Source organism: Pseudomonas sp., assembly GCF_030690725.1.
Classification (GTDB): domain Bacteria; phylum Pseudomonadota; class Gammaproteobacteria; order Pseudomonadales; family Pseudomonadaceae; genus Aquipseudomonas.
The window spans coordinates 1-41591 of the sequence record NZ_JAUYGD010000060.1; the positions used below are offsets into that span (position 1 = coordinate 1).

The 41591-nt window shown below is 61.6% G+C and carries 37 protein-coding genes; 22 read left to right on the forward strand and 15 right to left on the reverse strand.

Annotated features, from left to right (window positions below):
• Positions 1 to 204 precede the first annotated feature (204 nt).
• On the reverse strand, positions 205 to 2238 hold the full coding sequence (locus tag Q8O69_RS14500) for a S9 family peptidase (protein WP_305592999.1): 2034 nt from the start codon (positions 2236 to 2238) through the stop codon (positions 205 to 207).
• Between the two features lie 152 nt (positions 2239 to 2390).
• Between Q8O69_RS14500 and Q8O69_RS14505 the strand changes: the two genes are divergently transcribed.
• The 3 genes from Q8O69_RS14505 (at position 2391) to Q8O69_RS14515 (ending at position 4633) form a co-directional block, all read left to right on the forward strand.
• Positions 2391 to 2873 (forward strand): MFS transporter, encoded by a 483-nt coding sequence (locus Q8O69_RS14505; protein ID WP_305593000.1) that lies wholly within the window; start codon positions 2391 to 2393, stop codon positions 2871 to 2873.
• 421 nt (positions 2874 to 3294) lie between these two features.
• On the forward strand, positions 3295 to 4071 hold the full coding sequence (locus tag Q8O69_RS14510; RefSeq protein WP_305593001.1) for a class II glutamine amidotransferase: 777 nt from the start codon (positions 3295 to 3297) through the stop codon (positions 4069 to 4071).
• Between the two features lie 37 nt (positions 4072 to 4108).
• Positions 4109 to 4633, forward strand: a complete 525-nt coding sequence (locus Q8O69_RS14515; protein ID WP_305593002.1) for a DUF2937 family protein — start codon at positions 4109 to 4111, stop codon at positions 4631 to 4633.
• 523 nt (positions 4634 to 5156) lie between these two features.
• On the opposite strand, the gene Q8O69_RS14520 is transcribed toward Q8O69_RS14515, so the two are convergent.
• The 4 genes from Q8O69_RS14520 to Q8O69_RS14535 form a co-directional block, all read right to left on the reverse strand.
• The gene (locus Q8O69_RS14520) at positions 5157 to 6335 is read right to left on the reverse strand and encodes a VWA domain-containing protein (protein ID WP_305593003.1); all 1179 of its coding nucleotides are present in this window, start codon (positions 6333 to 6335) and stop codon (positions 5157 to 5159) included.
• A 35-nt stretch (positions 6336 to 6370) separates the two neighbouring features.
• The gene (locus Q8O69_RS14525) at positions 6371 to 6766 is read right to left on the reverse strand and encodes a GFA family protein (protein ID WP_305593004.1); all 396 of its coding nucleotides are present in this window, start codon (positions 6764 to 6766) and stop codon (positions 6371 to 6373) included.
• A 29-nt stretch (positions 6767 to 6795) separates the two neighbouring features.
• Complete coding sequence (locus tag Q8O69_RS14530; protein ID WP_305593005.1) at positions 6796 to 7641, reverse strand: MoxR family ATPase; 846 nt, start codon at positions 7639 to 7641, stop codon at positions 6796 to 6798.
• A 139-nt stretch (positions 7642 to 7780) separates the two neighbouring features.
• Positions 7781 to 8845, reverse strand: coding sequence for a DUF748 domain-containing protein (locus Q8O69_RS14535; RefSeq protein ID WP_305593006.1), 1065 nt, complete (start codon positions 8843 to 8845; stop codon positions 7781 to 7783).
• A 123-nt stretch (positions 8846 to 8968) separates the two neighbouring features.
• Between Q8O69_RS14535 and cysK the strand changes: the two genes are divergently transcribed.
• Positions 8969 to 9943 (forward strand): cysteine synthase A, encoded by a 975-nt coding sequence (cysK, locus tag Q8O69_RS14540; RefSeq protein WP_305593007.1) that lies wholly within the window; start codon positions 8969 to 8971, stop codon positions 9941 to 9943.
• A 146-nt stretch (positions 9944 to 10089) separates the two neighbouring features.
• Here the strand turns inward: cysK and metH are convergent, their stop codons facing one another.
• Positions 10090 to 13806, reverse strand: a complete 3717-nt coding sequence (gene metH, locus Q8O69_RS14545) for a methionine synthase (RefSeq protein ID WP_305593008.1) — start codon at positions 13804 to 13806, stop codon at positions 10090 to 10092.
• Positions 13807 to 13974: 168 nt separating this feature from the next.
• Here metH and Q8O69_RS14550 point away from each other — a divergent pair, with 168 nt between their 5' ends.
• Positions 13975 to 16254, forward strand: coding sequence for a fatty acid cis/trans isomerase (locus Q8O69_RS14550; RefSeq protein WP_305593009.1), 2280 nt, complete (start codon positions 13975 to 13977; stop codon positions 16252 to 16254).
• Positions 16255 to 16373: 119 nt separating this feature from the next.
• Here the strand turns inward: Q8O69_RS14550 and Q8O69_RS14555 are convergent, their stop codons facing one another.
• The gene (locus Q8O69_RS14555) at positions 16374 to 17939 is read right to left on the reverse strand and encodes a PAS domain-containing methyl-accepting chemotaxis protein (protein WP_305593010.1); all 1566 of its coding nucleotides are present in this window, start codon (positions 17937 to 17939) and stop codon (positions 16374 to 16376) included.
• Between the two features lie 261 nt (positions 17940 to 18200).
• On the opposite strand from Q8O69_RS14555, the gene rlmM reads away from it, so the two are divergent.
• Positions 18201 to 19256: a 23S rRNA (cytidine(2498)-2'-O)-methyltransferase RlmM gene (gene rlmM, locus Q8O69_RS14560; RefSeq protein WP_305593011.1), complete on the forward strand. Its 1056-nt coding sequence runs from the start codon at positions 18201 to 18203 to the stop codon at positions 19254 to 19256.
• Between the two features lie 2 nt (positions 19257 to 19258).
• On the opposite strand, the gene Q8O69_RS14565 is transcribed toward rlmM, so the two are convergent.
• Positions 19259 to 20800, reverse strand: a complete 1542-nt coding sequence (locus Q8O69_RS14565; RefSeq protein WP_305593012.1) for a S9 family peptidase — start codon at positions 20798 to 20800, stop codon at positions 19259 to 19261.
• Positions 20801 to 20986: 186 nt separating this feature from the next.
• Here Q8O69_RS14565 and tusA point away from each other — a divergent pair, with 186 nt between their 5' ends.
• Both tusA and Q8O69_RS14575 read left to right on the forward strand, forming a co-directional pair.
• Positions 20987 to 21238 carry a sulfurtransferase TusA gene (gene tusA, locus Q8O69_RS14570; RefSeq protein WP_170048792.1) on the forward strand — a complete coding sequence of 84 codons (252 nt, stop codon included), beginning with the start codon at positions 20987 to 20989 and terminating at the stop codon, positions 21236 to 21238.
• Positions 21238 to 21693, forward strand: a complete 456-nt coding sequence (locus tag Q8O69_RS14575) for a gamma-glutamylcyclotransferase family protein (protein ID WP_305593013.1) — start codon at positions 21238 to 21240, stop codon at positions 21691 to 21693. The genes tusA and Q8O69_RS14575 overlap by 1 nt, the downstream gene beginning before the upstream one ends.
• Here Q8O69_RS14575 and Q8O69_RS14580 read toward each other — a convergent pair.
• Together Q8O69_RS14580 and Q8O69_RS14585 are read right to left on the reverse strand one after the other, a co-directional pair.
• Entirely contained in the window at positions 21651 to 22733 is a 1083-nt protein-coding gene (locus tag Q8O69_RS14580; protein WP_305593014.1) for a DUF3080 family protein, read from the reverse strand. The genes Q8O69_RS14575 and Q8O69_RS14580 overlap by 43 nt on opposite strands.
• On the reverse strand, positions 22733 to 24112 hold the full coding sequence (locus Q8O69_RS14585; RefSeq protein ID WP_305593015.1) for an MATE family efflux transporter: 1380 nt from the start codon (positions 24110 to 24112) through the stop codon (positions 22733 to 22735). Before Q8O69_RS14585 ends, Q8O69_RS14580 begins: the two co-directional genes overlap by 1 nt.
• Before the next feature lie 179 nt (positions 24113 to 24291).
• Between Q8O69_RS14585 and pdxB the strand changes: the two genes are divergently transcribed.
• Positions 24292 to 25437, forward strand: coding sequence for a 4-phosphoerythronate dehydrogenase PdxB (gene pdxB, locus Q8O69_RS14590; protein WP_305593016.1), 1146 nt, complete (start codon positions 24292 to 24294; stop codon positions 25435 to 25437).
• Positions 25438 to 25515: 78 nt separating this feature from the next.
• Here the strand turns inward: pdxB and Q8O69_RS14595 are convergent, their stop codons facing one another.
• Positions 25516 to 25692 (reverse strand): PA1571 family protein, encoded by a 177-nt coding sequence (locus Q8O69_RS14595; protein ID WP_371136146.1) that lies wholly within the window; start codon positions 25690 to 25692, stop codon positions 25516 to 25518.
• A 152-nt stretch (positions 25693 to 25844) separates the two neighbouring features.
• Here Q8O69_RS14595 and Q8O69_RS14600 point away from each other — a divergent pair, with 152 nt between their 5' ends.
• The 5 genes from Q8O69_RS14600 to Q8O69_RS14620 are packed head-to-tail and all read left to right on the forward strand — an operon-like array spanning position 25845 to position 30211.
• Complete coding sequence (locus Q8O69_RS14600) at positions 25845 to 26960, forward strand: ATP-NAD kinase family protein (protein WP_305593018.1); 1116 nt, start codon at positions 25845 to 25847, stop codon at positions 26958 to 26960.
• Between the two features lie 24 nt (positions 26961 to 26984).
• On the forward strand, positions 26985 to 27560 hold the full coding sequence (locus Q8O69_RS14605; RefSeq protein WP_305593019.1) for a DUF1287 domain-containing protein: 576 nt from the start codon (positions 26985 to 26987) through the stop codon (positions 27558 to 27560).
• A 22-nt stretch (positions 27561 to 27582) separates the two neighbouring features.
• Positions 27583 to 28023: a thiol-disulfide oxidoreductase DCC family protein gene (locus Q8O69_RS14610; RefSeq protein WP_305593020.1), complete on the forward strand. Its 441-nt coding sequence runs from the start codon at positions 27583 to 27585 to the stop codon at positions 28021 to 28023.
• On the forward strand, positions 28016 to 28405 hold the full coding sequence (locus Q8O69_RS14615) for a DoxX-like family protein (RefSeq protein WP_305593021.1): 390 nt from the start codon (positions 28016 to 28018) through the stop codon (positions 28403 to 28405). The genes Q8O69_RS14610 and Q8O69_RS14615 overlap by 8 nt, the downstream gene beginning before the upstream one ends.
• Before the next feature lie 27 nt (positions 28406 to 28432).
• Positions 28433 to 30211 carry an ABC transporter transmembrane domain-containing protein gene (locus tag Q8O69_RS14620; RefSeq protein ID WP_305593022.1) on the forward strand — a complete coding sequence of 593 codons (1779 nt, stop codon included), beginning with the start codon at positions 28433 to 28435 and terminating at the stop codon, positions 30209 to 30211.
• A gap of 107 nt (positions 30212 to 30318) precedes the next feature.
• Here Q8O69_RS14620 and rhtA read toward each other — a convergent pair whose 3' ends face one another.
• From rhtA to Q8O69_RS14635, 3 genes are all read right to left on the reverse strand, one after another.
• Positions 30319 to 31191 (reverse strand): threonine/homoserine exporter RhtA, encoded by an 873-nt coding sequence (gene rhtA, locus Q8O69_RS14625; protein ID WP_305593023.1) that lies wholly within the window; start codon positions 31189 to 31191, stop codon positions 30319 to 30321.
• A 78-nt stretch (positions 31192 to 31269) separates the two neighbouring features.
• Positions 31270 to 31551, reverse strand: coding sequence for a pyrimidine/purine nucleoside phosphorylase (locus Q8O69_RS14630; RefSeq protein ID WP_269381113.1), 282 nt, complete (start codon positions 31549 to 31551; stop codon positions 31270 to 31272).
• A gap of 61 nt (positions 31552 to 31612) precedes the next feature.
• Complete coding sequence (locus tag Q8O69_RS14635; RefSeq protein WP_305593024.1) at positions 31613 to 32164, reverse strand: exonuclease domain-containing protein; 552 nt, start codon at positions 32162 to 32164, stop codon at positions 31613 to 31615.
• Between the two features lie 208 nt (positions 32165 to 32372).
• On the opposite strand from Q8O69_RS14635, the gene Q8O69_RS14640 reads away from it, so the two are divergent.
• From Q8O69_RS14640 to Q8O69_RS14660, 5 genes are all read left to right on the forward strand, one after another.
• Positions 32373 to 33248, forward strand: coding sequence for an NAD(P)-dependent oxidoreductase (locus tag Q8O69_RS14640; RefSeq protein ID WP_305593025.1), 876 nt, complete (start codon positions 32373 to 32375; stop codon positions 33246 to 33248).
• An 89-nt stretch (positions 33249 to 33337) separates the two neighbouring features.
• On the forward strand, positions 33338 to 35551 hold the full coding sequence (locus Q8O69_RS14645) for a bifunctional diguanylate cyclase/phosphodiesterase (RefSeq protein WP_305593026.1): 2214 nt from the start codon (positions 33338 to 33340) through the stop codon (positions 35549 to 35551).
• Entirely contained in the window at positions 35551 to 37446 is a 1896-nt protein-coding gene (locus Q8O69_RS14650) for a sensor histidine kinase (protein WP_305593027.1), read from the forward strand. Before Q8O69_RS14645 ends, Q8O69_RS14650 begins: the two co-directional genes overlap by 1 nt.
• A gap of 88 nt (positions 37447 to 37534) precedes the next feature.
• Complete coding sequence (locus tag Q8O69_RS14655; protein WP_305593028.1) at positions 37535 to 37795, forward strand: YkgJ family cysteine cluster protein; 261 nt, start codon at positions 37535 to 37537, stop codon at positions 37793 to 37795.
• 36 nt (positions 37796 to 37831) lie between these two features.
• Positions 37832 to 38434, forward strand: a complete 603-nt coding sequence (locus tag Q8O69_RS14660; protein ID WP_305593029.1) for an START domain-containing protein — start codon at positions 37832 to 37834, stop codon at positions 38432 to 38434.
• Between the two features lie 69 nt (positions 38435 to 38503).
• Here Q8O69_RS14660 and gltA read toward each other — a convergent pair whose 3' ends face one another.
• Positions 38504 to 39778 carry a citrate synthase gene (gene gltA, locus Q8O69_RS14665; protein WP_305593030.1) on the reverse strand — a complete coding sequence of 425 codons (1275 nt, stop codon included), beginning with the start codon at positions 39776 to 39778 and terminating at the stop codon, positions 38504 to 38506.
• 348 nt (positions 39779 to 40126) lie between these two features.
• Here gltA and sdhC point away from each other — a divergent pair, with 348 nt between their 5' ends.
• From sdhC to Q8O69_RS14680, 3 genes are all read left to right on the forward strand, one after another.
• Entirely contained in the window at positions 40127 to 40513 is a 387-nt protein-coding gene (sdhC, locus tag Q8O69_RS14670; protein WP_305593031.1) for a succinate dehydrogenase, cytochrome b556 subunit, read from the forward strand.
• Positions 40507 to 40875, forward strand: coding sequence for a succinate dehydrogenase, hydrophobic membrane anchor protein (sdhD, locus tag Q8O69_RS14675; protein WP_305593032.1), 369 nt, complete (start codon positions 40507 to 40509; stop codon positions 40873 to 40875). Before sdhC ends, sdhD begins: the two co-directional genes overlap by 7 nt.
• Positions 40876 to 40878: 3 nt before the next feature.
• Positions 40879 to 41591 (forward strand): FAD-binding protein (locus Q8O69_RS14680; protein WP_305593033.1); only part of this gene is annotated, 713 nt, incomplete at its 3' end.

Here is a 41591-nt window from a genome sequence, read left to right on the forward strand (position 1 = left end):
CGTAGCCTGGATAAGCCTTGGCGCAATCCGGTTAGCGGTCTCCCGGATTGCGCTGGCGCTTATTCGGGCTACGGTCGTGGTCGGTAGATTCGTAGCCTGGATAAGCCTTGGCGCAATCCGGGTAGCGGTCTCCCGGATTGCGCTGGTGCTTATTCGGGCTACGGTCGGTGCTGGCCGGCGATGTGCATCAAACCGCTGTGCCGGTTACCCCAGCTTGAACACCTTGAGCAGGAAGGCGTACTCCAACGCCACGTCCCTGAGCGCCTGGTAGCGTCCGCTCATGCCGCCGTGGCCGGCGTCGAGGTCGGTCTTGAGCAGCAGCAGCTTGCTGTCGGTCTTGTGCGCGCGCAGCTTGGCCACCCACTTGGCCGCCTCCCAATATTGCACGCGGCTGTCGTTGTAGCCGGCCACGGCGAGGATCGCCGGGTAGGCCTGGGCCTTGACGTTCTCGTAGGGGGCGTAGCCTTTGATCCGCTCGAACACCTCGGGCTGGTGCGGGTCGCCCCATTCGTCGTATTCGGTGACGGTCAGCGGCAGGTCGGGGTTCTGCATGGTGTTGAGCACGTCGACGAAGGGCACTTCGGCGATGGCGGCGGCGAACAGCTCCGGGCGCTGGTTGAGCACCGCGCCGATCAGCAGGCCGCCGGCGCTGCCGCCGCTGATGGCGAGCTGGTCCGGGCGGGTGTAGCCGCTGGCGATCAGGTGCTCGGCGCAGGCGATAAAGTCATCGAAGCTGTTGTGCTTGTGCTCCAGCTTGCCGGCGCGGTACCAGGCTTCGCCCAGCTCGCCGCCGCCGCGCACATGGGCGATGGCGAAGACGAAGCCGCGCTCGAGCAAGCTCAGGCGCGCGTGGGAGAACCAGGGGTCGAGGCTTTCGCCGTAGGCGCCGTAGCCATAGAGGTAGAGCGGGGCGGCCTGACCAAGCACTTCACGCCTAGCCACCAGGCTGATGGGCACCTGGGTGCCGTCAGCTGCGGTGGCCCAGAGACGTTGGCTGACATAATCGTCGGCGTCGAACGGGCCCAGCACCGGGGTTTCCTTGAGCACCTGCTGGGCGCCGTCGGCGAGGGTCAGTTGGCGGATCTGCGCCGGACGGTTGAGCGCCTCGTAGCGCAGGCGGATCACCGGGCTGGCGAACTCCAGGCTGTCCTGCACGTACAGGCTGTAGGCCGCATCGGGCAGCTGCACCCGGTAGGCTTGCCGGCCCTGGGCATGCACCTCGATGATCGGCAGGCCGCCCTCGCGCAGGCTGAGGACCAGCGCGCTGTCGTTCAGGCTCACGCCTTCGAGCATCACCTGCGGGTCATGGCCGCGCAGTTCGCTCCAGCGCTCGCGGGTCGGGGCGTCGTCTCCTTTCACGCAGTACAGGGCGAAGTTGATCCCGCTCTGGTTGCTGCGGATCAGCCAGGCCCAGTCGCCATCGACCTTGCCGTGGTCGACGTAATACTCGTGGCCTTCCTCGCGCGGCGCCAGGCAGCTGAACGCGGCCTCCGGCGTATCGGCGTCCAGCACCCAGGCTTCGCTGGTGGTCTTGCTGTTGAGCAGCAGCACCAGTTGGCGCTCGGAACTGGCGCGGTAGCAGTTGAGGAAGAAGCGCCCGTCGGCCTCGTGGAACACCAGTTCGGCCGCATCGCTGCCGAGGCGATGGCGGTACAGCTTGTGCGGGCGATGGCAGTCGTCCAGCTCGCCGAAGAACAGGGTCTGGCTGTCGTTGGCCCAGGTCATGCTGCCGTCGCAGTCGGCGAACGGCAGCTCGCTGATCGCGCCGGTGCTCAGCTCCTTGACGAACAGCTGGTAAACCTCGTCGCCGCTGGTGTCCAGGCTGTAGGCCAGGCGCTGGTGATCCTGGCTGACGCTGAAGCTGCCGAGTGAGAGAAAACCGCCGTCCGCCAGGGCGTTGGGGTCGAGTAGCAGCTGCTCGGCGCCTTCATCGACATCGAGCGAAGCGTCGGCCGGGCGCGGGCAGCGGTAGTAACGTGGGTATTCGTCGCCGGCGGTGGTGCGCTGGTAGTACAGCCAGGGGCCCCAGGGTGAAGGCAGCGACAGGTCGGTCTCGCGGATACGCCCCTTGATCTCCAGGAACAGCGCCTCGCGCAGCTCGCGTTGCTCGGCCAGTTCGGACTCCAGGTAGGCGTTCTCCGCCTTGAGGTACTCGAGCACCTCCTCGGTGTCGCGCTTCTCCAGCCAGCTGTATGGGTCGGCAGCGTTCTCGGTGCGGGCGATGGGGGCGAGGGACATCTGGTAACTCCAATTCTGTACGGTCGGCAGTCGGACCACGGAAAAGTCGTTATCATAAGCCGCACTGCGTCAGCAGGCCGTTGAAAATTGCAGCCATCACTCGCTGCGCTTAGCAACGGCCCAGCCCCGTCATGTTCAGAGATCCGCGCTTTATGACCGAGAACGACTATTTACTTGCCTGGAGCGTCTATGCCGTCGCCGCCCTGGGTTGCCTGCTGGTGTGGTTCCGCATTACCCGCGGGATGTGGCGTTACCTGCGCGAGCCCCTGCGCGTGCTGGCCGCCGTGCTGTTATTCAGCCCGACCGCCGTCGACCCGGGCAATGAAGCGGTGCTCGCTCCGGCGATCGCCATCACCGCGCTGGATCTGCTGTTGGATGTAGGCTCCAGCGTCTGGCGCGCAGTGGCCGATCTGGCCATGTACGGTCTGTTCGCCTTCGCCCTGTATGTGCTGTTCGTGGCCTTACGTTGGCCCCTGGAACGCTGGTGGAAGGCCCGGCATGGCGCGCAAGCGGAAGCGGACGACGACAACGCGCCGACCCTGCGCGAGATCATGCAGCGCGAAAGTGACGACGCTGAATATGGCCATTATGGGCAGACAGGCGATCGCCGCATGCGCGTCGAACCGCGGCTTTGAAACCTGGAGCAATCCGCAATCCGTAGGGTGTCGCCGGAGGCAGTGCACCATTGATTCGGTGGCGTGGCACAAAAGCTGGCGGGCTGTCGCTGCGCTCCGAGGCCGCCCTACGGTATGGAGTAATCCCCGATCCGTAGGGTGTCACTCGCCGCAGGCAGTGCACCATGGTTGCCCGCCGCGGCACAATCCTGGCGGGTTGTTGCTGCGCTCCGAAGCCGCCCTACCCGCAGGCAGTGCACCATTGGCCGCTCGTCGCTACACAGAAGCTGGCGGGTTGTCGCCTCGACGTGGGAGCGATCAACGCCGCGCAGAACATGCGGTGCTGCCGCACATCGCCTGGGCGGCTAAGCCATCTGGTTCTGGAGTCGTTCTCGCGTCGCTGCTCGATATTTTCACAACCCCTGAGTCGAGAGTTTTAACCATGTGTGAATTGCTCGGCATGAGCGCCAATGTGCCCACCGACATCGTCTTCAGCTTCACCGGATTGATGCGTCGCGGCGGCGGCACCGGGCCGCATCGCGATGGTTGGGGGATCGGCTTCTATGAAGGACGCGGCCTGCGCCTGTTCCAGGAGCCGCGCGCCAGCAGCGAGTCGGAAGTGGCGCAACTGGTGCAGCGTTATCCGATCAAGAGCGAAGTGGTGATCGGCCATATCCGCCAGGCCAACGTCGGCAAGGTCTGCCTGGCCAATACTCATCCGTTCGTGCGCGAGCTGTGGGGGCGTAACTGGTGTTTCGCCCACAACGGCCAGTTGGCGGGGTTTGTCCCGGCGCCGAGCTTCTATCGGCCGGTGGGTGACACCGACAGCGAGGCGGCTTTTTGCGACCTGCTCAACGGTCTGCGCCAGGCCTTTCCGGAACCGGTGGCGGTCGAGCTGTTCCTGCCCAGCCTGGTCGCCGCCTGTGCGACCTATCGCCAACACGGCGTATTCAACTGCCTGCTCAGCGATGGCGACTGGTTATTCAGCTTCTGTTCGACCAAGCTGGCGCACATCACCCGCCGCGCGCCCTTCGGCCCGGCGCAATTGAAGGACGCCGATGTGCGGGTGGATTTCCAGGCCGAGACCACCGCCAACGATGTGGTGACAGTGCTGGCCACCGAGCCCTTGACCGATAACGAGCGCTGGAACCTGTATCGCCCGGGCGAATGGCGGTTGTGGCGGGGCGGCGAGTGCGTGGCCCATGGCTTGACCGAGTGAACGGCGGGTAACTTGCAATCTCTCAGGAGGAGGGGCGATGTTCAGAAGCTATCTACGCTTGGCGCTGTTTGCCTTGGGCCTGTTGGTCGGCGTGCAGGTGCCGGGGTTTATCGAGGATTACAGCAAGCGTGTCGAAGCGCACCGACTGGAATCCGAGCAGGGCTTGACGGGTTTTCGCGACACCGCCAGGCGCTTTTTCAACAGCGATCTGCAGGCGTTGGTGGCCCACTATCAGGCCAGTAACGACCCGGTGATGCGCAGCGACGCGCAGAGCGTGGGCTATCTGGTCGATCGCGCGAGTTTCCTCGAGCTGGAATGGCAGGCCATGCAACGGCCGTGGTACGGCCAGGTCTGGCACCTGGCGACGGCCGCGGACCGCGAATTGATGGACGAAACCTACAGCGCCTACCGCTACCAGGTGCTGCTGGCGCCGCAAGCCATCGCCTGGGGTCTGGTGTGTGCCTTGCTGCTGGCCTGGCTGGTGGAAAGCCTGTTGCTGCTGATCGGCATGCTGCTCGGCGGCGGCCGCAGCCAGAAGGCGCAGCCGAGGGATTGGCGTTAGGTGCTGAGCCAGCGCCGCAACTCGCAATCCGTAGGCCGTGCACCGTGGGTTTGGCGGTGCGCCAAAAAGCTGGCGGGTTGTCGCTGCGCTCCGAAGCCGCCCTACGATTCGTAGCCATCCCTCGACCTGAGGCAATCCGCAATCCGTAGGGTGTCACTCGCCGTAGGCAGTGCACCATTGGTTAATCGGTGCGACGCAAAGCTGGCGGGCTGTCGCTGCGCTCCGAGGCCGCCCTACGATCTGGAGCAATCCCCGATCCGTAGGGTGTCACTCGCCGTAGGCAGTGCACCATTGGTTAATCGGTGCGACGCAAAGCTGGCGGGCTGTCGCTGCGCTCCGAGGCCGCCCTACGGTCTGGAGCAATCCGCAATCCGTAGGGTGTCACTCGCCGCAGGCAGTGCACCGTGGTTAATCGGAGCGACGCAAAGCTGGCGGGCTGTCGCTGCGCTCCGAACGGATCGCCGCCCGGGCCGCCCTACGGGCCGAATAGACCGGCCTGTGCCTGCATCTTGAACCGCCCGCGCTACTTGGACAGGAACTTCATGCCATCTTCCAATCCCTGCAGCGTCAGCGGGTACATCTTGTCTTCCAGCAGTTCGCGCATGAGGTTGGTCGAGGCGGTGTAGCTCCAGGCGTCCTTGGGGTAGGGGTTGATCCAGATGAGCTTCTTGTACTTCTCCATGAATCGCTTGATCCACACGTAGCCCGGTTCCTCGTTCCAGTGCTCGACGCTGCCGCCGGCCTGGGTGATCTCGTAGGGCGCCATGGCTGCGTCGCCGACGAACACCACCTTGTAGTCGGCGCCGTACTTGTTCAGCAGGTCCTGGGTGGAGAAACGCTCGGAGCTGCGGCGCAGGTTGTTCTTCCACACCGATTCGTACACGCAGTTGTGAAAGTAGAAATACTCCATGTGCTTGAACTCGGTCTTGCAGGCGCTGAACAGCTCCTCGCAGACCTTGACGTGGGCATCCATCGAGCCGCCGATGTCGAACAGGATCAGCAGCTTGACCGTGTTGCGCCGCTCCGGGCGCATCTGGATATTCAGCAGGCCGCCGTCCTTGGCGGTGTGGTCGATGGTGCCGTCCAGATCCAGCTCGTCCTGGGCGCCCTGGCGGGCGAACTTGCGCAGGCGGCGCAGGGCGATCTTGATATTGCGCGTGCCCAGTTCGACCTGGTCGTCGAGGTTCTTGTACTCGCGCTGATCCCAGACCTTGACCGCCTTGCCCTGGCGCTGGCCGGCGTCGCCGACGCGGATGCCTTCCGGGTTGAAACCACCTGAACCGAATGGGCTGGTGCCGCCGGTGCCAATCCACTTGTTGCCGCCTGCGTGGCGTTCCTTCTGCTCTTCCAGGCGCTTCTTGAATTCCTCGATCAGCTTGTCCAGGCCGCCGAGGGACTCGATCTTGGCGCGCTCCTCGTCGCTCAGCGAACGCTCGAATTCCTTGCGCAGCCACTCATCGGGGATCAAGGCCTCGATGTGCTGGTTGAGGTTTTCCAGGCCCTTGAAGTAGGCGCCGAACGCGCGGTCGAATTTGTCGAAATGGCGTTCGTCCTTGACCAGGATCGCGCGAGCGAGATAGTAAAACTCGTCCATGTCGGCGAACACCACGTTGTGCTTCAACGCGTTGATCAGGTCGAGCAGCTCGCGTACCGATACCGGCACCTTGGCTGCGCGCATTTCATTGAACAGGTTGAGCAGCATGGCTGCGCCCTCGTGAATTCGTTTGAGTGCGGCGCTTAAGAGCGCCGCTCCAATGGCAGGCCATCGTTGATGGCGTACCAGTAGGCCTTCGATTCCGGAAAAATATGCTTCTGCGCGATTTCACCCACTGGCGTATCCAGCGTGCCCAGCGCGACTGAAAGCCAGTTCGGGTGGGGCTGTTCGCTGTACCACTGCAGGGTCGAGCCACAGTGCTTGCAAAAAGTCCGCGTCACGCCCGGCGAGGACTGGTAGATGCCCAATGATTCCTCGCCTTGGGTGAAGTGGAAGTCCTTGCGCGGCACGTTGCCGTAAGTGGCGAATGCCGCGCCATGGGCTTTACGGCACATCGAACAATGGCAATGAGTCGCCGACTCGATAGGTGCATCGATGCGGTATTTCACTGCAGCGCAAAGGCAACTGCCGCTGTGCATGGATTCGCCTCCCGGTCGGCAGCCGAGTCTTAGCGACTGGCGCGGCGGCTCATAAAGGCCAGGCGCTCAAGCAGCTGTACATCCTGCTCGTTCTTCACCAGGGCACCGGCCAGGGGCGGGATGGCCTTGGTGGGGTCGCGCTCGCGCAGCACGGCTTCGCCGATATTGTCGGCCATCAACAGCTTGAGCCAGTCGACCAGTTCGCTGGTGGACGGCTTCTTCTTCAGGCCCGGGACCTTGCGCACGTCGAAGAACACATCCAGCGCTTCGGCCACCAGGTCTTTCTTGATGTTGGGGTAGTGCACATCGACGATCTTCTGCAGGGTCGCGCGATCGGGGAAGGCGATGTAGTGGAAGAAGCAGCGACGCAGGAAGGCGTCCGGCAGTTCCTTCTCGTTGTTCGAGGTGATGATGATGATCGGGCGTTTTTTCGCCTTGATCGTCTCGTTGGTCTCGTAAACGTAGAACTCCATCTTGTCGAGTTCTTGCAGCAGGTCGTTGGGGAACTCGATGTCGGCTTTGTCGATCTCGTCGATCAGCAGGATCACCCGCTCTTCGGCCTCGAAGGCCTCCCACAGCTTGCCTTTCTTGATGTAGTTGCGCACGTCGTGGACTTTGTCCGAATCCAGCTGCGAATCGCGCAGGCGGCTGACCGCGTCGTACTCGTACAGACCCTGGTGGGCCTTGGTGGTGGATTTGATGTGCCAGGTGATCAGGCGCGCGCCAAAGGATTCGGCCAGTTGTTCGGCCAGCATGGTTTTACCGGTACCCGGCTCACCCTTGACCAGCAACGGGCGCTCCAGGGTGATGGCGGCATTGACCGCGAGCTTGAGGTCGTCGGTGGCGACGTAGGACTGGGTGCCTTCGAACTTCATCGGTAAATCCTCGAACGGTAACGCGCAGGGCCATACCCGCGGGTTCAGTATTTGAAAAACAGACTATAACGCGCAGCCCCGGTGACTGTGAACGTAGACGGGCCATTCAGTCACTGAATGGCGGGTCACTTGTCTGCTGTCACGGTTGCTGGCTGTCAAAACGGCTGTCGAAGGCGCGCACGAAGGCGTTGCGCAGAATCGCCTTGAAGGCCTGCCAGCGGCTGACGTCATAGGCGTTGAGGTCGCCGTCGATGTTCACCCGGGTGGCGAACTGGTCTTTACGCTGGTTTTTCAGCAGCCAGCTGCTGCCGCCGACCAGGGCTTCCCAGGCGCCGCTGAGCAGGTTTTTGTCCTTGGCCACGACATCCTGCTGCCAGTCGAAGATTTGCATATCGCGCAGCAGCGGTTTGGCATAACCCTTGAGCTTGCCCTGGCGGGCATCCAGCTCCATGACGAAGTCGCCCTGGCCGGCGGCAAAGTCGAAATCGGCATAGGCGCGGGTAAAGCTGTTGAGCTGCTTGAGCTGGATATCGGTGATGCGCAGGCGCAGATCGAAGTCATCCAGTTGGCTGAGCGGGTCGAAGTTGGCGCTGGCTTGTACAGGGGCCTGCTCGAATACCTTGGCGGTGGCTTGCAGGCTGGCCGGACGCGGATTGTCCGCGACGCTGACGTTGCTCAGGTTGAGGATGCTGCCATTGATCTTGCTGGCCTGCAGGTCGACCGGCGGCTTGGCGGTGAAGTTGCGGAAGGCCAGGGTGCCATCAATCACGCGGATTTCGTTTATATGGATCGGCAGCAGGCCCCTGAGTTGGGCGCGCCAGTCGACGCCTTCACCGGTCTGCGAGTTGGCGGCGTTGCTACCGTCGACAAAGGTCAGCTGCGGCCGCCCGAAGGCGACTTCGGCGACTACCGCGCGGGTTTCCCACAGCGCCCGCCAACTGATAGCCAAGTCGATGGCTGGCGCTTCGAGCAATGGCACCGGCACCTTGCCATTGAGTTTGACGATATTCAGGCCGTTGATCCGATAGGCCCCGCGCCACAGCGCCAGGTCGATATCGCTGATCTGCCCGCGGTAATCGCCCATATTGGCCAGCCGGTCATTCAGGTAATCGCGCAGCAGCCAGGGCAGGGCGATATGCAGGGCCAGCAGGGCAATGGCCAGGGTGAGGAGTGTCCAGAGGGGGATGTGGTAGCGCTTCTTCATATAGAAACAGACTTATCCAATAACAATAGGTTTCCTGCCTGGCTGTGCGCATGGCTGGACTGCTGCCCAAACGAGCCTTAGGCTTGGGAGCTTACTCGGCAACGCATGAAAAAGGACCTCGCCATGAGCCGCATCTTCGCAGACAACGCACAAGCCATCGGCAACACCCCGCTGGTTCGCATCAACCGCTTGGGCCCGGCTGGGGTGACCATCCTGGCCAAGATCGAAGGACGCAACCCAGCCTATTCGGTGAAGTGCCGCATTGGCGCCAGCATGGTCTGGGATGCCGAAGAGCGCGGCGTGCTCAAGCCGGGCATGACCATTGTCGAGCCAACCTCGGGCAATACCGGCATCGGTCTGGCCTTTGTTGCCGCCGCGCGCGGCTACAAGCTGTTGCTGACCATGCCGGCTTCAATGAGCCTGGAGCGGCGCAAGGTGCTCAAGGCCCTGGGCGCAGAACTGGTGCTGACCGAGCCGGCCAAGGGCATGAAGGGCGCCATCGAGAAGGCTGCGGAAATCGCCGCCTCTGACAGCGCTACTTACTTTATGCCGCAGCAGTTCAACAACCCGGCCAACCCAGCGATCCATGAAAAGACCACAGGCCCGGAAATCTGGAACGACACCGAAGGCGCGATTGATGTGCTGGTCGCCGGCGTCGGCACCGGCGGTACCATCACCGGTATTTCGCGCTATATCAAAAAGACCCAGGGCAAGCCGATCCTCTCGGTAGCGGTCGAGCCGATCAGCTCGCCCGTCATCACTCAGACCATTGCCGGTGATGAAGTCAAACCCAGTCCGCATAAGATCCAGGGTATCGGCGCCGGCTTTGTCCCAGGCAACCTGGACCTGGCCATGGTTGACCGGGTTGAACTGGTCACTGACGACGACGCCAAGGCCGTGGCCCTGCGCCTGATGCGCGAAGAAGGCATCCTCTGCGGCATCTCCTGCGGCGCGGCCATGGCGGCTGCCCTGCGCATTGCCGGCGAACCCGGCATGCAGGGCAAAACCATCGTGGTGATCCTGCCGGACTCCGGCGAGCGCTACCTGTCGAGCATGCTGTTCAGCGATATGTTTACCGAGCAGGAATTGCAGCAGTAACCGGCAACAAAATCGGCAGTGTGGGAGGGGCTTTAGCCGCGAAACGGCCGTCTAAAGCTCGCCGCCAAAGCGCCTCCCACGAAAAGAAATGCCGCTCACCTGATAGATGAGCGGCATTTTTATTGGGCGAGCTGTCGGGGTATTACTTAGTTGTCGTAGCCCAGATTCGGCGCCAACCAGCGTTCGCTGACGTTGAGATCCTGCTTTTTCCGTGCGGTGTAGCTTTCTACCTGGTCCTTGTCGATCTTGCCGACGGCGAAGTACTGCGCCTGGGGGTGGGCGAAGTACCAGCCGGATACCGCTGCTGCCGGGAACATGGCGTAGTGTTCGGTGAGGAACACGCCGCTGGCGCCGGCCTTGTTGAATTCGGCCGCCGGGTCGAGCAGGGTGAACAGGGTCTTCTTCTCGGTGTGATCGGGGCAGGCCGGGTAGCCGGGAGCAGGGCGGATGCCTTTGTAGGCTTCCTTGATCAGCTCATCGTTGGAAAGCTGCTCTTCTGGATCGTAACCCCAGTAGTTGGTCCGCACCTCTTTGTGCAGCCACTCGGCGCAGGCTTCGGCCAGACGGTCGGCCAGGGCTTTAACCATGATCGAGTTGTAGTCGTCGCCGGCGTCCTGATAGGCCTTGGCCACTTCCTCGGCGCCGATGCCGGCGGTGGTGATAAAGCCGCCGACGTAGTCGGTAATGCCGCTGTCTTTCGGCGCGACGAAGTCGGCCAGGGAGAAGTTCGGCTTGCCGTCCGGCTTGATGGTCTGCTGACGCAGGTGATGCAGGGTGGCCAGCTTGTCGCCGTTGCCTGAGTAGACATCCAGATCGTCGTCGTTCACCTGGTTGGCTGGCCAGAAGCCGAATACGGCGCGGGCACTGATCAGCTTTTCGTCGATTAGCTTGTTCAGCATTTCCTGGGCGTCGGCATACAGCGCAGTGGCGGCTTCACCGACCACCTCATCGGTCAGGATACGCGGGAACTTGCCGGCCAGGTCCCAGGAGATAAAGAACGGCGTCCAGTCGATATATTCGGCCAGCACCTTGAGGTCGATGTTCTCAAGCACCTTCACACCGGTAAAGCTCGGCACGGTGGGCTGATAGGTCGCCCAGTCGAACTTGGGTTTGTTTTCCACCGACTTGGCGTAGCTCAAACGCTCGGTGCGGGCGCTGCGGTTGGCGGTGCGCTCGCGTACTTCGATGTAGTCCAGGCGGGTGCGTTCGACAAAGTCGGCCTTGAGTTCCTTGGACAGCAACTGAGTGGCCACGCCGACCGCGCGCGAGGCGTCGGTGACGTAGATCACCGCATCGTTCTGGTACTTGGGCTCGATCTTCACCGCGGTGTGGGCTTTCGAGGTGGTGGCGCCGCCGATCATCAGCGGCAGGCTAAAGCCCTGGCGCTGCATTTCGCGGGCGACATGCACCATCTCATCGAGCGACGGGGTGATCAGACCGGACAGGCCGATGATGTCGCACTTCTCGGCTATCGCGGTTTGCAGGATTTTTTCGGCTGGCACCATCACGCCTAGGTCGACAATGTCGTAGCCGTTACAGCCCAAGACCACGCCGACGATATTTTTGCCGATATCGTGCACATCGCCTTTGACCGTGGCCATGAGGATCTTGCCCTTGGCTTCCGGCTTGTCGCCTTTTTCCAGCTCGATAAAGGGGATCAGATGGCCGACCGCCTGCTTCATCACTCGAGCGGATTTCACCACCTGGGGCAGGAACATCTTGCCCGCGCCGAACAGGTCGCCGACCACGTTCATGCCGGCCATCAGCGGGCCTTCGATCACTTCGATGGGCCGCGCGCACTGCTGGCGGCACTCCTCGGTGTCTTCGATGATATGGCTGGTGATGCCCTTGACCAGCGCGTGCTTGAGGCGGTCAACCACGCTCCAGGTGCGCCACTCTTCGGTCTCCGCTTCCTTGACGCTGCCGTCGCCCTTGTAGTTGTCGGCAATCGCCAGCAGGGCGTCGGTGCCCTCGGGCGTGCGGTTGAGGATCACGTCTTCAACTCGGTCGCGCAGTTCTTGGGGAATCTCGTCGTAGATTTCCAGCTGGCCGGCGTTGACGATGCCCATGGTCAGGCCGTTCTGGATCGCGTAGTACAAGAACACCGAGTGAATGGCCTCACGCACCGGGTTGTTACCACGGAAGGAGAACGACACGTTGGACACCCCACCCGAGCTTAGGGCGTGGGGCAGGTGGTCGCGGATATAGGCGCAGGCCTCGATAAAGTCGACCGCGTAGTTATTGTGCTCCTCGATACCGGTGGCCACGGCGAAGATGTTCGGGTCGAAGATGATGTCTTCCGGTGGGAAGCCCACTTCGTTAACCAGAATGTCGTAGCTACGCTGGCAGATTTTGCGTTTGCGCGCGGCGGTGTCGGCCTGGCCAGCTTCGTCGAAGGCCATCACCACCACGGCGGCGCCGTAGCGCTTGCACAGCTTGGCGTGGTGCTTGAACTGCTCGACGCCTTCCTTCATCGAGATCGAGTTGACGATGCCCTTGCCCTGGATGCACTTGAGGCCGGCTTCGATCACTTCCCACTTGGAGGAGTCGATCATGATCGGTACGCGGGAGATATCCGGCTCGCCGGCGATCAGGTTGAGGAATTTGACCATGGCCGCCTGGGAATCGAGCATGCCCTCGTCCATGTTGATGTCGATTACCTGGGCGCCGGCTTCCACCTGCTGCAGGGCGACTTCCAGGGCCTCGGTGTAGTTCTCCTCGCGGATCAGTCGGGCGAACTTGGCCGAGCCGGTGATATTGGTGCGCTCGCCGACGTTGATAAACAGCGAGTTGCGGTCGATGGTAAAGGGCTCCAGGCCCGACAGGCGGCAGGCCTTGGGGATTTCCGGAATGATGCGCGGCGGGTATTTGCTCACCGCTTCGGCAATCGCCTGGATATGCGCCGGCGTGGTGCCGCAGCAGCCGCCGATGATGTTCAAGAAGCCCGAGGCGGCGAACTCTTCAACCACCACGGCCATTTCCGCCGGGGTTTCGTCGTATTCACCGAAGGCGTTCGGCAGGCCAGCGTTGGGGTGCGCCGAGACGTGGGTATCGGCTTTGTTGGCCAGTTCTTCTAGGTACGGGCGCAGGTCACTGGCACCGAGGGCGCAGTTCAGCCCCACGGAAATCGGTTTGGCATGGCGCACCGAGTTCCAGAAGGCTTCGGTGGTCTGCCCGGACAGGGTGCGGCCGGAGGCGTCGGTGATGGTGCCGGAAATCATGATCGGCAGCTCGACGCCGTCGTCTTCGAACACCTGCTGCACGGCGAAGATCGCCGCCTTGGCATTGAGGGTGTCGAAGATGGTTTCGATCAGGATCAGGTCCGCGCCGCCTTCGATCAGGCCGCGGGTGGCTTCCACATAGTTTTCCACCAGCTCGTCGAAGGTGACGTTGCGGTAGCCGGGGTCGTTCACATCCGGGGAAATCGAGCAGGTGCGACTGGTAGGGCCGAGCACGCCTGCCACGAAACGCGGGCGATCCGGGGTTTCCAGGGTCTTGGCATCGGCCACGCTACGGGCCAGACGCGCGCCTTCGACGTTCAGCTCATAGGCCAGGGCCTGCATGCCGTAGTCGGCCTGGGACACCTGGGTGGCGTTGAAGGTATTGGTTTCGAGGATGTCCGCGCCGGCATCCAGGTAGGCCTTCTCGATGGCGCCGATCACGTCAGGGCGGCTCAAGATCAGCAGGTCGTTGTTGCCCTTCACATCGCTTGGCCAGTCGGCGAAGCGCGTGCCGCGATAGTCCTCTTCCTCCAGCTTGTAGCTCTGGATCATGGTGCCCATGCCGCCGTCGAGGATCAGGATGCGTTCCTTCAGGGCTTGCTGAAGTGCATTAAGGCGGGCGCTGCGATCGGACAGAGACATGGAGAGAACTACCTGGGACGCGTGAAAAAAGGATGCGCGATGATAACAAAGCTGCACGCTTTTGCAGTGGCCTGCACTTTTACATGAATCTTGCTCATGTTCGTGGATTGGCCTTGGTCAGCCGGCGCCAGCTAGAATCGGCACTTAAGCCATTTTAGAGATGTTTCCATGGTCTGCCGCTTACTGCTTGGCGTGTGTTTGTTGTTCATCGGCTCATTACAGGCGGCCGAGCCCATTTCCTACAGCCGCGATATCCAACCGATTTTTACCAAGAACTGCGTGGCCTGCCATGCCTGCTACGACGCTGCCTGCCAGCTCAACTTGGGCAGTGGCGAAGGCGTACAGCGCGGCGCCAGCAAGGCCACGGTGTACAACGGCACACGCACCCAGGCGCAGGCCACCACGCGCCTGTTTGTCGATGCCCATGGTGAGGCCGCGTGGCGGCGCAAGGACTTTGTTTCCGTGCTGGAGCAGCAGGGCAGCCAGGCCGCGCTGATGGCGCGCATGCTCGAGCTGGGTCATCAGCAACCATTGGCCGCCAATAGCAAACTGCCGGCGCAGCTGGATATCAGCATCAATCGGCTCAACCAATGCCCGCTGCCGCAGGAGTTCGACGAATTTGCCCGCAAGAATCCGCAAGCCGGCATGCCGTTCGCAGTGACCGGTTTGAGCGAGGCCGACTACCAGACGCTGCAGGCTTGGCTGGCCCAGGGCGCACCGGTTGATCAGCAATCGCTGCAGGCCAGCACCGCCGAGGCGCAGCAGATCGACACCTGGGAAGCCTTTATGAACGCCCCCGGCGCCCGCGAGTCGCTGGTTTCGCGCTGGTTGTATGAGCATCTGTTCCTTGCCCATCTGTATTTTGCCGGCGGCGAGCCGGGGCATTTCTTTCAGATGGTCCGTTCGCGTACGCCCAGCGGTAAGCCGGTGGATATCATCGCCACGCGCCTGCCCAATGAAGACCCGGGTAACGAGTTCTATTACCGCCTGACACCGGTGCAGGGCGTGATTGTGCACAAGACCCATATCACCTATGGGCTGAGTGCGGCCAAGCTGGCGCGCGTTAAAGAGCTGTTCTTCTCCAGCGATTGGCAGGCCGATGCGGTGCCGGGTTATAGCCTGCTGCGCCGGGCCAATCCGTTCGAGACCTTTGCCGCGATTCCGGCGCAGGCGCGTTACCAATTTATGCTGGATAACGCTGAATACTTCGTGCGCACCTTTATTCGCGGGCCGGTGTGCCGTGGGCAGATTGCCACGGATGTGATTCGCGATAACTTCTGGGCGGTGTTCCAGGACCCGCAGCACGACCTGTATATCACCGACCCCGAGTACCGCGAGCAGGCCAAGGAGCTGCTGGCCATGCCCGGGCAGTTGGACAGCATCGGCGATCTGCTCGGCCTGTGGCGCAGCTACCGCGACAAGCGCAATGAGTACGAGGCGCTGCGCATGCAGCGCTATGCCGATGCGCCTGCGCCAAGCTGGTCGCATATCTGGGCCGGTAATGACAACGCGCTGCTGTCGATCTTCCGCCAGCACGACAGCGCCTCGGTGCGCAAAGGCCTGATCGGTGAGGTGCCGCAAACCCTCTGGTGGCTGGACTTCCCGCTGCTGGAACGCACCTATTACCAGCTGGTGGTGAATTTCGATGTGTTCGGCAACGTCTCGCACCAGGCGCAAACGCGGCTGTACTTCGATTTGATCCGTAACGGCGCCGAGGTCAACTTCCTCCGTTTGCTGCCGGCCGAGTCGCGCCAGGGCTACCTCAGCGACTGGTACCAGAGCAGCGGCAAACTGAAAATCTGGCTGGACTATCAGGCCATTGATACGGAAAGCCCGAGCGCGTTGCGCCTGTCCGGCAATGACCCCAAACGCAGCTTTGTCGAGACTCTGCTGGAACGCTACGGCAGCCTGAATGCGCGTCCCGACCCGATCAACCGCTGCACGGGCGCGCATTGCCATCGCCCAGGGCTGGACGCCGAGTTGCAGCGCGCCGAGCAGTCGCTGAGCCGCCTCACGGCAAAACCGGCCGGCACGCTCAAGGTGATCGAGCAACTGCCGGAAGCAACCTTGCTACGGCTGGAAATGGCCGATGGTCAGCGTGAGGTGTACAGCCTGCTGCGCAACCGCGCGCACAGCAACGTGGCCTTTATGCTCGGCGAAGAGCTGCGCTACCAACCGGCGCTGGATACCCTGACGGTGTATCCGGGCGTGCTTAGCAGCTACCCGAATTTTATCTTCAATGTGCAGGTGGAACAGGCCGCTGAGTTTGTCACGGCACTGGAGCAGGCGCGCGATGCAGCGGCCTTCGAGAACGTCGTCGAGCGCTGGGGCATTCGCCGCACGCATCCAGAGTTCTGGCGCTACTTCCACGATATGTCAGCGTATATCCAGCAAACCGAACCGCTGGAAGCTGGCGTGTTGGATATGAATCGCTACGAGAATTTGTAACAGCGGGGAGGGCTGCGCACTGCAGGGCGTAGGTTGGGTTAAGGCGCGCAGCGCCGAAGCCCAACATAGCTTGGCGTTCCTGCGTTGGGCTTCGCTGCGCTCAGCACCAACCTACGGTTTTAGCGGTTGAAACGCTCTACAAGAGCGTACTGCCCTTGGGCTGTAGCCGTCAGGGCTTCGCTGAGCAGGGCGGTGTCATGCGCTTCGCCGGCTGTCTTGTCGGCCAGTTGGGCGATGGTGGTGATGCTGCGGTTGACCTCATCGGCCACGGCGCTCTGTTCCTCGGCGGCGGCAGCAATCTGGTTGGCCATATCGGTGATATTGGCCACCGCGTCACTGATGCCGGCCAGCGCTTCATCGGCCTGCTGCACGCGCTCAACCCCTTCGTCGGCCTGTTTGCGGCCGATTTCCATGGTCAGCACCGCTTCTTCGGCAGTGCGCTGTAGCTTGGCGATCAGTTGGTGAATCTGCCCGGTGGATTCGGCGGTGCGCTGCGCCAGTGAGCGCACTTCATCGGCGACCACGGCAAAGCCACGGCCCATTTCACCGGCGCGCGCGGCCTCGATGGCAGCGTTGAGGGCGAGCAGGTTGGTCTGGTCGGCGATGCCTTTGATCACATCGACCACGCCGCCAATTTCGTTGCTGTCCTGGGCCAGGCGAGTCACCGTTTCACCGGTATCACCAACCGATTGCGACAGGCGCTGAATGGCCTGGCGGGTTTCAGCTGCGATGCCACGGCCGGCGCTGGTCAGGCGGTTGGCGTCCTGGGTGGCGATGGCAGTGCGGGCGACGTTGCTCGCCACTTCCAGGGTGGTGGCGGCCATTTCATTGATTGCGGTGGCCACCTGATCGGTTTCGCTGCGCTGGCGTTCAAGCCCGGCGGAGCTGCTGTGTGCCAGGGTATCGGCCTGTTTGGCCTGCTGGCTGAGCTGCTCGGCGGTGTCCTGCAGACGCGTCAGGCAGGTTTTCAGACGGGCTTCCTGGCTGAGGATGGACATCTCCAGGCGGCCCTGGGCGCCGCGGCTGTCGGTGTACATCTGCGCAATCAGCGGGTCGGAAGTGCTCTGGTCAGCCAGGCGTAGCAGGCGCTTGAGGCCGCGTTGTTGCCAGTTCAGTCCGGCCAGGCCCAACGGCACCGACAAACCGGCGGCGATGGCAAAGCCCCAGCTGGAATCAAGCCATGCGCCGATCAGGAAACCCACCTGGCTGACCAGGATAAACGGCAGCCAGTCCTGCATGATCGGCAGCCAGCGATCACTGCTTGGGATCGCCGATTTACCGCTGTTGATGCGTTGGTACAGCGCCTCAGCGCGGCGTATCTGCTCTGCAGTCGGTTTGACCCGTACCGATTCATAACCGACTACCTGATTGTTTTCCGTCACCGGCGTGACGTAGGCGTTGACCCAATAGTGGTCGCCGCTCTTGCAGCGGTTTTTGACGATACCCATCCACGGCCGGCCTTTCTTCAGCGTGTCCCACATATGCTGGAACACCGCTGCGGGCACGTCCGGGTGGCGCACCAGATTATGCGGCGCACGAATCAGCTCATCGCGGCTAAAACCACTGATCTCGACAAAGGCGTCATTGCAGTAGGTGATCTGGCCTTTGAGGTCAGTGGTGGAGATCAGTCGCTGCTGCGCGGGGAAGGTGCGCTCGCGCTGAGTAATAGGTTGGTTATTGCGCATGGCGTTCTTTATTCCTTTAAACGTTACCGGTACTTCGGCCGTTGCTGGCGGAAGTTTAGCCCGTGAATCCAGGCGTAACCGATAAGGGGCAGGTTATGGCCGTGTACCACGCTGTTTTGCTGGGGCGGCCGCTGAGTGGTTGGCAGGCTTTAGAGCCTTGCGCAGTGGCGCCAGTCTAACCTGCAGACCAGGAAAAGGCCGATGCAAAACAAGCACAAGCGGGTGACTCGGCTATGATGCGCGCCTTGAGGAGAGTCGCTGATGAATACGTTGCTGTTGCACTGCCGTCCGGGTTTTGAAAATGAGGTGTGTGCGGAAATCGCCGAACATGCCGCGCGTCTGGATGTTGCCGGTTATGCCAAGGCCAAGCCGAGTACCGCCTGCGCGGAATTTATCTGCACCGAGGACGAGGGTGCCGAGCGCCTGATGCGCGGGGTGCGCTTCAATCAGCTGATCTTCCCGCGGCAGTGGGCGCGCGGGGTGTTTATCAACCTGCCGGAGCTGGACCGCATCAGTGTGCTGCTCGGCCATCTGGCGGATTTTCCGGTATTCGGCAGCCTGTGGCTGGAAGTGCTGGACACCAACGATGGCAAGGAACTGTCGAATTTCTGCAAGAAGTTCGAGGCGCCGCTGCGTAACGCCCTGACCAAGGCCGGCAAGCTGGTCGAGGATGCACACAAACCCCGCCTGCTGTTGACCTTTAAAAGCGGCCGCGAAGTGTTTGTCGGCATGGCCGAAACGAATAACTCGGCGATCTGGCCCATGGGCATTCCCCGTTTGAAGTTCCCCCGCGAGGCGCCGAGTCGCTCGACCCTCAAGCTGGAGGAGGCCTGGCACACCTTTATCCCCCGCGAGCAGTGGGATGAGCGTTTGTCCGATGAGATGACCGGGGTCGACCTCGGCGCCGCTCCAGGCGGTTGGACCTATCAACTGGTCAAACGCGGCATGCTGGTGACCGCCATTGACAACGGGCCAATGGCTGAGAGCCTGATGGACACCGGCCTGGTGACTCACTTGATGGTTGATGGCTTCACCTGGAAGCCCAAGCAGCCGGTGGACTGGATGGTCTGCGATATCGTCGAAAAACCCGCCCGCAGCGCCGCCTTGTTGGAAACCTGGATCGGCGAAGGCCATTGCCGTGAGGCGGTGGTCAACCTCAAGTTGCCGATGAAGCAGCGCTACGCCGAGGTGCGGCGCCTGTTGCAGCGCCTGGAAGACGGCTTTGCCGAGCGCAAGATCAAGGTATCGATCGCCTGCAAGCAGCTTTATCACGACCGCGAAGAAGTGACCTGCCATCTGCGCCGCTTAAGCAAGTGATCTCAATGTCGGGCCAGTTGCGGTTGTAACGGCAGCAACTGCGGCACTTCGATCGTCCCTTGCAGGGTGCTGCTGCCCAGTTGCCAGGAACCGTTGAACAGGTACTGGCCGCTAAAGCCGCTGATACGCAAGCCCAGCACGTCACCAGGCTGCAGTTGCGCGCTGACGGCAGCCAGTTCGGTGCTGGCTTGGCCCTTGAGTGGGGTGACCTGCTCGCTCAGCACTTCACTGCGACCATTGGCGCGCTTGACCACCAGGGCGGCAAATAGCGTCGGCAGTCCCTCGGCGTTTTCCAGATGCACACGGGGCACGCCGACCAGGGCGCTGCTCGCCTGTGCCTGTTGCAGTGGGATAAACCGCGACGGCTGCAGCAGCCCGCTGCTAAGCGGGCGAATCGCCGTTGCCGGCAGCTCGATACGCTGATTGGCCGGCAGTTGTTGCAAGGCCACGCCATGATCCAGATCGAGACTGACGCAGAAATCAGGAATGCTCGCGGCCACGCCCTTACGGCCGCGCAGCTTGTCTTCATACCAACTGATGATGCTCTGGTAGAGGTTGATCGCTCGACCGTCGCAATGCAGCACCGTCTCATTATTGAACGGCGGCAGGCCGCTCCAGCGTTGCATGGGCGGCGGCAGGATATGTCCGCCCTGCATGCCGAGCAGGCGCACATCGCGCTCGCCTTGTTGCAGGCAATCACGAATCGCCAGGCCCTGGTTGAGCGGGAACAGGGTGTCGCGCAGGCCCTGAATCAGCAGGGCATCGGCTTGCGGGCGCTGACCACGTGCGCAGTAGCTGGTCAGGCTGTGAGCCTTGAGTTCGACGCGCACCGAGTCGCGCATGCGGCCGTCGGCGCTTTTCAGGTAGGGCGCCTGAACGAATTTGCCCAAGTCATAACCGGTGGAAAGGCCGAGGCTGAGCAGCACGCCAGTCCAGCCGACTTTCATATGGCTGTCCGGGGCCAGGGCTTCGCTCAGGTCATACCAGGTGGCAATCGGCACAATGGCGTCGATACGTGGGTCGGTCGCGGAGGCCAACAGCTGCACGGCGCCGCCGTAGCTTTCGCCGAGCATGCCGACTTTCGGGTCGTTCGGCCCGTCCATGCTTAATCGCGGCAGGTTGGCGGCGGCCCAGTCGATCACTGCCAGGGCGTCCTGCACCTCGTACTCCGGGTTCATCATCTCGATATCGCCTTCGCTGCCGCCCCAGCCGCGTTGGTCGTAGCTGATCACCCAGTAACCGGCCTGCCAGGCTTTCACTGCGGCGCGCCCGGACATCATCTGCGTGCCATAGAAGCCATTCGGTCGGGTCACCCGCCAGCCGCCCCAGCCGTGGGTGTGCACGATCACTGGCGCCTGTTCGCCCACCTTGAGTGCAGGCTGGAATACGGTGGCCGATAGCCGGGTGCCGTCGCGGCCATAAATCACTGCATCGAAGTACCTGGCAGGCAGATCCTGCCCGGCGCTGGCGCTAAAATCCGGCAGTTGGTCACGGGCGGCGCAGCCGCTGAGCAGCAGGGCGGCGAGTAGCAGGGCAAGGCGCATATATGGCTCTTATTGGAATGGTGGGCGCTGCGCAGCCTGCCTGATTGAGCCGCCGCCGGCTGCCCATCCAAGGTTGTGTTGACCTGTTATCGGCTCGAATACGGATGCAGTCGTTTTCAGCAGTCTGCTAGATGACCTTTGGGTCAGCTTTGCGCGAGAATAGCGGCCTGCTACTGGAGCCTGCCGATGTCTTTGCAAACCACTGCCATTCCCGATGCCACCCTCGACGCCACCGGGCTCAACTGCCCCGAGCCGGTGATGATGCTGCACAACAAGGTGCGCGACCTGCAGGCCGGCGGCCTGCTCAAGGTGATTGCCACCGATCCCTCGACCCGCCGCGATATTCCAAAGTTCTGCGTATTTCTTGGCCATGAGCTGGTGGAGCAGGCGGAAGACGGCGCGACTTATCTGTACTTAATCCGCAAGAAGCTCGACTAATGAACTGGTACTTCGCCTACGGCTCGAATATGAATCCGGCACGCATGCAAGCTCGCGGCATGACGGTGCTGGAGGCGCTACCAGGGCATCTGCCGGGTTACAGCCTGTGCTTTAACAAGCGTGCAGCGGACCGGGCGCCGGGTCGGGCCTACGCCAATATTCGCCATCAGCGCGACAGTGTGGTGGAGGGCGTGCTGTATCGCTTGGCCGACGCTGGTGAGATCGCCAAACTGGATCACTTCGAAGGCACACCGATCTATTACAGCCGCGAGTGCCTGCCGGTTGTCGCGGCCCATGGCGTGCAGCCGGCCTGGGTGTATATCGCCAACCCAGCGTTTCGCGAAGAAGGCTTGCTGCCTAGCGCCGACTACCTGGCCCACCTGCTGGCTGGGCGTGAGTTGTTGTCCAAAGCCTACTGGTCGACGCTGGCGGCCTGGTCGGTCCATCCTGACTGACCGGGCGCCAGGCCGCAGCTGTTTAGCAGCTCCTGCCAACTGCGCACATGGCGCGCGGTGGCCTGCTGGAAATCTGCCCATAACGAAGCCTCTGGGCCGCTCAGGCTGTGCAGATACTGCCGAGTGGCTGGCGGTATCTGTGCCACGCTGCTGAGGCTGCGCAGGCTGCTGCTCCAGAGCTGGCCGCGCTGATCCACCTGTGCCAGATAGGGCTGCAGGCTGCCGGCGTAATATTTGATAAAGATGTTCTGTGTGATGCGTGCGCCTTGCGTGGCCGTGCCCGTGGGGCAGAGCGGCCGACCCTGTTGGCGGCTTTGCAGCATGGCGCTGCCCTGGTTGAGGCTGTGAGTCAGGCTGGCCAGGCTGCTGATCAACTGGCCGCCCTGGTCGCTGGCGTGCAGGGCGAAGAACAGCGGGTCAAGCTGCTCGGCACTTGGCGGCAAGGCTGCGGGTAGCGCGCTGCCGATGCTGGCCAACTGCGCCAGGGCATCCAGTGCAGCACTGTCTTCGTCGGCATCCGGCGGCAGGGTCTGTTCAGCAAAACGCAGGTAGCGTTCGACTTCCGGGCTGGCATTCAGGGCATTCCAGAATACGCCGGGCAGTTGCGCGCGCTTTTCCTGCGCCAGTTGTTCAAGGGTGTTGCGCAGGGGTTGCTGCTCCTGGCTGCGCAGGTGTGCGCTGCAGGCATCCAGGGCGCGCAGCAGGTCGCCTTCGTAAGCCAGGCGGCTGCTGGGCGTGAGTTGTTTACCGAGGCTGTTGTTGCGTTGGCTGATTTGCTGTTGCAGGGCGGGGCAGCGACGCACATCGACCAGCAGATCGAGCAGGCTGATGCGCAACTCGACAATTTCTATCAGGCGTTCGCGCCGGGCTGGCAGGCGGTAGCGGGTCAGCTCGCTGGCGTCGAAAGCTGTTGCCGGTTCGACATCCAGGGCGTTGCTCAGGCGCTGCAGATAATCGGCCTGCAGCGCCAGGCCATCATCGGCGGGCGTGCAGGCGCACAGGCAAAGTGCAGTGAGCAGAAGCAGCAGGCGGGCGTTCATCAGGCCATCTTAGCGGCTCGAATGCGTTTGCGCGCGCTGCTGGCCAGGCGCACGGCGAGCATGCCGCCGGCGCAGGTCAGGCCAACCACCAGGCCCTGCCAGAGCCCGCTGGGGCCGCTGGGTTCGCCGAACCAGTCGGTCAGACCGAGCGCGTATCCCACCGGCAGGCCGATGCCCCAATAGGCGAACAGGGTCAGGATCATGGTTACGCGGGTGTCTTGATAGCCACGCAGTGCGCCGGCTGCGGTGACCTGAATGGCGTCGGAGAACTGGAACAGCGCCGAATAGACCAGCAGCGTGGTGGCCACCGCGATTACCGCGCGGTCCGGGGTATAGATCTGCGCAATCTCTTCGCGCAACAGCAGCATCAAACTGGCCGACAGGCAGGCGTAGCCGAGCGCCGCCGCCATGCTCACCCCAGCAGCAAAGCGCGCTTCACGCGGCTCGCCACGGCCGAGGGCCTGGCCAACGCGCACGGTGGCGGCCATGCCGAGCGAATACGGGATCATAAACACCATGGAGCTGAAGTTCAGGGCGATCTGATGGCCCGCCACCACGGTTGCGCCCAGGCCGCCGATCAGCAGGGCGATCACGGCGAAAATGCTCGATTCGGCAAACACCGCGATGCCAATCGGCAGACCGACCGAGAGCAGGCGCTTGAGCACTGGCCACTGCGGCCATTCGAAATGGCTGAAGATTTTGCTCGGCTGATAGAACGGCGCCCACTTCACCCACCAGAGCATGCTCAGAAACATAAAGCCCATTACCAGGCCAGTGGCCCAGCCGCAGCCGACGCCGCCCATGGCCGGCAACCCGAGCTTGCCGTAGATAAAGATGTAATTGAGCGGAATATTCAGCGCCAGGCCGCACAGGCCGATGACCATGCTTGGCCGCGTATGCCCCAGGCCGTCACTGAAGCAGCGCAGCACGTGGTACAGCGCTACGGCGGGGAAACCGCAGGCCACGGCGCGCAGGTAGCCCATGGCAGGTTCGATCAGCGCCGGGTCGACGTTCATCAGGCTGAGGACGATTTCCGCGTTCCACAAAATCACCGCTGCCGCGATGCCCACCGTCAGCGCCAGCCACAGTGCCTGGCGCACCAGCGGGCCGATTTCGGTATGCGCACCTGCGCCAAAGCGCTGGGCGACCTTGGGCGTGGTGGCCAGCAGAATGCCGGTCATCAGTAGAAATACCGGCACCCAGATCGAGTTGCCCAGCGCCACCGCAGCCAGATCCTGCGGGCTGACCCGGCCGGCCATCACGGTATCGACGAAGCCCATGGCGGTGTTGGCCAACTGGGCAATGATGATCGGCGTTGCGAGCTTCAGCAGGCTGTAGAACTCGGTGCTGACGCGTTGCAAACGGGTTTGGACAAGCATTGAGGTGTATCCAGCTGTATATCAGGAAACCGTGCAGTCTACGCCTTGACGGCTTGGTCAGGAAACCTTGTTGCGCAATGTTTCAGTGCAGCAGGCACATTACGCGACTCAGCGTAGCCAAGCGATGCCGGCAGGTTAGAATGCCGGCCTGATTTGCGGAGCACGGGAACAGACCCTCTATGCGCATCGTTGCTGATGAAAATATCCCTCTGCTTGATGAGTTCTTTGCCGGTTTTGGCGAGATTCGCCGCTTGCCCGGCCGCAGCATCGATGCGGCTGCGGTCGCCGATGCCGACCTGCTGCTGGTGCGCTCGGTGACTCAGGTGGATCGCGCGTTGCTCGACGGCTCGCCGGTGAAGTTTGTCGGCACCTGCACCATCGGCACTGACCATCTGGACCTCGACTACTTCCAGCAGGCGGGCATCACCTGGGCCAGCGCACCGGGCTGCAATGCCCGTGGCGTGGTCGATTATGTGCTGGGCAGCCTGCTGGTATTGGCCGAGCAGCAGGGCGTCGACCTGGCTAGCCGTACTTATGGCGTGATCGGCGCGGGGCAGGTTGGCAGTCGTCTGCTTAAGGTTCTGCGTGGCCTGGGTTGGCGTGTGCTGGTCTGCGACCCGCCGCGCCAGGCGGCGGAGGATGGTGATTTCGTCAGCTTGCAGCAGGTGCTGGATGAATGTGACGTGATCAGCCTGCATACGCCGCTGGAGCGTCTGGGTGAACACCCAACTTATCACCTGTTCGATCACGCACGTCTGGCCGCTCTAAAGCCAGGCAGCTGGCTGATCAACGCCAGCCGTGGCGCGGTGGTGGATAACCAGGCCTTGCGTGAATTACTGACTCAGCGCAGTGATTTGCAGGTGGTATTGGATGTCTGGGAAGGCGAGCCGCAGGCGGATGTCGAGCTGGCCGCGTTATGCCGCATCGCCACGCCACATATCGCCGGTTATAGCCTCGATGGCAAGCTGCGCGGTACCGCGCAGATCTATCAGGCGCTGTGTCAGCACCTGGGTGTTGCACCCAGCGTCGAGTTGGCGCAACTGATGCCGGCGGCCTGGCTAAGTGATCTGACTGTCGATGCCAGTGCCGATCCGGCCTGGGCCTTGGCCACTATCTGCCGCGCCGTGTATGACCCGCGCCGCGATGATGCGGATTTTCGCCGCAGCCTGCAGGGCGATGCGGCAATGCGGAGTGCGGCGTTTGACGGGCTGCGTAAACACTACCCAATGCGCCGGGAAATCGACGGGTTGGCGGTTTGCGTCAAGGGTGATGCGCCGGCGTTGGTTAGCCTGGTGCAGGCGTTGGGTGCGAAGATGAAAGAGTAGGGTGGATGGCGCTTCACCCACCATCTGTGGCCTTCATGGTGGATGAAAAAAGCCTCATCCACCCTACGAAGAGCATGCTTACTTGGCTTGAGGGGCTTGCTTTTGAGCTTTTTCCAGCGCGTTGCAGGCCTGCTGGATCATCTCTTCGGTGATCGGGATTTCGCGGCCCTGGGCGTCGATGACAAAGCCGCCTACCGGCATTGTCGTGGTTTTTTGCGAATTCTGTTGTTGGCTGTGCATGGCTTGTCTCCTCATCGGGTAGCGCGATTTTATGAGTGTTAGATGAAGGCGCTATGACAACTGCGACGGCAGAAAACCGCCGCAGGGCACAGGGCAAGTCAGTTGTTGCAGGCACTGTGCCAGGCCCGGCAGGTATTGAGCAGGCAGGTATTGAATTAGAGGATGTTATGGGGCTTTTCCATATTGGCTTGATCATCAATCCATGGGCCGGGCTGGGCGGTCCTGCGGGGTTCAAGGGCAGTGACGGCATGGCCGAACAGGCCTTGGCTCTGGGTGTTGAGGCCAAGTCGGCGCTGCGTACGCAGACTGCCCTTGAGGTGCTGCTGCCGCTGCGTGAGCGCCTGGAGTTCGTCACTTTTCCCGGCGCGATGGGCGCCGATTTGCTGACTGAGATGGGTTTTGCCCACCGTGTGGTCGGTGAGCTACCGGCTGGTCCGAGCAGCGCCGCCGATACCCGTCAGGCGGTAGAGCTGCTGCAGGATGCTGGCGTGGCGTTGATTCTGTTCGCCGGTGGCGATGGTACGGCGCGGGATATCTGCGCGGCAGTGCGTGACGGCCAGCCGGTGCTGGGTATTCCAGCTGGGGTAAAGATCCAGTCCGGGGTCTATGCCATCAGCCCGCGTGCAGCCGGTGAGCTGACTGCGCGCTTGATCGAAGGCGGTCTGGTGCGCCTAAGCAGCGGGGAAGTGCGCGATATTGATGAAAGCGCCTTGCGCGAAGGCCGCGTAACCGCGCGCTGGTACGGCGAGCTGACGGTGCCGCAGGAAGGAGGCTATGTACAGCAGGTCAAGCAGGGCGGTGTGGAGTCCGAAGAGCTGGTGCTGAATGATCTGGCCGATTGGCTGCAGGACAGCTGGGAAGCCGATGTGCGCTATGTGTTCGGCCCCGGTTCGACCCTGCATGGCTTGGCGCAGAACCTCGGCGTGCAGACCACCTTGCTCGGCGTCGATGTGATCGAGAACGGCCAGTTGCTGGCCAGTGATGTAACCGAAGCGCAGCTATTCGAACTGGTTGATGGCCAGCCAGCGCGGCTACTGGTTACTGCGATTGGCGGTCAGGGCCATATCATTGGTCGAGGCAATCAGCAGATCAGCCCACGGGTGCTGCGCGCCATCGGCCTGGAAAACCTGCGTGTGGTCGCCACCAAGCGCAAGCTCGGCACCCTGGAAGGTCGACCGCTGTTGGTGGACAGCGGTGATGTGACGCTGGACGATGCCTTCCCCGATGTCGTGCGCGTGTGGGCCGGTTATAAGGAAGAGCTGCTGTATCCCGTGGGCAAGTAGCAGCTGAACTATTAAGGAGATGTTATGCGGGCGATTCTGCTGTTCGCGCTGAGTATTCTGCTAAGCGCCCAGGCCTGGGCGTTGCAGGCCGATGCCCTGGTCACGGCTGCTCGCCAGCAGGTCGGCGTGACCCTGAGTTATGACCCAGCCTATCGCCGGCTGGGTTATCCCAATGGCGATGTACCGCTCAATACCGGTGTGTGTACCGATGTGGTAATTCGCGCGCTGCGCCAGCAGGGACTCGACTTGCAGCAGGCGGTGCATCAGGACATGCGCGCGAATTTTCGCCTGTATCCAAAAAACTGGGGGCTAAGCCGGCCCGACAGCAATATCGACCACCGGCGCGTGCCCAACTTGATGACCTGGTTCAAACGCCAGGGCTGGTCGCTGCCTCTTGGCCAGGATGCCGAGCGCTATCGCCCTGGCGATATCGTCACCTGGGACTTGGGCGGCGGCCTGACTCATATCGGCATTATCAGCGACCGCCAGGCCAGCAGTGGGGTGCCCCTGGTGTTGCACAATATCGGCCGCGGCACCCAGGAAGAGGACATTCTCTTCAGCTTCAAGATCACCGGCCATTACCGTATCCCGGCCGCCTAAAGGCGTTCAGAAGGAGTTGGGCATGCAGGAGCAAACACAAACACCACCACCCTTTATCCAGCCCGGAGAGCGCGTGGTCTTGTTCGATGGGGTGTGCAAACTGTGCAACGGCTGGGCGAAGTTTCTGATTCGCCATGACGCTGAGCAGCGCTTTCGTCTGGCCTCGGTGCAATCGGCCGAGGGCCAGGTGTTATTGGCCTGGGGCGGTTTACCGACAGACCATTTCGACAGCATGGCGCTGATCGAGAATGGCCAGATGCTGCTGCGTTCGGATGCAGTGCTGCGTATCGTCGCCCAGCTGCCTAAGCCATGGCGCTGGTTGGCTTGGCTGCGGCTGATCCCAAGGCCTATACGTGATTGGTGCTATGACCGTATTGCGCTAAATCGCTACCGGCTGTTTGGGCGCTATGACAGCTGCCTAATACCCAGTGCCGACCATGCACGGCGCTTCCTGCATGACTGATCAGCGTTTACCGCAGATTGCTTGGCTGGCGCGTATCGCTCTGGCCCTGGTGTTTATCTGGCACGGCCTGGTGCCGAAGATCCTCTGGTTAAGCCCGGATGAGCTGGCGATGATCCAGGCTCATAACCTGCCAGCCCCCGAATGGGTGGCGCGCATCGCCGGTTTGGCGGAAATCATCCTGGGTGTGTTGCTGCTTTGGCGACGTCAGCGCTGGCCTTTGTTGCTGGCCGGTGTGCTGTTGATTGGGCTGCTGCTTGATGTGGCGCTATTCAGTCCCCATCTACTGCTGCAGGCGTTTAATCCGCTGACCACCAATCTCGCCGCCTTGGCGCTGTGTTGGGTGGCCTGGCGGGCGGAAACGCCGCAATCGCCTCCTAAATAACGGGCGTCAGCGCCCCAGCGAGCCTTCATGCTTTCGATCCTGTCTTCCCGTCAGCGCAATGCCTTGCGTATGGCTTGGCGCTTTATCGCGCCGTATCGCGGTCGCGTGTTTGGGGCCTTGCTGGCGCTGATGTTTACCGCCGCCATCACCTTGTCGATGGGCCAGGGCATCAAGCTGTTGGTCGACCAGGGCCTGGCGACCCAGTCGCCGGCGGCGTTGCAGCAATCCATCGGGTTGTTTTTCGTACTGGTACTGGCGCTGGCCATCGGCACCTTTACCCGGTTCTACCTGGTGTCGTGGATCGGCGAGCGTTTTGTCGCCGATATCCGCAAGCGTGTGTTCAATCACCTGATCGAACTGCACCCAGGCTTCTATGAGAGCAACCGCAGCTCGGAGATTCAGTCACGCCTGACCGCCGACACCACGCTGCTGCAATCGGTGATCGGCTCGTCGCTGTCGATGGCGTTGCGCAACCTGATCATGCTGATCGGCGGCAGCGTGTTGCTGGTGGTCACCAATGCCAAGCTCAGCGGCATCGTGCTGATGGCGCTGCCGCTGGTAGTCGCGCCGATTCTGATTTTTGGCCGCCGGGTACGCGCGCTGTCGCGGCAGAGCCAGGACCGGGTAGCGGATGTCGGCAGCTATGTCGGTGAGGTGCTGGGGCAGATCAAGACCGTGCAGGCCTACAACCACCAAGCCGAGGACAAGCGCCGTTTCGGCCTGTCCGCCGAGGCAGCCTTCGACACCGCGCGCAAACGCATCGCCCAGCGTGCCTGGCTGATTACTGTGGTGATCGTGCTGGTGCTCGGCGCGGTCGGGGTGATGCTCTGGGTCGGCGGTATGGATGTGATCGCCGGGCGAATTTCCGGCGGCGAGCTGGCGGCCTTCGTGTTCTACAGCCTGATTGTCGGCTCGGCCTTTGGCACCTTGAGTGAGGTGATCGGCGAGCTGCAACGCGCTGCCGGTGCGGCTGAGCGCATCGCAGAATTGCTGCAGGCACGCAATGAAATCACCCCGCCGGCTACGGATGCTTTGCATCTGACCCAGCCTGTGCAGGGCCGTATTGAACTGCAAGGACTGCGTTTTGCCTACCCATCGCGCCCCGGCAGTTTTGCTGTGGACGGTATCGATCTGCAGGTCGCAGCAGGGGAAACCCTGGCGCTGGTCGGGCCGTCTGGCGCAGGTAAATCGACGCTGTTTGATCTGTTGTTGCGCTTTTTTGATCCGCAGCAGGGCAGCATCCTGATCGACGGCGTGCCGATTCAGCAGCTTGATCCGCGCGAACTGCGCAGTAGTTTTGCCCTGGTGTCGCAGAACCCGGCGCTGTTCTTCGGCTCGGTGGAAGACAATATCCGCTACGGCAAAACCACTGCCAGCCTGGCCGAGGTCGAAGCGGCAGCCAAGGCTGCGCATGCTCACGAATTTATTATGAAGCTGCCGGATGGCTACCAGACTCACCTGGGCGATGCCGGGTTGGGGCTTTCTGGTGGTCAGCGTCAGCGCCTGGCAATCGCCCGCGCGCTGTTGGTGGATGCGCCGATTCTGCTGCTCGATGAAGCTACGAGTGCGCTGGATGCCGAGAGCGAGCATCTGATTCAGCAAGCCTTGCCGCCGCTGATGGAAGGGCGCACCACCCTGGTGATCGCCCATCGCCTGGCCACGGTAAAAAGCGCTGATCGTATTGCGGTGATTGAACACGGCAAGCTGGCGGCTATCGGCACTCACAGCGAACTGGTCAGCAGCAGCCCACTGTATGCGCGCCTGGCTGAGTTGCAATTTAGCAATGAGGCTGAGGCGGTTGGTTAACACCTTGGGCCTGGCATTGTGGGAGGGGCTTTAGCCGCGACGGTTCAAAACCGCTGTACCCTGATCGCGGCTAAAGCCCCTCCCACCAGAGCAGCGCGCGCGTGAATTTAAAGCAGCTTGGCTTTCGGTTTGATCGTTGCCGCCGCGCCCGCCGAGGCAAGGATGATCGCGCTGATGGCCAGCCATTGGCTGAGGGTCAGGCGCTCGCTAAGGAACAGCAGGCCGGAGAGTGCGGCAATCGCCGGCTCCATGCTCATCAGGATGCTAAAGGTGCGCGCGGGCAGGCGCGTGAGGGCGACCATTTCCAGGCTGTAGGGCAGGGCTGAGGATAATACTGCTACGCCGAGGGCGATGGGCAGCAGATCGACTGAAAACAGGCCGCTACCGGCTTGCCACAGGCCAATCGGAAACACCAGCAGGGCCGCGACTATGGTGCCCAGTGCAACGGTCTGCTTGCCGTGCTCAGCCCCGGCTTTTTGTCCGAAGACAATATACAGCGCCCAGCATAGACCGGCGGCCAGAGCCAGAGCCATGCCCACCGGGTCCAGCGGTACGTCGCTTTGTGTGGTCGGCAACAGCAGCCATAGGCCGAAAACCGCCAGGGCGATCCAGACGAAATCCACCAGGCGGCGCGACGACAGCAGTGCCAGGCCGAGCGGGCCGGTGAATTCCAGGGCCACGGCGATGCCCAGGGGGATGGTTTTCAGCGAGAGGTAGAACAGCAGGTTCATGCTACCCAGCGACAAACCATAGGCCAGTAGCGAGCGGCAGGACTTCAGCGTCAGCTTGGCCTGCCAGGGTCGCATCAGCACGCACAGGATCAGCGCGCCGAGGCTTAGGCGCAGCGCGGTGGTGCCGCTGGCGCCGATTTCTGGAAACAGCCCCTTGGCCAGGGACGCGCCGCTCTGGATCGAGGTCATGGCAATCAGCAGCAATATGATCGGCAGGATCACCAGAGAGAATTGCGTTGAGCGCGGCATGGCTGTTCCTTTGAATTATCTATCCAGTAATAAAAAAACCGGCCACGGAGGCCGGCTTTTATGCACCACGGCTAAGGCTTAGCGGTATTCACACAGGTAGGCAGTATCGGCTGCGACCTTTAGTTGAAACTTGCTGTCGGCCGGTACGGTGAATTTGCTGCCGCTGGTGAAGGTTTCCCAGCTGTCGCTGCCTGGCAGTTTCACGGTCAGGGCGCCGGCGACCACGTGCATGATTTCCAGCTGGTTGGTACCGAATTCATACTCGCCTGCAGCCATCACGCCAATGGTGGCCGGGCCTTCAGCCATGCCGAAGGCGATGGATTTGACGGTGCCGTCGAAGTATTCATTGACCTTGAACATCTGCAGTTCCTCGAAAGGGGTTAGAAAAGGTCGGCCAGTATGCCCAAGCGTTTTTTCTTCGTCATCTGCTTTGCACGGGCAAAACCAGCGGCAGCAGCCGAGCGGTATTGCGCGCATCGGTCAGGGCGCGGTGCTGCTGGCCCTGGAACTGCAAACCCGCCAGATTCAGCGCCATTTTCAGGCCAATCGGGCTGGGCAGTTGGCGGGCTTCGGCGAAGCGTTTTTTCAGGTTGATATGCGGGATCTGGCTCAGGTAGCTCTCCAGCCCGTGGGCGCGCCACTCCTGTTCGAACTGGCGGCGATCATAGTCGCCCCAGCTGACCCAGCCCGCCAGTTGCGCTTGATGGGCCAGCAGCCAGCGTTCGAATTGTGCCCACACCGCACTCAGTGGCGCGGCGGCATCGACATCGGCCTGGCTGATTTGGGTGAGCTGACGACAGAAATGGGTCAAATGCGGGCGTCGTGTGGGCCGCACAAAACGTTGGAAATACTCGATTTCATGGCCGCCAGCGTTGACCAGGCTGGCGCCGATTTCGATGATTTCCATATCTGTGACCGGCCAACCGCCTTCTTCAGTGGTGGCTTCCAGGTCGATTACCAGCCAATGCTGCATAAGCCCTCCTTAGCGTGCAGCGAGTATGGAAGCAGGATTGGCATTGGGTAAAGTCTATTGGTCGGGTGTATCCATACAGTTTTGCCCTATGGCTGTACTGGCGCTGGCCCCATGTGGCGGGCATGCTTGCAGCCGGGTTCGTATCCGCCATGCAGCGCGGATATGCGGTTAAGTAGACGCGCGCTGTGGATGGCGCTCGAAGGTAGAGGTGGATATGGCAAAGCTGGCGTTTATCGGGCTGGGCGTAATGGGTTATCCGATGGCCGGGCATCTGGCGCGCGCCGGGCACCAGGTGTGTGTGTACAACCGCACTGCCGCCAAGGCTGCGCAGTGGGCTGCCGAATATACCGGCAGCCACGCGGCAACCCCACGTGAAGCGGCCGCAGGCGCCGAGTTTGTGATGGTTTGCGTGGGCAATGATGATGATCTGCGCGGTGTGGTATTGGGCGAGCAGGGCGCCTTTGCTGGCATGCAGCCCGGTGCGGTGCTGGTCGATCACACCACCGCCTCGGCGCAGGTAGCGCGCGAACTGGCCGAACAGGCCGCTGCGCGCCAGCTGGGTTTTCTCGATGCGCCGGTATCCGGCGGTCAGGCAGGCGCGCAGAACGGCGCGCTGACCATCATGGTCGGCGGTACGGCTGCAACCTACGCCAAGGCTGAGCCGATTATTCAGGCCTATGCACGCATGGCCCGCTTGATGGGCGAAGCCGGCAGCGGCCAGCTGACCAAGATGGTCAACCAGATCTGCATCGCTGGCTTGGTACAGGGCTTGTCCGAGGCGCTGCATTTTGCGCAGTGCGCCGGGCTCGACGCGCACGGCGCGATGGAGGTGATCAGCAAGGGTGCGGCGCAGTCCTGGCAGCTGGAAAATCGCCACAAAACCATGCTGGCCGGCGAATTCGAGCACGGCTTTGCCGTGGACTGGATGCGCAAGGACCTGTCGATTCTGCTGGCCGAGGCCCGTAGCAATGGCGCGCAGCTGCCGGTAACCGCGCTGGTCGATCAGTTCTACGCCGATGTGCAGGGCATGGGCGGCGGCCGTTGGGACACGTCCAGCCTGTTTGCCCGCCTGAACAAGCGTTGACTGGCAGCTGAGGACAGCCGTCTATACTGGCTTCAAAGCCAGTAAGGATTCGGCGCTGTTCTCACTCTTCAGGCATGCGGGCACTGTTCATGGATGATCAATTTGCATTCAGCGACGACCTTCCCGGCACTACCAGCCAGCCCGTGTGGCGCGTACTGGCGGTTGATGATGACGCCGACTTCCAGCGCGCCACCGCCTTTGCCCTGAGCGAACTGGAACTGTTGGGCGGGCGCATTGAGCTGATCCAGGCGTTCAGCTGCCGTGAAGCCTCGATGCTCCTGGCCAAGCACCATGACATTGCCCTGGTGTTGCTCGATGTGGTGATGGAGACCGAAGACGCCGGCCTGCGCCTGATCAAGGCGCTGCGTGAGGTGATCGGCAACCGCGAAACCCGCGTGGTGATGCTGACCGGCGAGCCAGGCCTGGCGCCGGCCCATGAAGTGATGCGTGATTACGACATCAACGACTATTGGACCAAGAGTGAACTCAGCGCCGAGCGCTTGCTGACGGTGCTCACCGCAGCGGTGCGCGGTTATGCTCAGCTCCGGGCTGTAGCCAGCGCCCGGCGTGGCTTGCAGATGATCGTCGAATCGAGCAATGCGTTGTTCTGCTCAAAAAATACCCGTGAGCTGTCGGCCAAGATTCTGTCGGAAATTACCTCGCTGCTTAATCTGCAGACTGAGGGCATCGTTTGTGTGCGCGCCGATGAAGGGGACGCCACGGCCGAGCCGAATGCGCGGATTGTCAGCGCCAGCGGGCGCTTCTTCGACAGCATCGACGCCGATCTGGACGTGCTGCAGCCGCAGGTCGCAGCGGCGGTGCGCCAATGCCTGCAGGCGCAACAGACCCTGCGTCTGAGCGACTGCACGGTATTGTTCTTTCCGCGCTTTCAGGCGGGTTCGGACTACGCCTGCTATATCGACAGTGCGCGGACGCTGGATGACACCGAACTGGAGCTGCTCAAGGTGTTCAGCGCCAGTATCAGCCGTGGCCTATACAACGTCGCGCTGTTCAGCCGCCTGGAGGAAATGGCCTACCAGGACGACCTGCTGAAGATCCCCAACCGCAATGCGCTGATCCGCATGCTGGACATGACGTTGAAGTCCGACGCCAAGGATCAGCGCGTGCTGGTGCTTATCGATATCGACAATTTTTCCGGCGCCAACACTGCCTTTGGCACCGGTTATGGCGATTTCATCCTCGGTCTGGTGGCGAAGAAGCTGCGCGATGCCTTCAACCATGAGGTGCTGATTGCACGGGTGCGTGACGACCTGTTTGCCATCCTCGGCCCGCAAACGCAGGTCAATGCCGCTGAAGTGGTGGCGCTGTTTCGCCGGCATAAACGCCCCTATGAGCTGGGCCAGGTGCATAGCCTGAGCAGCGTGACCATGCACCTGGCCGACTTTACCGGCAGTGCCAGCGTGGCTCTGCAGGATGCACTGCTGACCCTGAAGCAGGCCAAACGCCTAGGGCATGACCAGCATGGGGTTTATGATCCGCGCCTGCAGGGTGCGCATGCCGAGTCCTACCGCATGCTGCTGGCCCTGCGCGATGCGGTGGAGGCTGGGCAGATCAGCGTCGAGTTGCAGCCGCAGATCGACCTGAAAACCCGCCGCGTTACCGGTGTGGAAGCCCTGGCGCGCTGGCGCAAGGCCGACGGCAAGATGGTCCCGCCGCTGAGTTTTATCCCGCTGGCCGAGGCCACCGGTTACATCTTGCCGCTGGGCGATCTGCTGATGCGTTTGGCCCTGCAGGCGGCCAAACAGCTGGCCGATGCCGGTTACCCGCAGATCCGCGTCGCGGTCAACGTTTCCGCGCCGCAACTGCTGCAGCATGACTTTATCGAGCGGTTCAATTCGCACCTGCAGGCGGCCGGGGTATTGCCTGAGCAGATCGAGGTGGAAATTACCGAATCGGTGGCCATGCGCACCTTTGATACGGTCTGCGAAAAACTGCGGGCGCTGCGCGCCATGGGCGTTGAAGTGGCCATTGATGACTTCGGTACCGGCTTCTCATCGCTCAGCTACCTGCGTTTGCTGCCGGCCGATCGGTTGAAAATCGACCGCAGTTTTGTTCTGGAAATCGGCGAAGTCAGCGACCAGCAGATGATCGCCGAGGCGGTGATCCAGATTGCCGCGCGGGTCGGCATGCAGGTGATTGCCGAAGGCGTGGAGACCCAGCAGCAGGCCGACTGGATTCTCGGCCATGGCTGTCGGCAGGCGCAGGGTTATCTGTTTGCCAAACCGATGGCCTGTGCCGACTTACTCAACTGGCTGAGTGACTGGCCGGAGCGCCCGGCCTGATGCAGCAATCCTGGCGCGGTAGGCTGGTGTCGCAGCCGGTCAGGCGCAACCTGTTGCTGCTATTTGTGCCATGGACGCTGCTGATTCTGCTGTTGATGGCGCTGCTCTATGAGCGCCTGCTGGATGCGCGGCTTGAGCCGCTGCTGCGTGATCAGCAGATCAGCCTGAACGAGGGCGTCGGCGTGCTCAATCGGCACCTGGCGACCTTGCGCGGCAATCTGCAATTTCTTACGCAGCAACCGCTGTTGGCCGAGGTGCTGCGCGACCCTAGTGCGGACAATCGGCATGCCCTGAGTCAGCTGTTTGTCGAGTTCGCCCGCAGCAGCAGGGTTTACGACCAAATTCGTTGGCTGGATGAGCGCGGCGCGGAGCAGGTGCGGGTCGATTGGCGCGATGGTGAGTCGCAGGCGCGCGATCAGGCGCAATTACACAACCAGGCGCAGCAGTACTACTTCGTGGAAACCATGAACCTGCCCCAGGACGCGTTCTACCTCTCGCGCTTTGATCTGAATGCCGACTCCGGCGTCGTCGAACAACCGCTCAAGCCCACCCTGCGCGGTGCCGAGCCGATTTTTGATGATGAGGGCAAGCGCCGCGGCATTCTGATTCTCAATTACCTGGGGCAAGTGCTGCTGCAGCGTTTGGCCCAGGTGTCCAAGAGTTATGGCAACAACCTGACCTTGGTCGATCATGAAGGCTACTGGATGCTCGCTGCCGATGCGCAGGATGCCTGGGGCTTTGCCCTGGGCAAGCCTGAGGCGACCCTGGCCAGCCGCTTTCCCGATAGCTGGCGGCGTATGCAGGCCACACGCAATGGCGTGTTTAGCGACAGTGGCGGCTATTGGGCTTTCAATACGTTCGATCCCTACCAGGGCAGTGGCCAAGACGCGGCAGCGGGTGAGTACTGGTTGCTGGTCTCGCACCTGCCTCTGGAGCAAATCCAAGGGTTGCGTGGGCAAGTGCTCTGGCAGGTGTTGCTGTTCGTTTGCGTGATGCTCTCTCTCGGATTACTGGTGGTCTTGCGTCTGGGCCTGGCGGAGTTCGAGCGTAATCAGGTGCGCGAGGCGCTGGAAGTCAGTAGCCAGGCGTTGCAGCAGAGCAATACTGAGCTGCGCGACACGGTGGAGCAGCTGCAGCGCACGCGCGGCGCCTTGATCCAGGCGGAAAAACTATCTTCGTTGGGCACTTTGGTCGCGGGGGTGGCGCATGAGCTGAATACGCCGATTGGCGCCGCCAGCATGGCGGCGTCCACCCTCGATAAAGGCAATCAGAGTCTGCAGAAGAGCCTCGGTGAGGGACTGCAGCGTTCGGCGCTGGAGCGCTTTGTGCAGCGCAATGATGAAGGCCTGGCAATCATCCTCAACAGCCTGACGCGCATGGCGCAGCTGACCCGGGCCTTCAAGCAACTGGCCAGCGACCGCGCGAGTACCGAGCGGCGCCGCTTTGATCTGGTCGAGTTGGTTGGCGAAGTCATGTTGCTGTTCACCCCCAAGCTTAAGCAGTCAAACCATCGGGTGCAGCTGGAGTTACCGCAGAGTCTGATGCTCGACAGCTATCCAGGGCCTCTGGGGCAGATTCTGCAGAACCTGATCGACAATGCGCTGATCCATGCTTTCGATTCGGGCATGAACGGCGTGGTGACGGTCAGGGTTGAGCACGATGAAATGCGCCACGAATGCGTGATTGCAGTCAGCGATAACGGCGACGGTATGAGTGATGACGTGCTGGCGAAGATCTTCGACCCGTTCTTTACCACCCGTCGTGGACGCGGCGGCACTGGGCTTGGCCTGCATATCACCCATCAGTTGGCGGTGGATATTCTCGGCGCAGAGCTGCAGGTACGCAGCGCGCCAGGGCAGGGTACGCAGTTTCGTCTGCGCTTACCGCTCGCCTGAATCTGCACCTGGTCGGCTGTCAAGCCGCCTGCGCCTGCGTAGAATCGTCGGCCTGTGCCCCGTGCTGTTGTTTTGAGGTTCTCCTGTCATGAATTGCCGTGCCGGCTGCGGCGCCTGCTGCATTGCCCCTTCGATCAGTTCTCCCATCCCCGGTATGCCCGATGGCAAGCCGGCGGGTGTGCGCTGCGTGCAGCTGGATGCCAATAACTACTGCCTGATTTTTGGCCAGCCTGAGCGGCCGTCGGTGTGTTCGGCGTTTCATGCCGCCGAGTATGTGTGCGGCAGCACTACGGCAGAGGCGCTGCAGTTGATTGGCTGGCTGGAGCAGAGCACGGCAGTTGCAGTCTGATACTGTGGCGCAAAGTTCTCGGCTGCCGGAGGCATGATGGTGCGGTTTACAGGGCTGCTCTTGGGGCTTGCCGCGTTGCTGGCGGTGAGCGTGGTGCAGGCGGCGCAATGGCGTCTGGTCAAGGATGAGGCGGGTATTCAGGTCTATTTGCAGCAAATTCCCGGTTCAAGCTTTCAGGCGTTTCGTGGTGTCACCCGTATACGAGCGGATATGCCACGTTTGTTGGCCCTGCAGGATGATGTCAGTGCGGCCTGCGCCTGGATTCATGCCTGCAGTGAGCAGAAGCTGCTCAAGCATGAGGGCGATCTAAGCTGGGCCTACAGCCGTTTCCATACGCCCTGGCCGGTACAGCCGCGTGATTCGATCCTGCAGGTCACTACCACGCGTGATGCTGATGGTCGGGTAACCCGCACTTTGCATGGGGTTGCCGACTATTTGCCGCCGCAGCAAGGCTTTGTGCGGGTGAGTAAGGTGGAAGGTTTCTGGAGCCTTATGCCACGCGAGGGCGTAATCGAAGTGATTTACGAGGTGCATTCTGAGCCGGGCGGCAGCGTGCCGGCCTGGTTGGCCAATAGCTTTGTCGTGGATGCGCCGTTCAATACCTTGCAGGGGCTGCGTCAGTTGGCTGAACAGCCGTAAAGCTGGCTTATTCAGCGCAATAAAAAAGGCTGCCCGAGGGCAGCCTTTTTTTGTGCGGCGAGAGCTGAATTACTTCTTCAGGTCGCGCTGCGGGTAGCCGGTGTACAGCTGGCGTGGACGGCCAATCTTGTACGGGCTGGAGAGCATTTCTTTCCAGTGTGAGATCCAGCCCACGGTCCGCGCCAGGGCGAAGATCACGGTGAACATGCTGGTCGGAATACCGATGGCCTTGAGGATGATGCCCGAGTAGAAGTCGACGTTCGGGTACAGGTTGCGCTCTTTGAAGTACGGGTCGGTCAGAGCGATTTCTTCCAGACGCATCGCCAGCTGCAGCTGCGGATCGTTGGTGATACCCAGCTCTTTCAGTACTTCGTCGCAGGTCTGCTTCATCACGGTGGCACGCGGGTCGCGGTTTTTGTAAACGCGATGACCGAAGCCCATGAGTTTGAACGGATCGTTCTTGTCCTTGGCCTTGGCGATGAACTTGTCGATGTTGGAAACATCGCCAATCTCATCCAGCATGCTCAGTACGGCCTCGTTGGCGCCGCCGTGCGCCGGGCCCCAAAGGGCGGCGATACCGGCTGCGATACAGGCGAACGGGTTGGCGCCCGAGGAGCCGGCCAGGCGTACGGTGGAGGTCGAAGCGTTTTGCTCATGGTCGGCGTGCAGGATAAAGATCTTATCCATGGCCTTGGCCAGCACCGGGCTGATCGGTTTGATCTCGCACGGGGTGTTGAACATCATGTGCAGGAAGTTTTCCGCGTAGTTCAGGTCGTTACGCGGATACATCATCGGCTGACCCATGGAGTACTTGTAGGTCATGGCGGCGATGGTTGGCATCTTGGCGATCAGGCGCATGGCCGACACTTCGCGGTGATGCGGGTTATTGATGTCCAGGGAGTCGTGGTAGAAGGCCGAGAGGGCGCCGACTACACCGCACATGATGGCCATCGGGTGAGCGTCACGACGGAAGCCGTTGAAGAAGGTCTTCAGTTGCTCGTGAACCATGGTGTGGTTCTTGATGGTGCTGACGAACTTGGCTTTCTCTTCTGCGTTCGGCAGTTCGCCGTTCAGCAGCAGGTAGCAGGTTTCCAGGTAATCGGATTGCTCTGCCAGCTGTTCGATGGGGTAGCCGCGATGCAGCAGGATGCCCTGGTCGCCGTCGATGTAGGTGATCTTCGACTCGCACGAGGCGGTGGACATAAAGCCAGGATCAAATGTGAAACGGCCCGTGGCGGTTAAGCCCCGCACGTCAATTACATCGGGACCAACGGTGCCGGTTAAAATGGGCAGCTCGACGGGGGCTGCGCCCTCGATGATCAACTGCGCTTTTTTGTCAGCCATGTTTGGCCTCCTAGTTATGCTTGAAATCATCTGACTGCCCCCCACGCAGGGCCCGCACCACTATAGTGAGATAAATTCGAATGTCAATTTGCGAAAACCCAGGCGGCAGAAGGGTTTGCGGGTGGTTTTCGGGCTTTTAAAGCGGCTCTTTACGCCATTTATTAGAGGTGTGCAATGCGCTTTTAGGTAGGGGGCTTTGCGTTGTCATTAGTAACCTAACTGTCTATACTCTGCGCCCAGCTACCAAGGGCTTTAGCCTGTCTTTTGGTAGTTGTCACTCCTTGGGTGATGGGTACCTGACCAGTGCACTTCCCGACAACTTTGCCCTGATAGTTAGGGGCTCTCAGTGTGATAAAAGCCGTGAATAGCCAAAGACCTGTAAACCTCGACCTTAGGACGATCAAACTTCCTATCACTGGCGTTACGTCATTCCTTCATCGTGTTTCTGGAATCATTCTGTTTTTCGGCATTGCCGTGCTGCTGTACGGGCTCGACAAATCGCTGGCATCTGCAGAAGGTTTTGCCGAGGTGAAAGAGTGCTTGACCAGCCCGCTGGCCAAATTTGTGATTTGGGGTCTGTTGTCCGCTTTGCTGTACCACCTGGTGGCCGGTATTCGCCACTTGATCATGGACATGGGCATCGGTGAGACGCTGGAAGGCGGCAAGCTGGGTTCGAAAATCGTTCTCGTCGTGTCGACGATCGTGATCGTGCTGCTGGGGGTGTGGATATGGTAACCAACGTCACGAACTTCTCGCGTTCGGGTCTTTATGACTGGATGGCGCAGCGTGTTTCTGCTGTCGTCCTCGCGGTTTATGTGTTGTTTCTGCTTGGCTTTATCCTGTGTAACCCGGGTCTGGGCTATGCCGAATGGCAGGCGCTGTTCTCCAATAACGCAATGCGTATCTTCAGCCTGTTGACCCTGGTGGCGCTCAGCGTTCACGCCTGGGTTGGCATGTGGACAATTTCCACCGACTACCTGACGCCAATGGCGCTGGGTAAGTGGGCGACTGTCGTGCGTTTTCTGTTCCAGGCTGCGTGTGGCGTTGCCATGTTCGCGTTCTTCGTCTGGGGCGTGCAGATTTTTTGGGGTAACTGATCCATGACAAGCATTCGCACTCTTTCTTATGACGCCATCATTGTTGGTGGCGGCGGCGCGGGTATGCGCGCTGCACTGCAGTTGGCTCAGGGTGGTCATAAAACCGCAGTCGTGACCAAGGTCTTCCCGACCCGTTCGCACACTGTTTCCGCTCAGGGTGGCATCACCTGCGCCATCGCATCGGCCGATCCGAACGACGATTGGCGCTGGCACATGTACGACACCGTCAAGGGCTCCGACTATATCGGTGACCAGGACGCTATCGAATATATGTGCTCCGTCGGTCCGGAAGCCGTATTTGAACTGGAACACATGGGTCTGCCGTTCTCCCGTACCGAGCAGGGCCGCATCTATCAGCGTCCGTTCGGTGGTCAGTCCAAAGGCCCGAACAACCCGACTCAGGCTGCACGTACCTGCGCTGCGGCTGACCGTACCGGTCACGCCCTGCTGCACACCCTGTACCAGGCTAACCTCAAGGCTGGCACCTCGTTCCTTAACGAGTGGTACGCGGTCGATCTGGTGAAGAACCAGGACGGCGCCGTAGTTGGCACCATCGCCATCTGCATCGAAACCGGCGAGACCGTGTACATCCGTTCCAAGGCCGTGGTTCTGGCCACTGGCGGTGCCGGTCGTATCTACGCCTCTACCACCAACGCCCTGATCAACACCGGTGACGGCGTGGGCATGGCCCTGCGTGCCGGCGTGCCGGTGCAGGA

Bases quoted from the DNA above. Each gene is read 5' to 3' on its own strand.
- Q8O69_RS14585 (WP_305593015.1), bottom strand. From the start codon at position 24,112: ATGCTTGTCCAAACCCGTTTGCAACGCGTCAGCACCGAGTTCTACAGC.
- rlmM (WP_305593011.1), top strand. From the start codon at position 18,201: ATGAATACGTTGCTGTTGCACTGCCGTCCGGGTTTTGAAAATGAGGTG.
- Q8O69_RS14555 (WP_305593010.1), bottom strand. From the start codon at position 17,939: ATGCGCAATAACCAACCTATTACTCAGCGCGAGCGCACCTTCCCCGCG.
- Q8O69_RS14595 (WP_371136146.1), bottom strand. From the start codon at position 25,692: ATGAGGAGACAAGCCATGCACAGCCAACAACAGAATTCGCAAAAAACC.
- Q8O69_RS14510 (WP_305593001.1), top strand. From the start codon at position 3,295: ATGTGTGAATTGCTCGGCATGAGCGCCAATGTGCCCACCGACATCGTC.
- Q8O69_RS14530 (WP_305593005.1), bottom strand. From the start codon at position 7,641: ATGAAGTTCGAAGGCACCCAGTCCTACGTCGCCACCGACGACCTCAAG.
- Q8O69_RS14520 (WP_305593003.1), bottom strand. From the start codon at position 6,335: ATGCTGCTCAACCTGTTCAATGAAATGCGCGCAGCCAAGGTGCCGGTA.
- pdxB (WP_305593016.1), top strand. From the start codon at position 24,292: ATGCGCATCGTTGCTGATGAAAATATCCCTCTGCTTGATGAGTTCTTT.
- Q8O69_RS14615 (WP_305593021.1), top strand. From the start codon at position 28,016: ATGACTGATCAGCGTTTACCGCAGATTGCTTGGCTGGCGCGTATCGCT.
- Q8O69_RS14535 (WP_305593006.1), bottom strand. From the start codon at position 8,845: ATGAAGAAGCGCTACCACATCCCCCTCTGGACACTCCTCACCCTGGCC.
- Q8O69_RS14635 (WP_305593024.1), bottom strand. From the start codon at position 32,164: ATGCAGCATTGGCTGGTAATCGACCTGGAAGCCACCACTGAAGAAGGC.
- Q8O69_RS14515 (WP_305593002.1), top strand. From the start codon at position 4,109: ATGTTCAGAAGCTATCTACGCTTGGCGCTGTTTGCCTTGGGCCTGTTG.
- Q8O69_RS14525 (WP_305593004.1), bottom strand. From the start codon at position 6,766: ATGCACAGCGGCAGTTGCCTTTGCGCTGCAGTGAAATACCGCATCGAT.
- Q8O69_RS14630 (WP_269381113.1), bottom strand. From the start codon at position 31,551: ATGTTCAAGGTCAATGAATACTTCGACGGCACCGTCAAATCCATCGCC.
- Q8O69_RS14605 (WP_305593019.1), top strand. From the start codon at position 26,985: ATGCGGGCGATTCTGCTGTTCGCGCTGAGTATTCTGCTAAGCGCCCAG.
- gltA (WP_305593030.1), bottom strand. From the start codon at position 39,778: ATGGCTGACAAAAAAGCGCAGTTGATCATCGAGGGCGCAGCCCCCGTC.
- Q8O69_RS14610 (WP_305593020.1), top strand. From the start codon at position 27,583: ATGCAGGAGCAAACACAAACACCACCACCCTTTATCCAGCCCGGAGAG.
- Q8O69_RS14645 (WP_305593026.1), top strand. From the start codon at position 33,338: ATGGATGATCAATTTGCATTCAGCGACGACCTTCCCGGCACTACCAGC.
- Q8O69_RS14650 (WP_305593027.1), top strand. From the start codon at position 35,551: ATGCAGCAATCCTGGCGCGGTAGGCTGGTGTCGCAGCCGGTCAGGCGC.
- Q8O69_RS14505 (WP_305593000.1), top strand. From the start codon at position 2,391: ATGACCGAGAACGACTATTTACTTGCCTGGAGCGTCTATGCCGTCGCC.
- Q8O69_RS14550 (WP_305593009.1), top strand. From the start codon at position 13,975: ATGGTCTGCCGCTTACTGCTTGGCGTGTGTTTGTTGTTCATCGGCTCA.
- Q8O69_RS14500 (WP_305592999.1), bottom strand. From the start codon at position 2,238: ATGTCCCTCGCCCCCATCGCCCGCACCGAGAACGCTGCCGACCCATAC.
- Q8O69_RS14655 (WP_305593028.1), top strand. From the start codon at position 37,535: ATGAATTGCCGTGCCGGCTGCGGCGCCTGCTGCATTGCCCCTTCGATC.
- Q8O69_RS14600 (WP_305593018.1), top strand. From the start codon at position 25,845: ATGGGGCTTTTCCATATTGGCTTGATCATCAATCCATGGGCCGGGCTG.
- rhtA (WP_305593023.1), bottom strand. From the start codon at position 31,191: ATGCCGCGCTCAACGCAATTCTCTCTGGTGATCCTGCCGATCATATTG.
- Q8O69_RS14575 (WP_305593013.1), top strand. From the start codon at position 21,238: ATGAACTGGTACTTCGCCTACGGCTCGAATATGAATCCGGCACGCATG.
- sdhD (WP_305593032.1), top strand. From the start codon at position 40,507: ATGGTAACCAACGTCACGAACTTCTCGCGTTCGGGTCTTTATGACTGG.
- Q8O69_RS14660 (WP_305593029.1), top strand. From the start codon at position 37,832: ATGGTGCGGTTTACAGGGCTGCTCTTGGGGCTTGCCGCGTTGCTGGCG.
- Q8O69_RS14580 (WP_305593014.1), bottom strand. From the start codon at position 22,733: ATGAACGCCCGCCTGCTGCTTCTGCTCACTGCACTTTGCCTGTGCGCC.
- Q8O69_RS14620 (WP_305593022.1), top strand. From the start codon at position 28,433: ATGCTTTCGATCCTGTCTTCCCGTCAGCGCAATGCCTTGCGTATGGCT.
- tusA (WP_170048792.1), top strand. From the start codon at position 20,987: ATGTCTTTGCAAACCACTGCCATTCCCGATGCCACCCTCGACGCCACC.
- cysK (WP_305593007.1), top strand. From the start codon at position 8,969: ATGAGCCGCATCTTCGCAGACAACGCACAAGCCATCGGCAACACCCCG.
- metH (WP_305593008.1), bottom strand. From the start codon at position 13,806: ATGTCTCTGTCCGATCGCAGCGCCCGCCTTAATGCACTTCAGCAAGCC.
- Q8O69_RS14565 (WP_305593012.1), bottom strand. From the start codon at position 20,800: ATGCGCCTTGCCCTGCTACTCGCCGCCCTGCTGCTCAGCGGCTGCGCC.